At 53.0% G+C, this 54729-nt stretch carries 69 protein-coding genes and 1 pseudogene (2 of these 70 running past the window's edge); 14 read left to right on the forward strand and 56 right to left on the reverse strand.

The annotated features are described in order from the left end of the window. On the reverse strand, positions 1-292 hold the 5' end (the start) of the coding sequence (locus BM373_RS16040; RefSeq protein ID WP_090463444.1) for a phage major capsid protein, P2 family. It extends 731 nt beyond the left edge of the window; 292 of the gene's 1023 nt are visible here — the first part of the coding sequence; it begins with the start codon at positions 290-292; its stop codon lies off the left edge, out of view. Positions 293-338: 46 nt separating this feature from the next. Further along, complete coding sequence (locus BM373_RS16045) at positions 339-1145, reverse strand: GPO family capsid scaffolding protein (RefSeq protein ID WP_090463447.1); 807 nt, start codon at positions 1143-1145, stop codon at positions 339-341. Between the two features lie 160 nt (positions 1146-1305). On the opposite strand from BM373_RS16045, the gene BM373_RS16050 reads away from it, so the two are divergent. Genes BM373_RS16050 through BM373_RS16060 form a run of 3 tightly spaced genes read left to right on the forward strand, consistent with a single transcriptional unit; the run spans position 1306 to position 4441 of the window. After that, a complete protein-coding gene (locus tag BM373_RS16050; RefSeq protein ID WP_090463450.1) occupies positions 1306-3078 on the forward strand; it encodes a terminase large subunit domain-containing protein in 1773 nt (590 codons plus the stop codon). Beyond that, positions 3075-4121 carry a phage portal protein gene (locus BM373_RS16055; RefSeq protein ID WP_090463453.1) on the forward strand — a complete coding sequence of 349 codons (1047 nt, stop codon included), beginning with the start codon at positions 3075-3077 and terminating at the stop codon, positions 4119-4121. Before BM373_RS16050 ends, BM373_RS16055 begins: the two co-directional genes overlap by 4 nt. Next, positions 4118-4441, forward strand: a complete 324-nt coding sequence (locus BM373_RS16060) for an Ogr/Delta-like zinc finger protein (protein WP_090463456.1) — start codon at positions 4118-4120, stop codon at positions 4439-4441. The genes BM373_RS16055 and BM373_RS16060 overlap by 4 nt, the downstream gene beginning before the upstream one ends. On the opposite strand, the gene BM373_RS16065 is transcribed toward BM373_RS16060, so the two are convergent. The 10 genes from BM373_RS16065 to BM373_RS16110 all read right to left on the reverse strand — a co-directional run bounded on the left by BM373_RS16065 (position 4415) and on the right by BM373_RS16110 (position 9887). Continuing rightward, positions 4415-4621 carry a hypothetical protein gene (locus BM373_RS16065; protein WP_090463459.1) on the reverse strand — a complete coding sequence of 69 codons (207 nt, stop codon included), beginning with the start codon at positions 4619-4621 and terminating at the stop codon, positions 4415-4417. The genes BM373_RS16060 and BM373_RS16065 overlap by 27 nt on opposite strands. 121 nt (positions 4622-4742) lie before the next feature. After that, complete coding sequence (locus BM373_RS16070; RefSeq protein WP_090463462.1) at positions 4743-6701, reverse strand: replication endonuclease; 1959 nt, start codon at positions 6699-6701, stop codon at positions 4743-4745. A 55-nt stretch (positions 6702-6756) separates the two neighbouring features. Then, entirely contained in the window at positions 6757-6969 is a 213-nt protein-coding gene (locus BM373_RS16075) for a hypothetical protein (RefSeq protein ID WP_090463465.1), read from the reverse strand. Further along, positions 6962-7792 carry a DNA adenine methylase gene (locus BM373_RS16080; RefSeq protein ID WP_090463468.1) on the reverse strand — a complete coding sequence of 277 codons (831 nt, stop codon included), beginning with the start codon at positions 7790-7792 and terminating at the stop codon, positions 6962-6964. The genes BM373_RS16075 and BM373_RS16080 overlap by 8 nt, the downstream gene beginning before the upstream one ends. After that, positions 7783-8016, reverse strand: coding sequence for a DUF2732 family protein (locus BM373_RS16085; protein ID WP_090463471.1), 234 nt, complete (start codon positions 8014-8016; stop codon positions 7783-7785). The genes BM373_RS16080 and BM373_RS16085 overlap by 10 nt, the downstream gene beginning before the upstream one ends. Before the next feature lie 66 nt (positions 8017-8082). Further along, positions 8083-8487, reverse strand: coding sequence for a hypothetical protein (locus BM373_RS16090; protein ID WP_090463474.1), 405 nt, complete (start codon positions 8485-8487; stop codon positions 8083-8085). Further along, a complete protein-coding gene (locus BM373_RS22000) occupies positions 8484-8699 on the reverse strand; it encodes a hypothetical protein (protein WP_371261132.1) in 216 nt (71 codons plus the stop codon). The genes BM373_RS16090 and BM373_RS22000 overlap by 4 nt, the downstream gene beginning before the upstream one ends. A gap of 196 nt (positions 8700-8895) precedes the next feature. Further along, positions 8896-9111 (reverse strand): phage filamentation protein Fil family protein, encoded by a 216-nt coding sequence (locus BM373_RS16100; protein ID WP_371261133.1) that lies wholly within the window; start codon positions 9109-9111, stop codon positions 8896-8898. A 20-nt stretch (positions 9112-9131) separates the two neighbouring features. Beyond that, positions 9132-9635, reverse strand: coding sequence for a phage regulatory CII family protein (locus tag BM373_RS16105; RefSeq protein WP_090463482.1), 504 nt, complete (start codon positions 9633-9635; stop codon positions 9132-9134). Between the two features lie 30 nt (positions 9636-9665). Next, positions 9666-9887 (reverse strand): helix-turn-helix transcriptional regulator, encoded by a 222-nt coding sequence (locus BM373_RS16110; protein ID WP_090463485.1) that lies wholly within the window; start codon positions 9885-9887, stop codon positions 9666-9668. A 153-nt stretch (positions 9888-10040) separates the two neighbouring features. Between BM373_RS16110 and BM373_RS16115 the strand changes: the two genes are divergently transcribed. From BM373_RS16115 to BM373_RS16125, 3 genes are read left to right on the forward strand one after another with little or no spacing between them, the layout of a single operon-like run. Continuing rightward, on the forward strand, positions 10041-10622 hold the full coding sequence (locus BM373_RS16115; RefSeq protein WP_090463488.1) for a phage repressor protein CI: 582 nt from the start codon (positions 10041-10043) through the stop codon (positions 10620-10622). A gap of 1 nt (position 10623) precedes the next feature. After that, a complete protein-coding gene (locus BM373_RS16120) occupies positions 10624-11646 on the forward strand; it encodes a phage integrase (protein ID WP_090463491.1) in 1023 nt (340 codons plus the stop codon). A gap of 10 nt (positions 11647-11656) precedes the next feature. Then, positions 11657-13456, forward strand: a complete 1800-nt coding sequence (locus tag BM373_RS16125) for a P-loop NTPase fold protein (protein ID WP_090463494.1) — start codon at positions 11657-11659, stop codon at positions 13454-13456. A gap of 302 nt (positions 13457-13758) precedes the next feature. Here BM373_RS16125 and BM373_RS16130 read toward each other — a convergent pair whose 3' ends face one another. From BM373_RS16130 to BM373_RS16250, 26 genes and pseudogenes are all read right to left on the reverse strand, one after another. Beyond that, positions 13759-13977 (reverse strand): DNA-binding transcriptional regulator, encoded by a 219-nt coding sequence (locus BM373_RS16130; protein ID WP_090463497.1) that lies wholly within the window; start codon positions 13975-13977, stop codon positions 13759-13761. An 85-nt stretch (positions 13978-14062) separates the two neighbouring features. Next, entirely contained in the window at positions 14063-15211 is a 1149-nt protein-coding gene (locus BM373_RS16135; RefSeq protein WP_090463500.1) for a phage late control D family protein, read from the reverse strand. Positions 15212-15213: 2 nt separating this feature from the next. Beyond that, positions 15214-15690: a phage tail protein gene (locus BM373_RS16140; RefSeq protein WP_090463503.1), complete on the reverse strand. Its 477-nt coding sequence runs from the start codon at positions 15688-15690 to the stop codon at positions 15214-15216. Between the two features lie 15 nt (positions 15691-15705). Then, complete coding sequence (locus tag BM373_RS16145; RefSeq protein WP_090463506.1) at positions 15706-18225, reverse strand: phage tail tape measure protein; 2520 nt, start codon at positions 18223-18225, stop codon at positions 15706-15708. Further along, complete coding sequence (locus BM373_RS16150) at positions 18218-18337, reverse strand: GpE family phage tail protein (RefSeq protein WP_166714745.1); 120 nt, start codon at positions 18335-18337, stop codon at positions 18218-18220. The genes BM373_RS16145 and BM373_RS16150 overlap by 8 nt, the downstream gene beginning before the upstream one ends. A gap of 32 nt (positions 18338-18369) precedes the next feature. Continuing rightward, positions 18370-18645, reverse strand: coding sequence for a phage tail assembly protein (locus tag BM373_RS16155; protein ID WP_090463511.1), 276 nt, complete (start codon positions 18643-18645; stop codon positions 18370-18372). Between the two features lie 58 nt (positions 18646-18703). Next, positions 18704-19222 carry a phage major tail tube protein gene (locus BM373_RS16160; protein WP_090463514.1) on the reverse strand — a complete coding sequence of 173 codons (519 nt, stop codon included), beginning with the start codon at positions 19220-19222 and terminating at the stop codon, positions 18704-18706. Positions 19223-19235: 13 nt separating this feature from the next. Continuing rightward, positions 19236-20426 carry a phage tail sheath protein gene (locus BM373_RS16165; protein ID WP_090463517.1) on the reverse strand — a complete coding sequence of 397 codons (1191 nt, stop codon included), beginning with the start codon at positions 20424-20426 and terminating at the stop codon, positions 19236-19238. 130 nt (positions 20427-20556) lie between these two features. Continuing rightward, complete coding sequence (locus tag BM373_RS16170) at positions 20557-20775, reverse strand: tail fiber assembly protein (RefSeq protein WP_090463520.1); 219 nt, start codon at positions 20773-20775, stop codon at positions 20557-20559. Further along, complete coding sequence (locus BM373_RS16175) at positions 20759-21013, reverse strand: hypothetical protein (RefSeq protein WP_090463523.1); 255 nt, start codon at positions 21011-21013, stop codon at positions 20759-20761. Before BM373_RS16175 ends, BM373_RS16170 begins: the two co-directional genes overlap by 17 nt. After that, entirely contained in the window at positions 21013-22422 is a 1410-nt protein-coding gene (locus BM373_RS16180; protein ID WP_090463526.1) for a phage tail-collar fiber domain-containing protein, read from the reverse strand. The genes BM373_RS16175 and BM373_RS16180 overlap by 1 nt, the downstream gene beginning before the upstream one ends. Continuing rightward, positions 22419-23030 carry a phage tail protein I gene (locus BM373_RS16185; protein ID WP_090463529.1) on the reverse strand — a complete coding sequence of 204 codons (612 nt, stop codon included), beginning with the start codon at positions 23028-23030 and terminating at the stop codon, positions 22419-22421. The genes BM373_RS16180 and BM373_RS16185 overlap by 4 nt, the downstream gene beginning before the upstream one ends. Beyond that, entirely contained in the window at positions 23023-23931 is a 909-nt protein-coding gene (locus tag BM373_RS16190; protein WP_090463531.1) for a baseplate assembly protein, read from the reverse strand. The genes BM373_RS16185 and BM373_RS16190 overlap by 8 nt, the downstream gene beginning before the upstream one ends. A 4-nt stretch (positions 23932-23935) precedes the next feature. Then, positions 23936-24283, reverse strand: a complete 348-nt coding sequence (locus tag BM373_RS16195) for a GPW/gp25 family protein (protein ID WP_090463534.1) — start codon at positions 24281-24283, stop codon at positions 23936-23938. Next, entirely contained in the window at positions 24280-24921 is a 642-nt protein-coding gene (locus tag BM373_RS16200; RefSeq protein ID WP_090463877.1) for a phage baseplate assembly protein V, read from the reverse strand. Before BM373_RS16200 ends, BM373_RS16195 begins: the two co-directional genes overlap by 4 nt. Before the next feature lie 69 nt (positions 24922-24990). Continuing rightward, positions 24991-25443 (reverse strand): phage virion morphogenesis protein, encoded by a 453-nt coding sequence (locus tag BM373_RS16205; RefSeq protein ID WP_090463537.1) that lies wholly within the window; start codon positions 25441-25443, stop codon positions 24991-24993. Continuing rightward, positions 25436-25903, reverse strand: coding sequence for a phage tail protein (locus tag BM373_RS16210; RefSeq protein WP_090463541.1), 468 nt, complete (start codon positions 25901-25903; stop codon positions 25436-25438). The genes BM373_RS16205 and BM373_RS16210 overlap by 8 nt, the downstream gene beginning before the upstream one ends. Beyond that, positions 25890-26156, reverse strand: coding sequence for an Rz1-like lysis system protein LysC (gene lysC, locus BM373_RS21745; RefSeq protein ID WP_218159477.1), 267 nt, complete (start codon positions 26154-26156; stop codon positions 25890-25892). The genes BM373_RS16210 and lysC overlap by 14 nt, the downstream gene beginning before the upstream one ends. After that, positions 26077-26424 (reverse strand): annotated as a pseudogene (lysB, locus tag BM373_RS21865) (Rz-like lysis system protein LysB); the annotation flags it as partial. The gene lysC and the pseudogene lysB, both read right to left, overlap by 80 nt. Next, on the reverse strand, positions 26421-26930 hold the full coding sequence (locus BM373_RS16220; protein ID WP_090463546.1) for a lysozyme: 510 nt from the start codon (positions 26928-26930) through the stop codon (positions 26421-26423). The gene BM373_RS16220 and the pseudogene lysB, both read right to left, overlap by 4 nt. Further along, positions 26914-27135 carry a phage holin family protein gene (locus BM373_RS16225; RefSeq protein WP_090463549.1) on the reverse strand — a complete coding sequence of 74 codons (222 nt, stop codon included), beginning with the start codon at positions 27133-27135 and terminating at the stop codon, positions 26914-26916. Before BM373_RS16225 ends, BM373_RS16220 begins: the two co-directional genes overlap by 17 nt. Next, on the reverse strand, positions 27126-27329 hold the full coding sequence (locus tag BM373_RS16230; RefSeq protein ID WP_090463552.1) for a tail protein X: 204 nt from the start codon (positions 27327-27329) through the stop codon (positions 27126-27128). Before BM373_RS16230 ends, BM373_RS16225 begins: the two co-directional genes overlap by 10 nt. Beyond that, positions 27329-27829 (reverse strand): head completion/stabilization protein, encoded by a 501-nt coding sequence (locus BM373_RS16235; protein WP_090463555.1) that lies wholly within the window; start codon positions 27827-27829, stop codon positions 27329-27331. The genes BM373_RS16230 and BM373_RS16235 overlap by 1 nt, the downstream gene beginning before the upstream one ends. 94 nt (positions 27830-27923) lie before the next feature. Further along, the gene (locus tag BM373_RS16240; protein ID WP_090463558.1) at positions 27924-28670 is read right to left on the reverse strand and encodes a phage terminase small subunit; all 747 of its coding nucleotides are present in this window, start codon (positions 28668-28670) and stop codon (positions 27924-27926) included. Between the two features lie 3 nt (positions 28671-28673). After that, the gene (locus BM373_RS16245) at positions 28674-29789 is read right to left on the reverse strand and encodes a phage major capsid protein, P2 family (protein WP_090463561.1); all 1116 of its coding nucleotides are present in this window, start codon (positions 29787-29789) and stop codon (positions 28674-28676) included. A gap of 56 nt (positions 29790-29845) precedes the next feature. Then, positions 29846-30700, reverse strand: coding sequence for a GPO family capsid scaffolding protein (locus tag BM373_RS16250; RefSeq protein ID WP_090463563.1), 855 nt, complete (start codon positions 30698-30700; stop codon positions 29846-29848). Positions 30701-30868: 168 nt separating this feature from the next. Here BM373_RS16250 and BM373_RS16255 point away from each other — a divergent pair, with 168 nt between their 5' ends. Further along, complete coding sequence (locus tag BM373_RS16255; protein ID WP_090463565.1) at positions 30869-32641, forward strand: terminase ATPase subunit family protein; 1773 nt, start codon at positions 30869-30871, stop codon at positions 32639-32641. Then, positions 32641-33678 (forward strand): phage portal protein, encoded by a 1038-nt coding sequence (locus BM373_RS16260; protein ID WP_090463568.1) that lies wholly within the window; start codon positions 32641-32643, stop codon positions 33676-33678. Before BM373_RS16255 ends, BM373_RS16260 begins: the two co-directional genes overlap by 1 nt. A 307-nt stretch (positions 33679-33985) precedes the next feature. Here the strand turns inward: BM373_RS16260 and BM373_RS16265 are convergent, their stop codons facing one another. The 11 genes from BM373_RS16265 to BM373_RS16315 all read right to left on the reverse strand — a co-directional run bounded on the left by BM373_RS16265 (position 33986) and on the right by BM373_RS16315 (position 39844). After that, on the reverse strand, positions 33986-34255 hold the full coding sequence (locus tag BM373_RS16265; RefSeq protein WP_090463571.1) for a hypothetical protein: 270 nt from the start codon (positions 34253-34255) through the stop codon (positions 33986-33988). Between the two features lie 76 nt (positions 34256-34331). After that, entirely contained in the window at positions 34332-34565 is a 234-nt protein-coding gene (locus tag BM373_RS16270) for a DinI-like family protein (RefSeq protein WP_090463573.1), read from the reverse strand. 9 nt (positions 34566-34574) lie between these two features. Beyond that, positions 34575-34763 (reverse strand): hypothetical protein, encoded by a 189-nt coding sequence (locus BM373_RS16275; RefSeq protein ID WP_090463576.1) that lies wholly within the window; start codon positions 34761-34763, stop codon positions 34575-34577. A 133-nt stretch (positions 34764-34896) separates the two neighbouring features. Continuing rightward, positions 34897-37113 (reverse strand): replication endonuclease, encoded by a 2217-nt coding sequence (locus BM373_RS16280; RefSeq protein WP_090463579.1) that lies wholly within the window; start codon positions 37111-37113, stop codon positions 34897-34899. After that, the gene (locus BM373_RS16285; RefSeq protein WP_090463582.1) at positions 37110-37964 is read right to left on the reverse strand and encodes a DNA adenine methylase; all 855 of its coding nucleotides are present in this window, start codon (positions 37962-37964) and stop codon (positions 37110-37112) included. Before BM373_RS16285 ends, BM373_RS16280 begins: the two co-directional genes overlap by 4 nt. Then, positions 37961-38188, reverse strand: a complete 228-nt coding sequence (locus tag BM373_RS16290) for a TraR/DksA family transcriptional regulator (RefSeq protein ID WP_090463585.1) — start codon at positions 38186-38188, stop codon at positions 37961-37963. The genes BM373_RS16285 and BM373_RS16290 overlap by 4 nt, the downstream gene beginning before the upstream one ends. Next, positions 38188-38427 carry a DUF2732 family protein gene (locus BM373_RS16295; protein WP_371261134.1) on the reverse strand — a complete coding sequence of 80 codons (240 nt, stop codon included), beginning with the start codon at positions 38425-38427 and terminating at the stop codon, positions 38188-38190. Before BM373_RS16295 ends, BM373_RS16290 begins: the two co-directional genes overlap by 1 nt. Before the next feature lie 69 nt (positions 38428-38496). Then, positions 38497-38850 (reverse strand): hypothetical protein, encoded by a 354-nt coding sequence (locus BM373_RS16300; RefSeq protein WP_256214671.1) that lies wholly within the window; start codon positions 38848-38850, stop codon positions 38497-38499. Positions 38851-38858: 8 nt separating this feature from the next. Further along, positions 38859-39056, reverse strand: a complete 198-nt coding sequence (locus BM373_RS16305; protein ID WP_090463886.1) for a phage filamentation protein Fil family protein — start codon at positions 39054-39056, stop codon at positions 38859-38861. A gap of 7 nt (positions 39057-39063) precedes the next feature. Next, positions 39064-39573 carry a phage regulatory CII family protein gene (locus tag BM373_RS16310; RefSeq protein WP_090463588.1) on the reverse strand — a complete coding sequence of 170 codons (510 nt, stop codon included), beginning with the start codon at positions 39571-39573 and terminating at the stop codon, positions 39064-39066. Positions 39574-39607: 34 nt separating this feature from the next. Next, positions 39608-39844, reverse strand: a complete 237-nt coding sequence (locus BM373_RS16315) for a helix-turn-helix transcriptional regulator (protein WP_090463591.1) — start codon at positions 39842-39844, stop codon at positions 39608-39610. A gap of 100 nt (positions 39845-39944) precedes the next feature. Here BM373_RS16315 and BM373_RS16320 point away from each other — a divergent pair, with 100 nt between their 5' ends. The 4 genes from BM373_RS16320 (at position 39945) to BM373_RS16335 (ending at position 43716) form a co-directional block, all read left to right on the forward strand. Further along, positions 39945-40559 (forward strand): phage repressor protein CI, encoded by a 615-nt coding sequence (locus BM373_RS16320; protein WP_090463594.1) that lies wholly within the window; start codon positions 39945-39947, stop codon positions 40557-40559. Between the two features lie 20 nt (positions 40560-40579). Next, positions 40580-41629, forward strand: coding sequence for a phage integrase (locus BM373_RS16325; protein ID WP_090463597.1), 1050 nt, complete (start codon positions 40580-40582; stop codon positions 41627-41629). 285 nt (positions 41630-41914) lie between these two features. Further along, entirely contained in the window at positions 41915-42358 is a 444-nt protein-coding gene (lysM, locus tag BM373_RS16330; RefSeq protein WP_090463600.1) for a peptidoglycan-binding protein LysM, read from the forward strand. 188 nt (positions 42359-42546) lie between these two features. Then, positions 42547-43716 (forward strand): coiled-coil domain-containing protein, encoded by a 1170-nt coding sequence (locus BM373_RS16335; RefSeq protein ID WP_090463604.1) that lies wholly within the window; start codon positions 42547-42549, stop codon positions 43714-43716. Here BM373_RS16335 and BM373_RS16340 read toward each other — a convergent pair whose 3' ends face one another. Continuing rightward, positions 43717-44487: a siderophore-interacting protein gene (locus BM373_RS16340; RefSeq protein ID WP_090463607.1), complete on the reverse strand. Its 771-nt coding sequence runs from the start codon at positions 44485-44487 to the stop codon at positions 43717-43719. 225 nt (positions 44488-44712) lie between these two features. On the opposite strand from BM373_RS16340, the gene BM373_RS16345 reads away from it, so the two are divergent. Beyond that, positions 44713-45258, forward strand: a complete 546-nt coding sequence (locus tag BM373_RS16345; RefSeq protein ID WP_090463610.1) for a PadR family transcriptional regulator — start codon at positions 44713-44715, stop codon at positions 45256-45258. Here the strand turns inward: BM373_RS16345 and BM373_RS16350 are convergent. Together BM373_RS16350 and BM373_RS16355 are read right to left on the reverse strand one after the other, a co-directional pair. Beyond that, positions 45255-46814, reverse strand: coding sequence for a methyl-accepting chemotaxis protein (locus BM373_RS16350; protein WP_090463613.1), 1560 nt, complete (start codon positions 46812-46814; stop codon positions 45255-45257). The two genes, BM373_RS16345 and BM373_RS16350, sit on opposite strands and share 4 nt — an antisense overlap. A 456-nt stretch (positions 46815-47270) precedes the next feature. Further along, on the reverse strand, positions 47271-48791 hold the full coding sequence (locus tag BM373_RS16355) for a methyl-accepting chemotaxis protein (protein WP_090463616.1): 1521 nt from the start codon (positions 48789-48791) through the stop codon (positions 47271-47273). A 419-nt stretch (positions 48792-49210) separates the two neighbouring features. On the opposite strand from BM373_RS16355, the gene ygjG reads away from it, so the two are divergent. Continuing rightward, entirely contained in the window at positions 49211-50590 is a 1380-nt protein-coding gene (gene ygjG / locus BM373_RS16360; protein WP_177220161.1) for a putrescine aminotransferase, read from the forward strand. A gap of 246 nt (positions 50591-50836) precedes the next feature. Here ygjG and BM373_RS16370 read toward each other — a convergent pair whose 3' ends face one another. The 4 genes in view from BM373_RS16370 to BM373_RS16385 are tightly spaced (at most 10 nt apart) and all read right to left on the reverse strand, a layout consistent with a single transcriptional unit that may run on beyond the window. Continuing rightward, the gene (locus BM373_RS16370) at positions 50837-51895 is read right to left on the reverse strand and encodes a glycoside hydrolase family 130 protein (RefSeq protein ID WP_090463622.1); all 1059 of its coding nucleotides are present in this window, start codon (positions 51893-51895) and stop codon (positions 50837-50839) included. Further along, positions 51879-53375 carry an alpha-amylase family glycosyl hydrolase gene (locus tag BM373_RS16375; RefSeq protein ID WP_090463625.1) on the reverse strand — a complete coding sequence of 499 codons (1497 nt, stop codon included), beginning with the start codon at positions 53373-53375 and terminating at the stop codon, positions 51879-51881. The genes BM373_RS16370 and BM373_RS16375 overlap by 17 nt, the downstream gene beginning before the upstream one ends. A 10-nt stretch (positions 53376-53385) precedes the next feature. Continuing rightward, positions 53386-54213, reverse strand: a complete 828-nt coding sequence (locus BM373_RS16380; protein WP_090463628.1) for a carbohydrate ABC transporter permease — start codon at positions 54211-54213, stop codon at positions 53386-53388. Beyond that, a protein-coding gene (locus tag BM373_RS16385; RefSeq protein WP_090463631.1) for a carbohydrate ABC transporter permease crosses the window boundary here: on the reverse strand, positions 54214-54729 show its 3' portion. It continues 351 nt past the right edge of the window; only the last 516 of its 867 coding nucleotides appear in the window; its start codon lies off the right edge, out of view — the gene reads right to left on this strand; its stop codon occupies positions 54214-54216.

Below are 54729 nucleotides of genomic sequence, written 5' to 3' on the forward strand. Positions count from 1 at the left end.
GCTTATAGCCATTACCGGCCACACCCACGCCACGGCTAAAGCGCCCCCCGGCTTTACGCCCGGTATGAAGGCCAGACTGACCCACTTTTACAACCTGGCCGGAAAGCTGATCAACATCCTCGCAGGTAATCCAGCCAAGGAACTCCAGCGACTCCAGCAGCGCCTGACGCAGGGACGTTTCCTGTGGATCAGTAAGTGAAAAGAAGCGGTCCGGCGACGTAGTATTAAAAGCCTGCGCAAGACCTGCGGAATAAGCGTGCAAAAGTGTCTGTGCACGTTGGTTGAGATGCATATAGTTTCCCCGCGTTGACGCGATTAAAAATTAAACCCGATGTGGATCAGAGGAATTTAAATTCCGTTTTTTCTTTGCCCTGATCGCCAAACTTGCGCTGCGGCAAATTAGTAACGGTTTTATCAAGTTTGCTCATATTGGAAATAACATTCCCGATATTCGCACGCAGGTCTGCAAATTCCTGGGTATCAATAACCGTTTTAATTTTATCCACCGCCTCTGTCACTGCCTGAACCTGCTCAGCAATAAGTCCAACCTGCGTTTCGATATCATTAACCGCCTCTGCCAGCGCTGCTAATTTGTCGTCACCAGTTGGCGTATCCTCAGTAGTTTCTTCAAAAACTTTCGGCTTAAGACCAAAATAATTCTGCCACGGTGTTTTCATTACTTTTTCCTGTTTAAATTTCCTGTCAGACGTTATTGCGCAAGCGTAATAACCCTGCTTTGATAAATTCCGTTGTGAAAATTGCAGCCTTGTAGTGCCAATACTTGCGGGGCGGTCTGTTACGGCCAGCCCCTTGAGATACGTTTTCCCGCTTCCGCGCCAGTTTTCTTCCGGCTCAATGGAGAAATAAACCATCTGGCCTTCACGGTTCGCATAAATTAGGTTCATGTTCGGACTGATTTTTGCGTAAAGCCGGGCAAGACCATCCTCGCCGTCCTGCCACATCACGTCCCGCACTTCACCAAAACTTCCCCAGTCGCGGGTATGCTCCGGCCAGATCCGCGCACCGTAATGGTTAAAGTTATAGGTTTCACCCATATCAATAATCCACTGACGATAAATCTTACGTTCATCGACCGTATCCCCTTCCGTTGCAATACAAAGCCAGTCAGTTAATAAGTGAGACACTTTTTCCCCTCGCCTCCCTGATTTGGCAAAGAGATTATTACCAATAAATAACCCTGCCGCATTCTGATTAATTCCCCTCAGTTCGGATAACAGTCTTTAGGCGAACAACCACGAATACACACCGCCGTTTTTTTATAAATGCCACGGCATAATTAAATCTATGGCTAAATACTCAGAAGAATTAAGGGGCGTTGCCCGCTCGCTTTATTTGCGACATGCCACGCCTAAAGAGATTGCATCAGAATTAAATCTGCCGAATGCGCGGATCGTTTACTACTGGGCAGAAAAATACAACTGGGCGGATTTGCTCAGTTTTGAAAGCACAGAAGATGCGATTGAGCGCCGTTATCAGCTTCTGGTTGGCCGGGATAATAAGACCGATCAGGAATTAAAGGAGATGGACACGCTTATTTCTCACGCAACGAAACTACGTGCGCAAAGCAATAAGCATAAAGAAAAGCTGGCTGAGAGAAAAAACAGCGGGACGGGAGCTGTGCCACAGGATGAGGACGGGCAGCAGCCGCGCAAACGTAAGTATAAGAAAAATGATATCTCGTCACTGACTGAAGATGATTTTAACGCCTGGGCAGATGAGCACCTTTTTGAATATCAGAAACACCTGCGCCTGAACATCGCCCAGCAGGTGCGCAACATTTTAAAAAGCCGCCAGATCGGGGCGACCTGGTATTTTGCGTTTGAGGCTTTTGAAAATGCGGTGCTCACTGGCGATCCGCAAATCTTCCTTTCAGCCTCAAAAGCTCAGGCTGAGGTGTTCCGCTCATACATCGTTAACATCGCTGAGCAATATTTTGGTATCACGCTGACCGGCAACCCGATCCGCCTGAGTAACGGCGCTGAACTGCGCTTTTTGTCCACGAACAAAAACACCGCTCAGTCTTACAGCGGCCATTTGTACTGCGACGAATATTTTTGGGTGCCGAACTTCGCCAGACTTAACGAAGTCGCCAGCGCGATGGCAACTCACGACAAATGGCGCACTACCTACTTTTCCACGCCATCCGCGAAAACGCACCAGGCCTATCCTTTCTGGACGGGTGAGGAGTGGAAACAGGGCAGCAAAAAACGTGCAGCGGTTAAATTCCCTACGGTTAGCGATATGCGCGACGGGGGCCGCATCTGCCCAGATGGTCAGTGGCGCTACGTCATCACCATGGAAGACGCCATTAAGGGCGGCTTCAATCTGGCGAACATCGAGAAGCTGCGCAACCGCTACAACGACACGACATTTAACATGCTCTACATGTGCGTGTTTGTTGACAGCAAAGACTCTGTTTTCAGCTTTTCAGACCTGGCGGGATGCGCCGTTGAAACGGACACATGGCAGGATCACGACCCGAAAGCCGCCCGGCCATTTGGTGATCGCCCGGTATGGGGCGGTTTCGACCCGGCCCGCAGCGGGGACTTGTCCTGTTTTGTCATTATCGCCCCGCCCATGCTGGCCCCGGAAAAATACCGCGTGCTGGCCGTGTTTAACTGGAAAGGTATGAACTTCCGCTGGCAGGCAAAGCAGATCGAAGAGCTGTTTAAAAAATACAACTTTACCTACCTGGGCGTTGATGTTACCGGCATCGGGCGCGGCGTCTTTGACAATATTCAGCATTTTGCCATGCGCGTCGCCGTTGCCATTACCTACAGCCGCAACACCAAAGACCAACTGGTACTTAAAGCCGCTGATGTGGTGGAAAGCCAGCGTATTGAGTGGAGTAAAGACCTGAAAGAGATCCCGGCCAGCTTCATGGCTATTCGTCGCACGACAACCGCAAGCGGGGGCGCGATGACCTTTGTTGCCGACCGCAGCGCGGATACCGGACACGCGGAAGCATTCTGGGCAATCGCCCACGCATTACACAACGAACCGCTCAACTATGAGAACACCCCGAAATCCCGCTGGAGGCTACAGAAAGCAGCATGACGAAACGGAACAAGAGACACCAGGCTAAAACCAGCCAGCGTGACACGACGAAGACCGCACCCGGTAAGAAGATGAGCATTCTCCGGTTCGGCAAACCCGAACCGGTACTTACCACTGGCACCGATTACCGGGACGTATGGTATGACAATGACGCCGAGCATTACACGCTGCCGATTGACCGTCTGGCGCTGGCGCAACTGATTAACCTTAACGGTCAGCACGGCGGCATCATTCACGCCCGTAAAAATCTGGTGATGTCGGATTATGTCGGCGGCGGGCTGTCACGCGATGACCTCGAAGCGGCCACCTTTGATTTTTTGACGTTCGGAGACGTGGCGCTGCTTAAAATCCGTAACGGATGGGGTGAAGTGGTTGGGCTGACTCCCCTTCCCGGCCTGTACACACGCCGCCGCAAAACGGGTGAGTTTGTCGTGCTGCAAAACGGCCAGCCGCTGGTTTACCAGCCCGAGGATGTGATTTTCCTTAAAATGTACGATCCGCAACAGCATGTTTACGGTCTGCCCGACTACATCGGCGGCATTCATTCCGCATTGCTCAACAGCGAGGCGGTAATTTTCCGACGCCGTTATTATCACAACGGCGCACATACGGGCGGCATCCTTTACACGCGTGACCCCAGCATGACAGATGAGATCGAGGAAGAAATTGAACATCAGCTGCGTGACAGTAAAGGCATCGGCAACTTTTCCACCATTCTGGTCAACATTCCGGGCGGGGATAAAGAAGGCGTGCAGTTTATTCAGATGGGGGACATTTCTGCAAAAGATGAGTTTGCCAGCGTAAAGAATATCAGTGCTCAGGACATACTGAACGCCCACCGGTTCCCGGCAGGCCTGGCGGGTATCATCCCGCAGGGAACGGCGGCACCCGGCGATCCCGAAAAGGCAGAACGCGTCTACAAAAAGAGCGAAGTTTTACCTATTCAGAAGCGATTTAGTGAAGCCCTGAAAGATGATCGGGAAGTGCCGCCACACCTGCACTTAATATTTACCAATGACACAAATGAAAGCGGTGCGGCATGAGACAAAAAAGGTTAAAATCCAGGCACTTTGGAACGGCTGGAGCTGATGTTATGAGAGTGCTGAAAATTGAATGCCCGGAGTGCGGCTCTAAAGCTGTTATTCGCAAAACGAACCGAAAACACCGGCAGATCGCGGACATTTACTGCGCATGTGCCGATGTTGAGTGTGGTCATACTTTTGTTATGAATTTGACGTTTTCCCACACTCTGAGTCCCAGTGCCAAAACAGGCGATATGATGATGCAAAAATGGCTCAACTCATTATCCCCTGATCAAAAACAGATGGCCTTTGACCTACTGAAACCCGCCGCCGCTGTATAAAAGACCCCCGACATGGGGGTTTTTCATTTCCTGCAAAATGATTTCCCGCATTTCGTGTGCAATTTCGCCAATCCATTCCAAAGCAACCATCTTTTCCCTGTCGTTGACCTCATCGACGAAAACAATTTTTGCCAGCACTTCGATCCGTTCTAATTTCTCTGATGCCTCTAAAAGCTCCATTAACCCCTCCCTTAAAACAAATACTGTACATTCATACAGTATACATTTACTCACACTTTGTAAAACCGATTTTTTAGGATAAAAACCAATATGAATTGTATTTTCCGTTACTTACAGAACGTTACCACCCCGGCCACATTTCATTTTGTGGCTCGTCAGGCTTCTCTTTTAATTCACCATTTTTATAAATCAGCGCCGAACGGCCATAAGCCAGCCCGCCACCGCGCTTAAGAATGTCTATTTCTTCATCAGAACCGGCAAAGCCACGTCTGTGCAGTTGCAGTTTTAATCGTCGGCGGCTTCCACCCTCCGTACAGTTATTGACAGAACTCCAAGGGGCGGCGCTGCCGCCAGAAAACCCCGCCTCCGCTGGCGCTTCGGCCAACTTCGGCACCTTCGCCCACTTCACCAGACGCGTGCAAACAGATGAATCAGGAACGAACGGAGAGTAAACACCCTGAACACGCTGCACGGCTTCGGCGTATTCGTTTCCCTGTTCCGTGATTTCATAGGCGAGACGCACAACCAGATCCCGGCGTGCGACCAGTGCACCGCCCTGCGCCTGCGTGTAAGACGCCCAGCACCCCACATCAGCGGCGGCAAGCACGGCATCCATGCGGTTGTCTGTCAGTTGCAGATCACGCAGGCGGCGAAGCTCGCGCCATACCGTCACCGGTGCGCCTCCGATTTGCTGAAACTGACGAATGCGCCAGCGCGAGGCCCACGCCGAAACTGATTTAGCCATGTCACGCAGATTTTCCCCGGTTTCGTCGTCCGTCTCGCCATCCAGCGCGAAGCCGTCAATATTCTTTGAGATGTATTTTGCGATGTAGCCGGTAGCGCTGCCTTTATCTGGATCGATAGGCTCAACGTGAAAACGCGCTTTAAGCGCGTGCGGTGTCTGGAGTTCTTCGGAATCCGCTATGCGGGCATGAAAGCAGATGATATCGCGCACCGCTTCAACATCCTGCGGGCGCATGAACAGCAACATGTGCCAGTGAGGTGTCCCGTCGTGGTGCGGTTCAACCACACGGAAGCCGAAAACATGAATACCGGCGCGTGACAACGCCGCGCGGGTTTTAGCCCACACGTTGCACAGATAGCGCTGCGTGTCCTGCGGGCTGGCCCCGTTCCACTGCGACACAAAGCCGCCTTTGCTGTGCACCGCGTGGTAACGCGATGGGGCGGTGATGGTATAAAACTCTCCCGCCATGCCCTGCTCGTTGGCGATATCCTCAAAGCCACGCATACGCACCATTAGCTCACAACGGCGGATCGCCGGATTAGCCACACTGCCATACACCTGATCGGCAAGGGCGATGCGGTCCCCGTCTTCGTTTATCAGGTCAAACTTTTTAAAAAACTCAGCGTTACGCTTCTTCTGGTCAATCCACTCTCCCAGAGACTTGCGCGATACATAAGCGCTTGCCGCTTTTTGCACCTGCCCCACGGCGATGGCCATATGCTCACGTTGCAGATCGCGGGCGCGTTTTAACCGCAGATACCACCACGCCGGGGCCATCATGCGAAGAATCCCGCATTCAGCGTGACGCGCGGTGATGGTGTCATTTTCAATCATCGCCCAGTAAGGTGCGCTGAAATTGATATAGCCGACCATCTCCCCCAGTTGCGTAAAAGCGGCAATGGTGCGGCGATCAAGCTCATTTAAATCTGAGGCATCAGTTTTGATTGAGTCGGTGTAATCGTAAAAAGCCTGCGCAAGCCATGCGGCGATTTTGCCGCCCAGTTGTTTAAGTTCCGGGCGCTCAAGTGAAGGTAAACGGGAAAGCATTTTCCAGAAGGGGAGATCGTCAGCGCCACCCGGCAGGGCATAACGCGTCATAACTTTACGCAGGCGTGGCAATACATTCTGTCCGATGGTGCGGCGCAAAAATGTATTGGCACGACGACGCCCATTAACGCCGTTAAAAAGCGTTTCGTAGCGATTGCCAAAATACCCGGCTAACCAGTCGGGCATTTCATGAAGATATTGTGAACGGTAGGCGTAATCGTCTGGATTAACATGCCACAGGCGGCGCTCAGTGATAGTAGCGTCACGCGGCACACCAGGCGCAAACATGTCACGCCGCCATGAATCGACGGCGTGATGCTGACCCGCTAATGCTAAAGCTGAATCAGGCACGATTTACCCACCTGATCCACGCATCGCAAAGCATCCCAAGCCCAAAAAAAGAAAGCAGCGCGGGCCAGAAGAATGCACATACGAGGACAATAATTAAATCAGCGCTATCAGCTTTCCCTTCTTCTTCCGCAACTTCGGCAGTGAAATAGAAAAACGCCGCCACGCAGCCGGTGAGATAGATCACCATCGTAACTGCATCAAACATTCACTACCGCCTTACCTTCACCGGCAGGCGCTTTGATGATCAGCTCTGCGGCCGTTTTCTGGCTGGTAGCTGCTGCACCAACGCTACGCGGGGCATTGATACGGACTAAATCAAAACCAGCGTAAAGCAGATGCACGGTATCAATATCGCTGTTTGAGGCGATCACGCTCACGCCCTCGCCCGCCAGCTTCCTGAGCTTACGTGCCAGCTTGCCGTGATCGAGGTGTGTAAAGCCGCCGCCATGGTAAGCGGTGAAATTTGAGGATTCAGTCAGGTACGGCGGATCGCAATAAACCACATCCCCCGCCCGCACCATTGCCAGTGTTTGCATATAGCCAGCGGTGACAAATGTTGCCCGCTGTGCTTTTTGAGCAAACGCTCTAATTTCTGTTACCGGGAAATAGGGGTTTACATATTTGCCATAAGGCACGTTGAAAAGCCCGTTACGGTTGTAACGGCAAAGGCCATTAAAGCAATGACGATTTAAAAAGAGGAAAAACACGGCACGCTCAAGCGGATAAAGCTGCCCCGCATTGAAAATCTCGCGGGCATTGAGATAACCCGCCTTTGTGTTTTTCAACAAAAACATATTGCCGAGGTGATGAATCACCGCCTCTGGCTTTTCTTTAATCTGCTGATAAAGGTTAATCAGATCGGGATTAACGTCAGCAATCAGGTATTCTTCATACTCTGTATTCATCATGACGGCGCATGAACCGGCGAACGGCTCAACCAAGCGCTTACCTTCCGGCAGATGAGGACGCAGGCGCGGCATGAGACGGGCTTTACTTCCGACCCATTTAAGCGGCGTTTTTATTGCCATGCTGCACCGCCCTTGCTTTCAATGGCTGCGGCTTCCTCGCGGATCAGTTCCACAATTTCGGCAGCAGACAGGCCAGCATTAGCGGCATGGGTAGCCAGCTTATCAAGGCGGGCGGAGCACAGATCGGCGGCAGCGGCTTTTCCTTCCTGCGTGGCCTGATTCAGCATGAGCAGCAGGTCAGTACCCGCATTAGTTTTCGGTAAAAACATGCGTGTCGTTTGCATTTTGGTATCTCCAGGGCAAAAGAATCCCCGGCCACGTTATGCGTGGCCTGAAAATTCAGAGGTTAATTAGTTAAGGCGCAGGTTTTGCGGGCAGGCAGCCGAGTAATTAGGGGCTGGCACCTGGTGTAATTCGAACGTATTGCGCCACCAGTTTTGGATCAACGTTGTGATTTCGCCCTGGCCCAGTGCGCCAGCGGCGTAAAACATGGCGCGAATACTCGCCAGCGCTTCAATCTGGCTTTCGCGGGTTTCGGCTTCGCGGTAAGCGGCACACCACAACGCAGCATTGGCAGCAAGCCAGTGGCGCGGGCTGGTCATGTGATCAGTGTCGTTAAAGAAAAACGGATGAAGCAGGACACGCCCGCCTTTGTCCGTGTTTTTACGCAGAAAGATCACCGCATAATTCATCGGCACACGCCATGCTTCCAGCTCATTGGTGAGATTGTCTTTACTAACGGAAATAATTGTCATGACTGCTTTTCCTGCTGGTTTCTCAGTTGTTCACGCGCAGCCAGCGCCTGAACGATATGCGGGGCTATAACCATTTGCTGGCTGTTTCTGGCCGGGACAACTGCTTTAGCCGGGCGGTCTGCTGTCCTGCGGGTGAAGTCATCGCGGCTAAGAGATCCGAACCCGTCAAACACATTGCGGGCCTTCTGAATGCCGGTGCGTAACTGCGACATGCCCCTGCAATCAAGGCGCTGGTAAAGCTCGCGCCAGTCACATTTTGCGAGGTGTGGCTTAAAAGACTCAGTGCCAGCGATTGACGCGGCATGAAGCACAACGCCCCGCCACTCTTCATTAAGCGAGTCCCAGTAATTTGCAGCCTCACTGTGCTTTGAATTGATTTGGCGGCGTATACGTTTAAGCCACTCCTGGTTAGTTGCCATTACGACCCCCTATCATGCCGGTGAGGTTGCGGGCTTTTGTTGACAGAAAACGCAGAACATTTCCGCCCTTAAACTGGACAGGCTCATGCGCGTTAAATTTATGGATCATGCCGGGATTCCAGCGCTGCCCGTTTTGCAGTTCTAACCAGCCATTACCAAAGCTGGTTAATTGTTGCGGGGGCGACTGGCGCTTGAGATAGGTCACAAAAGGCTTCATGGATCACCTCACATCAGGCCAGCGGCATTTGTCGTCACGATATCGACGGCAGCAGCAAGCACAGGCACAGACTGAAAGCGGGCCTCAACGGAATGGACGATCAGCGAGAGGCTACGAATTGCATCACTTGCGCGGTCCAGGATTTGATTACGACGTGCTGCCGTCATCCGTTCCGTTGAAACCGCTTCACCGGCTAACACGCCAACGTTCGCCGCAGCGGTTAGCGCACAAAACTGCATATTTTCAGGCCGGGCATTGTTTACAGGTACGGAGGGCTGACAGTTAATCTGCCGAAGCAGGCCGTCAAGAATGCGGGCGTCTTCCGTATGATCCGTAATAGCGAGCAACTCCAACACAGTGAGCTGATGAGGCTGATCGGGATTTAACTTGCAGCGCAGGGTTGCTGGGCGCATCCCCACCGCCCGCGCCAGTGCTTCAACATTATGAGACTGAGCAAAAGCGCGGCAGGCATTGTCGAGGTGATTACGGTCGGAAACTTTGTAATCGTACATGATTAGCGTCTTCCTAATTGCTAGCCTGGATTACGCATTAAGCGAGACGTTACAATCGCTTAAAGCCATTACGGTTAAGGCTGCCATATTGACTTCAACAAGCCCTTTTGTTTGTGCTCCTTTAGGCTTGATTGGTAATTTTCCGTATGAAATCAGATTATTAGCGGTACTTTTTGACATGCCAGTGCGACGGCAATACTCGTCCAATGGCAAATATGGCTCAGGGATGATGATTGTAATGTTAGGACGCATAATGCAAACTCCTCGGGTTAGGGATACGCCAATATCCGCATTTATTAACCAATATCCATTTAACTAACTACAAGCGCACTTTATGTTTCAAAAAACTAATTGTCAACATCAATTAGCTTTATGCAACATTGTCGGTCGTTATCAGGGCTTTAAATGAGCAAATTTGAATTCAACATGGATACAGACAGCGCTCCTATACTCAATAGGGTTTTAGAGGCTTACGGTTTTAGCCAAAAACTCATGCTGGCTGAGCACTTAGGCATTGCATCTAGCAGTCTTGCTGGCAGGTACAGGCGGGGCGGTTTTCCAGCTGACATAGTGGTTAAATGCGTAGCTGAAACGGGCGTCAACTTAGAATGGCTTGCTACAGGTAAAGGACGAAAGTATGACGATCAGACGCTGGACGTCATGACAATACTTCGTAAAAAACTAATTGATGGACAGCTTTTTGACGCAGGCTACATCATGTTAGATAAAGCAATGATGCTGCCGCCAAAGCAAGAACCAGCTCGTCCCGTCATGATCATTGACGAACAGGCCCAATATTTAGTTGATATGAAATTTGCAGAAGTTTTTGACGGCCAGTGGCTTGTCGAAATTGAGGGGAAAACTAGCATTCGCACCCTCACAAGAATTCCAATCAAAAAGTTTCGCGTAAGTGGCGTAGGCATGGCCTTTGATTGTGGTATTGATGACATAAGCGTGATCGGGCGCGTAGTCCTGACAATTATTTAATATGACTGTTAGAAAAATCAGTAGTGGTCAGTGGGTTGCAGACTTTTATACGGTCAACCGTAGTGATGGGAAACAGGGCAAGCGTATACGCAAAAAGTTTGCAACCAGAGGCGAGGCTTTAGCATTTGAAAACTACACCCTCCAAAAAGTAGAGGACGCGCCCTGGCTTGGACAAGGCAAAGACAAACGCCACCTTTCAGACCTCATACACCTTTGGTTTGATCGCCACGGTATAACTTTGCGTGACGGCGAAAAACGTAAAAGCTCTATGCTCTGGGCTTATGAGTGCATGGGCTCGCCTTTGGCTACAGAATTCACAGCCCAGTTATTCACCGCTTACAGAGCTAAACGGCTTGATGGTCATTTTGCCCGTACTAAGCGTGTTGCTAAGGTTTCGCCACGCACTATGAATCTGGAGCACGCTTATTTCCTGGCTGTTTTTAATGAGTTGAAACGGCTTGGGGAATGGGACGCGCCAAACCCCTTAGAAAACGTCCGCCAGTTCAGAACCGACGAAAGCGAAATGGCCTATCTGACAGGAGATCAGATTGATAGGCTGTTAGAAGAATGCCGTCTCAGTTCTGCAAAAGATTTGGAAATGATAGTAAGGATTTGCCTGTCAACTGGCGCAAGATGGGGGGAGGCTGAAAGCCTGAGACGCAGCCAGATCACACCAGGTAAAATCACGTTTATAAAAACTAAAGGAAAGCGCAACCGTACCATCCCATTGGCCCCAGAAATCATAGCCGAACTTCCGAAGAAAAATGGTGCTCTATTTAGCCCATGTTATTACGCCTTTAGATCAGCTTTGGAAAGAGCTGGAATTGAATTACCAGCCGGACAGCTAACACACGTATTGAGGCACACCTTCGCATCTCACTTTATGATGAACGGAGGAAATATTCTTGTTTTACAGAGAATACTAGGGCACACAGATATTAAGATGACAATGCGTTATGCACATTTCGCACCTAATCATTTAGAAGAAGCAATTAAGTTTAATCCTTTAGCATTACACATTTAAGAGGCATATTATGAGTCAAGATAATTTGCAAGCTTACTTAGATTATTATATAAATTTAGATGCACCGGGATTTGCTGTATTGATCACCGGGGAGTGGGGATCGGGTAAAACGCATCAAATTTTGAATGCTATACCATTAGAGTTACAGTGCCATGTTAGTCTTTTTGGAATTAGTGACTCACAAGAGGTTTATGGTACTGTATTTGCTAAAATGTTCCCTGGTAAAAGTTTCGCTAAAAAAATGCTCGATTTAACGAAAGATATGACTAGCGAACTTAATGGAGTTACCTTTGGAGCTGGCGCATTGGCTGGAAGTATTATCAGTCCATTAATAAAACAAACTGTTGACCGTAGTAAAATAATAATCTTTGATGATTTAGAGCGTTGCCCTATGAACAACAAAGAGATACTGGGGGTAATAAATCAGTATATTGAGCATCACCAATGTAAGGTAATAATATTGGCGCATGATAAAAAAACTCACAATGACTTTATTACTACAAAAGAAAAGATAATTGGACATACAATTCAAATTGTTCCTCAAATCGATGAGGCAGCCAATACATTCTTTAAAAGCAACTTCAGGTTAAATAATTACAGAGAGATAAAACCACTGATAATTAATACCTTTAAAAAAACAAATTGCAAATCACTAAGGATATTAAAGTATGTAATAAATGATTGTGACAGACTGCTTCGCTGCCTCGAACCGGTCCACTTAAAGAACACATTAGCAATGAAATCCTTGTTTACTCTATTTTGCATTGTAAATATAGAGCACAGGTCTGGAAATATCTCCATTAGTGATATAGAAAGTATCCCGGAAGATTACTTACAATATGCAATTTTCGCTCAACCAGATAAAGTTGAAAACCCTGAATTTGAGGCCATCTTTAAAAAAAGGAGAGAATTTTATAAAAAATATGATGAAACTGAAATCAGGAATGGAATTTTAGATAGCGAACTGCTTGCAAATATAATAGGAACAGGATATTACCCGAAAATTAATATTTTGAACTCATTAAACTCATCCCATTATTTTGTGCAACAACATAGAAACCCACCTTGTTTAACAATAATCAACTTTGACTATCTAGACAGTAACATTATAAACTCAGCCATTTCTGAAATGTTTGAAGATTTCAAGAACTTTAAAATCGTACATATCGGCGAAATGATGCATAGTTTCTGTATGTCTTACTATCTTTCAGAGCAAAAAGAAATTAATCAAACTTTTGATGAACTATATGAATTTCAAATAACTTATATTGATAAGTTACTAGAAAAAGACTTACTCCCGCCAAACTCACTGTATTTTGATCCTTATGAAAATGATATCTACGAGCGCTCACATTCAATTTCATACTGGATAAGTGATTCTTACCAACTGTATATCGACAAGATAACTAATCACCTAAAGTATAGTAGAGATATTAGTAAAAGAAATAAATACCCAACTTACACTCAAGAAATATTGGACGCACTAGATAGTGATCTTGAAAATTTTAAAATGTTATTGTTGGGTAATGGTTCTGTACCAGGTAAATTTTCTAACATAGATATTTTAAAGAGCATACCTCCTAAAGACTTCCTTTTACATTGGCTTATGCTTCCAGTGGATTGCTGGAATAAAGTAGGGATGATTTTGAATTCTCGTTATAGAGGTGCAGCCCATAATATACTAAACCGTGAAAAATTATGGTTAAACGAGCTTTGCCTATATATATTGTTTGAAGCTAGATTACACAAAGGTTTAGAAAGAACTCGAATTGAGCGACTGATTCCTTACCACGCTCTCAAATCTTTTTAGTGTCGCAAAAGTGTCGCAGTAACTTAAGGATATTGCGTAATACTGGTTAATATTGATTTTTTATGTTGCTGATTTTACTATAAGTTATTGTTTTTACGTTGTCCGATATGGTTCTCATAATCGCTTGGTCGCTGGTTCAAACCCAGCAGGGGCCACCAAATTTTACGAGTGGAATCATGTATTTATAGCACCTTAACGGGTGCTTTTTTTATTTCATTTAAAGCGATTGGCAGCAAAATGGCAGCAGGTTTTTTTTCTATCCGACGATATTCAATAAAAAACCCCGCTTTGCGGGGTCTAAGTTAAAGCCACATTTGCTGTTGCCCGGCTGGGCTTGGGTGAGGTGGCGCAAAATTAACTTTGCCTGGCGTCACAATTAAACGTTGCACAGATTCCATCGTTACGAAGGTGCAACTGCAATTGATGTTGGTGCACTGATGGTAACGCTCTTTGGTGTTTTCCGTCACATAACGACTGGTTCTGGCGTGCGCCGCTTGCTTACATTTAGGACAGTGAAACATAGTGCCACCCTTTATCATCGCGTATGAGATTAATCTTACCGTTTCGCTTCACTTTTGAGAATAAATAAATCTCTTAATTGATGATTTATTCGGCTTCGCTTTCCGTTTCATATTCAACATCGGAAATCCTTACCTCCAGCTCCAGCGCCGTCGTATAGCCATTGTTACTCAGCGAGTGCGTCACCTTGGTGATAGTCCATGCCTGGTCATCAATAATCTTCTTAAAGCCCGTAACCCTCACCGGCATTTCCGGGTAAATATCAGCCCGGCCAGTGGCGAGGCTGATTGAGAACTCAGCAACGCCGCGCTGCAATTTATCCCACTTAACCTGCGCTGCACGCATCGCCTGGGCTTTTGTTGAATAGATGGTTGTCAGTGCAAAAACATTATCCGCTTCCCCGGCCATATACTCGCCCTCCCGCGCTTCCGGCACTTTCACCGGTTTGGCTTTCGGATGTTTATCGCCGTCAGTCTTATGCGTTTTAGGTTTGCGCTTGAGCTTAACCTTTTCCTTTTGCGGCTTCGGGTCTTTGGTATGCAGCCATTTCGCCGTTACGCCGGTGTAAGCGCCACGGTCAGCAATGGCGAAGCTGTGCCGATCCCCGTCGCTGCGGGCAATAGTGATTTGCGGTAGCGGCTTGCCGCTGGCGTTCACGCCTTTGCCCGCTTTCAGAAACAGCAATTTCCCCATCTTCACAGACACCTCGCCGCCGTTGCGCTCCGCAAGGCGCGTCAAAAATTTGATGTCCGATTCCTGCGATTGATCGATGTGCGGGATTTTAATCGCGCCCAGCTCCGGCGCGACGCCTGCGGCCAGTTTGTTCCTCGCTGCGATAGTCTCAACGATTTTACCGAGCGTGGTGTCGTGAAATGAACCTTCACGACGTGAGTTGAGCGTTCCACGAAAGTCAGCGCTGCGGGCGCGAATGGTGACGGTATCCGGCGCACCCCGGTGCTCGACTTCATCAACGGTATAACTGCCTTTACCGACCAACGCAAAACCTTTCCAGCCGAGGTAAAGCGTGAGCACAGCGCCGCGAATGGGTAGCGCGACCAGCCCGTCGGCATCATCCAGTTCAATATCGAGCTGGTCAGCCTCAAACCCCCGGTTATCCGTGAGCGTCAGACTCAACAACCGGGCGCTGATATTGCCGGTAATATCCCGGCTGTTAAGCTCCAGCAAAAAATCAGGCGTCATGACGCCGCCCGCCGCATTTGTCAGCGCATCCAGCATTATCAGCCCCCTAATAATCCGGTGTATTTCCCGGCCAGATCGCCTGCTTTGCCGATCAGCGATTCGGCCTGTTTCCCGATATCGCCATAAAGCGCGGCCAGTGATTCATCAACACGGGTCAGTTTCAGCGTGAAGTCAGTCCGGCGCGGCGTGCCGTCGGAAAATAAAAGGCTCCCGGTTTCACTGACGTTGTTGATGATAAACATGCCGTAGATCGTGCCGGTGCCGTCAATCAGCGGCCACGCCCGCCCCTCATCGGCCATCAGCCTTAACGTGGTCATCGTCAGCTTTCCGCCCGTCAGCTCCGGGTAGAGCACGCCGGAAAGCGTGACGGTTTCCTCGCCGGGGCCAAGAAACTGGAAAGTGTCACGCAGACCGACGCGGCTGTTTGACGGCCAGCGGTAATTCGTATCCCGCTGGATATTCTGGTAAGGCAGCGTCTGACGCATAAAAACAAACATTCCGAGTGCGAGCATCATCGGTTAATTACCTCATCAGTCATACAACATGCTGGCGCGCGCGCGGGCGCGTTTGTCGCTCTCGTGTTTTTCAAGCGCGTCCTGTAACTGGCGGTCAAGTGACGTCCCAGGCGCAGCGCCCCCCTGTAGAGTAATGTGATACTCATTTTTGCTTTGATCGACATAAGAGCGACCGGCGGCTGCGGTCACGGGCGCATAGGATGCATGGCCCTGGGTAATAGCTGACCCCGTACCCGCCCCCGCCACAGGTGCCGACTGATACGGCAGATAACCTGTATAAGCACCGGTGGGCTGAACGTAGCTTTTATTCTTCGCGGCTTCGGCTTTTGCGGCCTTCTGGTCAAGGTCGCCCGATTGCTTGTTAATGATCCCGAGCTTTTCCAGCACCCAGTCAATGCCTTCCCGCAGCTTGTTAAACGTCTTAAGCGGCAAATTAAGTGCATCAGCGAGCCCCTTACCAAAGGTCACACCTGCATTGCGGCAACTGTCGAGGGTGTCCTGAGTAGACTTAACGGGTGCAATCAGATCATTAAACCACTGCCAGACCTTTTGCAGATATCCGCCCAGGGTGTCGAACATCGGCTTAAGCGGCGTAAAGATTTCGGCCACCGGCCCGAACGCGGCCCGCAACCCCTCCACCACACCACTGAAGAAAGCGCTGATCGGTTCCCAGTATTTACGGATAAGTAAAGCGGCGGCGACAATGGCCGCACCGACGGCGATAACAGGCCAGATGATCGCCCCGACAGAGGATGCAATTATCGTCCCGGCAATGCTAAATCCGGCAGCTAAAAACCCCGCCCCCGCAATCAGGGCATTAACCCCCGCCATTACCGGCCACAACACCAGGCCAAGGCCGCCCAGGACGGCAATAAATCCCGTCACAGCACCGGCCACCAGTACAATTTTTGATACCAGTTCAGGATTTGCTTTCACCCACACGTTGAGCCTGTCGAGCCATTTGTTTGCCGTCTGGGTGAGTGCTCTCAGTTTGTCGGTCATGCTGGAAAATACTGTCAGGCGCAGCCCTGCAAAGGCACCATCCAGCTTCGCCACATCTCCGGCCAGATTATCGCGCAGCGTGTCACCCATTTTCTCCGCTGCACCACTGACGTCACCGAGCCGGTTCTTTGCTCCGGCCAGCGCGCCGAGAAATTTGGGGATCTGATCGATAGATAAATCTTCAATGGGCGTACCAAACAGCGCTATAGCAGCATTGGCGCGTTCAGCCGGGTCTTTAATCGACAACAGGCCGCGCGCGGTTTTCTGCATCGCCACACGCGCTTTTTCGCCGCCGGTGGCAATCGCCTGAGACATTTTCTCCGCGTCCAGGCCAATTTGCTTATAAGCCGCCACGCTGTTTTTAGACATGTCCGAACCACGGATCGAAAACTCCTTGATAGCATCGCCGGTTTTATCCAGGGCAAATTTACCCTGCTTCGACATATCGACAAGCAACGACATGGCTTCCGCCCCGGTAAAGCCGAGGTTACGAAAATGGGTCGAGTATTCATGAAGAATTTCCGGCATCTCCCCGCGCATCTGCGCGGACACGCGCTGCATCCCGGACACGATGAGATCGAGCGCTTCATCGCTGTTTTTTGCCAGCCCGTTCTTCATCATGATGCCCGCAATCTGGATACTCTCAGCGGCTTCGCTGCCGAAAGCCGTTTGCATATCCAGCGCTTTACGACTGATGCGATCTAACTCAGCCTCGCCCACATCACCCATTGCGCCCAGGGTGCTGCGTACCGCTGACACGGCTTCTGTGATTTGTTCAAGATCACTACTGACACCCGAGGCGTTAATGCTCTTGATCACGCCCGCGTATTCTTTGCCGCTGGCACTGTCTTCCCCCTGGCGCGCGGCAATCAGCGCGCCGCTTTTCTCAGCGTGCACTGCCGGTGCCATTAATGCGCTGCCCGCATATAATCCCGCCGTACCCAGCCCGAGCGCGGCGGCGCTGGTATTGCGCGCACCGGCAACCATCGCCCGGCCCCGCTCGTAACGCTCACTCACCGCGTTGAGCTTTTCCTGTTGCTGGCTTACGCGTGCCAGAGCTGCACGCTGGCGCTCCATGGCTGTGGTGGTCTGGGCGATATTGCTGCGTAACTGACGTTCAGCGGCAGATAAATTCCGCGTATCAATACCTGACTCTTGCAGGGATGTACGCTGGCGCTGCACGGCCATGCGCAGACTGTCAAATTTCGTTTGCAGTTCCGCTGTACTGCGCCGGGCATTCTCCAGCTCTTTGACCTGCGCCCGCGTCGGGTTCGCGGTATTACGCATCGCCTGTGCCAGCGCAGCCGTTTTCGCTTTGGCTTCGTCGAGTGAGTGGCCGGTAACGGCCATTTGCGCGCTGACCTTACGGAAGCCCTCTATCTGACGGGCCTGCGCATTAAGGTCTTTGAGCTGGTTTTGTGATTCGCGGATTTCACCTGACAGGGTGCGGCTTGCCTCCTGCACCGCCTTAAAGGGCCGTGATACCTGATCAACAGCTTTGAGTAATACCTGTAATTTAACGTTGTCACTCATTGGTGTTTCCGCTTCGCTGGAGCGCTTTTTCGCGCCATGTGATTAGCTCAGTCAGGCTCATGGGGTATAGCTCTGATGGCGGCCAGTGGAAAATCACTGCGATATCCGCCATCAGGTCATCGACCGACATGTTTTTCGGGAAGTCTACTGCGCCGAACTCGGTGACAAAAAACCCACCACCTGACCGGCAAGCGCCACAAGGTCGGGTAATTCCAGCGCGGCGACTTCCTGCTCGGTGAGCATTGGCGCGGTCATGCGCGGCAGCACTTTGATCAGCGCGTCCACTTCGGAGTTTGCCACCGCTGCCAGACTGACGCCGCGCAGTGTTCCGGCGGTGGGTTTCATGACGGTGATTTGTTCAAAAATCTGCTCGCCACGCTTAACAGGATTTTCCAGGGTAACAACGTTTTCTTTGCTCATGACATTCTCGCTTTATTAATTCCGGGTTAACCGGCCAGTTTCCTGACCGGCTGATAAATTACAGGCCGATATTGCGGCGGTGCTGCTCCAGCCGGTCAACGCCGTTCACCTTCTCGATCATGTTGATGGTGTCGATTTCAACCAGCTCTTTACCGTCGATGGTGAGCTTGTAATAGGTGCAGGAAACCGAGATTTTCGATTCGGTATCTTCACCCTGCTTGCCTTCGCCGGTGTCGATTTCCTTCTGACGGCCACGAACCACCACCTCTACGGCCACCGTGTCGCCGGTATCGTCGCGCTGGTAGGATCCCGCAAAGCGAATCGGCACCGCATCGGCACCCGTTGCGCCGTACAGCTCCCAGATCACGGAGTCAGGGAAGCCACCGAGTGACCACTCCATCGACAGGGCATCATCATCAAGGCCCAGATCAATCGTTGCGGCACCGTTCATCCCCGCGCCGCGATAATTCTCCAGCTTGCGGGTCAGCTTCGGCAGGGTGATCGATTTCGCAACCCCCTGATAGCTGTAGCCGTTCAGGAAGACGTTCATTAACTTAAGTTTGCGCGGCATTGCCATTTAGTCGGGCCTCTTAATTGCTGTTGACCGAGGAAACCAGCGTCACCAGATATTTATCGGTGATGCGCTGGCGCAGGGTCAGGTTTTCGAGCGGGGGAACCGGGGTGTAGTCGTAGTCAATAAACAGCTTCCCGGCTTTCAGGGTTTCCGCGTCGTTGGCTTCTTCGTCAAACCAGCACGTCGCATCAACGATATAACCCGCCGTTTTCAGCTCGCGGAATTTGGCGTTGATACCGTCCACGATATCGCGGATAAGCGTTGCCGTGACGGGCCTATCCACCGCCCACATATGCGCGGCGGCCATCGTGTCGGCCAGCACCTGAGCGGTGCGGGTGTAGTTCTCAAACAGGAACAGCGGATCATCAGAGCAGGAGCGGTTACCCCAGAAGCGAAAACCATCTTTACGAATGAGCGTGGTGACACCCGCTTCGTTGAGCAGGTCGGCATCGGTGCCGGTTTCCTGCAAATCCCAGAACACCGACGCGCTGATCCCGGTGACGCCGTTGACGCCCACGTTTGACAGCGTTTTATGCCAGCCCTGCTCCTGGTCGATTCGGGCACGCAGCCCCAGCGCGCGCGCTGTCGCATAAGCCGTGGCGCTGGCGTTCTTCGCCGTATCCCAGGCGAGAAAATCCGGCCAGATCACCATCAGTTCGCGGGCGCTGAAATTCTCACGGTAATTGATGGCGTCAGAGACGGTTTTACACTCCCACGCGCTGACATAGCCGAACGCGCGCAACTTCTGACAGACTGAAACCAGCGCCGTAGCCACGGCCTGATTATCCAGCCCCGGCACGCCGAGAATGCGCGGCTTAACGCCCGTCACCGCTTCGGCGGTCAGCAGTGCCTTAAGCCCGGTGTATTTGCCGTTTTCGTCGGTGGTGCCGATGATATTGGAAACCGTCTGCGCGAAAGCCTCCTCTTCATCATCGCCCGCGCCTTCTGCAACGCGTACAACGACGACAACGGGTTTTGACTGATCGGCGATAGCCTGGAGTGCGGCAGACAGCGTGCCTTTTTTACCGGCTTTGCCAATCGCGCTTTGCACACCGGTTATAAGCACCGGCTCATTGAGGGGGAAGGTTGCCGCGTCTGCATCGCTGGCCGTACAGACCATGCCGATAATCGCGGTTGATACTGTGGAAATGACGCGCGTGCCGTCGTTGATTTCGACGACCTGCACGCCGTGATGAAAATCACTCATCCGTTTAACTCCGTGGTTTGGGGTGAGTGTATTTTCAGGGTGCATTACGCCGGGGGCTATTTATCAGGGTTGGATGTGGTCTGAAACAACACGAAAGAAAGGCGGGCATATGCCCGCCTGTTTCTCCTGCTTATTCTCTGCCGGGCAGCTCCGGCCACACCACCTCTGCCGGGAATTTTTTTTGCAGGGTTATATCGCGCAATGCCTGCCGGTAATTCGCCCACACATTTTTATCTGTGGGGGTATCCGGCATCATCGACCAGTCGCTATCCCTGAGCAAAGCATCACGACGTGCCCGGATTTTTTCCGCATCAATTGCACTCAGACTCGTTTTATTTACCGATATCATCGCTTTCCCCTTCTGAGGCAATGTATGACCCGCCAGTTCCTGCCGGTGCACCCATTTTTTTGACGTTCAGCTCCCACGCCTCAAGCGCGACATCAGGTAAGTCATCCGCGCTGACAATCCAGAAACTCACTCCCTGCGGCACATCTTTGCGGCCAATATCAAGCACAGAAAGCCCGCATGCCGCCGGAAAAAGCACCCTTGCTGATCCCTGATTTTCGAAAATAATTGCCTGCATCATCAGCCCCCCATAACACACACATCGATCACCGCATCTGCATACATGTCGGTATTGTTATCCATCGCAACAACGTTGAACCCTGTCGTCAGCCTGTCAGTTGCACCGAACACCCGGACGATCTGATCATCCGGCGCGCCGGGCAGAACGGCACTACCAATAACGGCGTAATCTGATGTCACTGATGCGCGCGTGAAATTGAAAGCAAAGCGCCCGGTCGCGTCTTTGCGAACACTCGAAATATTATGCGAGCGATAAATCAGCCCTGATGCGCCGTTGAACTTACACCAGGCAAAGGGCATCTGCGCATCCACGCCGCGAGGCACCTCAAGATTTGCCCTGGCGGTTTCCGGGTTCGGCAGATCCGCCAGATTTTGCGACTGCCGAAGCGCGCCTGTGTATACGGCAATTTGAGCCGCCGTTTTTCCGGACAGATTTGTTAGAGTTTCGTCCTTATTTTGCTTATTACCGAGTATGGCTTTTATTGAATTTGCAAAAGCGGCGTCGTTATCAATGGCATTCGCCAGTTTTTCCAGCGTATTCAGCGACGCGGTAACATTACCGGTGATAAGCCCTGGCAGACCAAGGTAAATCAGAATTTCAGCGGGTGTTTTCCCGGCTAAATCACTTAACGTCTTATCAAGATTCTGTTTATTTTTAATGATTTCCGACAGCGAGTTAGAAAAATTAGCATCATTGCCAATCGCAGTTGCAAGTTTGGCGAGCGTATCAAGTGCCGCCGGTGCGTTGCTTACCAGTTCACTAATGGCGGTGCTGACAAATTGAGTTGTTGCCAGTTGCCTGTCATTCGAATTTTTTGCCGGTGTCGGGGCTGTCGGTTTGTCGGTAAATTCCGGGCTTTGAATCGGTGCATATTGCGGATGAGGATTATTATCCTGTTTATGCAGTCGCATAATTTCATTCGTATATGTCGAAACTTCGATAGCTTTGTCATCGGCATATTTTCGCGTTGCCAGCACCACTGACGGATCAATTTTCAGCGTAACGGCGGCGACAGCCGACACGGTCAGCACCATGCGAATAGTCTGCGTGCGTCCGCTTCCCTCCTGGAGCTGCGGTTTGTAGGTTTCCGGGCAGTTGGCCACCCCAATCAGGATTCCATCGCTATCATAAAGACCAATTTCACGGATCCAGAAACCACCCTCACTTTCAGGGATAATTTGCTCCGCAATAATCTGGCTTGTATTGGCCGGATCGATACTCAACTGGTTAAGCGGTGCGATGCGTTTCTGGTTGATAAGTTTTATCTGCGCCGGATCGGGCGTGGGTAATACACCATTACCATCACCAACCGCCATTTGTGTCAGGTTTAGCTTAGTGCCGAGGGCGGCCGCGTTCGCCAGCCTTGCCGCGCCCTGACTGGTCAGAATGGCATAATATTTTGCGGTCATGCGTTCACTCTCAGGTTATCAATCAAATGGATGGCCGAGGCCGGGAAATATTCACCACCGACGATAATTTCCTCGGGGGTGTAGGGATAAATCGTCAGTGCGTCACCGTCATAACAACCGGCACCGGCAAAGATATTGCCGGTCGAACTCAGACTGATAGCAAGGCCGGTCAGGTGACGACTTGCCGGTTTTGCGGCATCAATCAGGCGCTCAAGCTCCTGATACATTTCATCGGTGATACCACTGTCGAGCACGCCGACAACAAGACGAAATGTGCCTGGCTCCTCGTTGAGCTGCCACCACTCCCGCACCTCGATCAGATAGCCGAGCGGCTCAACGACACGGCGCAGCGCACTGATGGTGCCCTTGTGTTGATGGACGTAAAACGAGGAAGCGATGACGCTGCGTTTTGTGGCTTCCGGCCAGTTAAAATCCCAGCGGTCTACCGACAGCGCCCATGCAAGCCAGGGCAGAAGTGCCGCCGGGCATTGCCACGGATCCCAGAGCTGGCGCAGCGGCACCGGCACGCGGGTGATTTCTGCTGCCGCACGGGTGGCGGCCACTTCCAGCGCGGAGGAACCAACCGGCAAAAGGCGGTCATCACTCATCTGTACCCCCTGCGGCGATTTGATAGTGCGTGCAGTAAGATGCCTGGCGCTTGTCGAGCACAATATCAGCCACCGGCGCGGTCAGTTCCACGCGCTGCACGCCTTCGACGTGGAGCGCGGCGTAAATAGCCGACTGACGGATATCGCGCCCGATACGGCGCTGCGAGCCGATGTAATCCTGCAACTGCTGTTCGGCGGCCCGGCGGATCGGCTCTGCTTCCGGGCCAGGGTAGAAAAAGAGTTTTGCCTCAATCTGATAGTTGATGATCTGCGCGCTCTGCACCGTCACCCGGTCACCCACCGGGCGCACATCCTCAGCATTCAGGGCTTTTTCCACCACGGCCAGCAAATCAGCGCTGGCTGTGCCATCACCCTCACGTGACAGCACGGTGATGGTCACGCTGGCAGGCGTCGGGCTGATAACGGAAATATCCGCCACGCGCCCGTCAGCACTGCGCCCGTGGTATTCATACGCGCCGACCGGCCCGGCCACGCTCAGCCCTTCAAAAGCCTGTTGCGCACGCAGGCGTAAATCAGTATCAGATTCCATGACCGCCGCCACTGGCGGGATTGCGGCGTCGTCTGCCGGGGTGATGGTCAGCCGTTCGGTGTTATTGTTGGCGGCCATCACATCGAGATCGCTGCCCTTCGCATAAGCCAGCATCACCGCGCGGGCGGCTTCGTTGACGCGCTGACGCCAGATCACTTCGCGGTAGGCGTTTTCCTCAAGAAATTTGGTCAGCGGTTCAGACTCCAGCGCCAGCGTGCGTGCGATAGCGTCCTGCTGATCGCCGGGGTAAAGAGAAATCAGCGTCGCCTTACGCGCGGCGAGGATGCTCTCATAATCAAGCGCCTCAACCACATCCGGCACGGGTAGCTGACTCAGATCGATAATTGGCATGGTTTCAACTCACAGGAAGGTTTAGCGTAAGATTTTCGCCGGTGTCGGTTAGCTGGCCTGTCAGAGAGACAATCATTTGCCCGTCGAACCGGCGTTCTGTGGTGACAGAGGTGACACTGATGCGCGGCTCCCATTTCAGGATCGCCATGTAGCACGCCACCCTGACTTGCAGCTCCAGCGCGGGCGTTTGCGGCTGGTCAATCATTGCCGACAACAGCGAACCGTAATCACGCCGCATCACCCTTGTACCAACAGGCGTTCGCAGAATGTCGCCCAGGCTCTGGCTGATGTGCTCAGCATCGGTAAGCGTGCGGCCATCGGTTCGGCTCAGGCCGAGATAACGCACTGTCATTTAATCCCCTTCGTCCAGCTTCCGCCGCTCTGCACGTTGCCGTGATCGTGACTGTCAATTTGTACGCCATTTGAGGTAAACGCGCCGCCGGTGTGCGCAATATTTCCGCTCATCTTGCCGCCCTGCTGCACTTCCAGCGTGGCGGTGATCAGCTTACTGGTGCAGACCACCTCCGGGGTATCGAGGGTGATACGCGTGGAGGCTTTAATCAGCACTACCGGCACGGTGGCGGTAATGGACTCAGACGCGGTGACGCTGGCGGTTTTTATGCCGCTGGCGGTCAGTGCGCTGGTCTTTGGCTCGTACTCAATAACCGCACCATCGGGAAAGGTAACGTGCCACGCATCCGCTGATGCCGACGGTGCCGGGTGGTCATCAGAGAAAATCCCTGGCAGCACAAAAGCGGTATCCAGCTCCCCGCCCACGGCGAGAATTAACACCTGCTCACCGATTGAGGGTGCCCACCACGTGCGCGAGCGCCCCGCCCGGTGTGTCAGCCACTGGAGCCAGTCGGTATAGATGCCGCCGGTCTGCACACGACAGCGCCCGGTTTCAAGGTCAGTTTCGACGATGACACCGGTGCGGATCATGTTGCGCAGCGCGCGGGCGAGTTCCTGAATATTTGCGAGTGTGTTCATACCGAAAAGGATGCCGCCGGGGAAAGGCGGCATCAATCAGGACTGGTTTTGTGGGAAGTGGTACAACGATTACTCGGCCAGATGATGGATAATTGCGCTTTCGACTAACTGCCGGTCAGCCTCAGAGAAGCCAAGCAACTGGCGCACCGGGTACAATACCGCTCTGCCGTTTCGTGATGGGCGATCCCGCTGGCCGTACTGGTGAACGCGGGCGATGCGCTGCACCTTGCCTGTAAATTCCACTACCGCTTCATTGTCGTTGCCGCTGGCTTTCATGTAGCGACTGGTACGCAGCTTTGCGAACATCTCCCGCTTAACTCGGCCCTTCTTGCCCCGGATCGACTGCTGCGGCTGACGTTCTTCATAGGCGGTGCCATCGGGGGCGCGCTGCGCTTTAATACGCTTCTGCTGGCTCTGGCGCAGCGTTCTGGCAATTTCAACACTCAGACTGCGACGGCCAGCCGGTGACAGTGCCGCTATCAGCGCGGCGAGCCTTTCGTCAAAGGGCTTTAAATCACTCATGCCACGTGCTCACCAGTTCATCGCGGAGGTAAAGCTCCATCGGGCGCGTGACCGGCTCCGGTGGCGCAGGCTCAGGGATATTGCTGATATGCAACGCGGTATCGACCTGTTTCACCAGGGTGCGCTCAGTGATTAACAGGCTGATACTGATATCGACGCTGCTGTCGTTATTGATATCGCAATACCACGTAAAGCCCTTTTTCATGCCTTCGTCAGTCGTCATGATATCCGGCTGATGCTCGCGCAGCCATGCCAGCACCGGAACCAGCAACAGATCGAGATCGCCCTTAAAATCTGTCACCACCACATTGAGGGTGTAACGCTTTTCAAATGACAGCGAGGCCGCGAGCGTCGAGGCAATCTGCCCGTTATCGACATACAGGCGCAGCATGTCGGGGTTTTGTTTCAGCACCGGCACGGATTTTGTCAGCGCATCACGCAGGCTTTCAGGTTTTAACATTCAAATCGTCCTGACATTGCTTGATGGTTTCCACCTGGAGCGCGCAGTTTTCTAACGCCCGCTCAAGTTGACGGATATCAGCGCTCAGATCGCCGTTAGTTTGAGGATCGCTGCCCGGCATCGGGCACAGGCTCACTTTCGGACAACCGCTGTAAACAATCACCGGCGGAGACACAGGCGGGGCGTCGGTGCACCCTGCGCACAGCATCAGGCAAATCAGCGCCATACCAGCGGCGAAATTCTGCATTTTCATTGAGTAACCTCTCGATAGTTTGCTGGCGCTTTGCCGCCCGCTCTCCGGCGGCTTCCAGCTTCTGGCGCAGCGACACCTGCGCCTGCTCGTTTTTATTTGCCCGGTCAGTGACGATAGTGAGCTGATTTTGCAGCGTGCCGATCGTTTTTTTCTGCTCACTGGCTACCTTATTCGCTTTCTCAAATGACCGGCTCAGCTTGGCGTTCTCATGTCGCAGCCAGGCCATACCGAGCACGGCCAGAATGAGTAAAACCATAAGCGTTTTCATTTTGCTCCCTTCATGCAGTAAGCCCGCTCACGCTGGCGGCGATTTTCCAGCCCTTTATTTTTGACGCCGTTGACGAATACCCAGCGGGTGAGCTGATCGCAGGCCTGCGGCCATTGCTCGCGTTTAATGAAGCTGACCAGCGTTGAGCGGCAGGCCGCGCCGGTGCCAACATTAAAGGCAAAGCTCACCACCGCGTCATAGACCGGTTGCGGCATTGTGACCGGCGCACAGGCGGCAAGCCTGCGCTCAACGTTCAGCACGTCAGCGATTAAATTCTCTGCCGCCTGACGTTCGGTGATATCGCCTTTCGGCACCACCCCCGCAGTGTGGCCGATGCCTGACGTCCATACCCCCGCGCTGCACTGGTAGGGACGCAGGCGGCATCCCTCAAGATCGGCGATCAGCGCCAGACCATCCCGCGAGGTATGCAGTAAACGAAAGTCAGGCACCAGTGCTGCCAGCGCCAGCACAGCGGCCACACTGCAACGCTTAACGAATGAATTCACGCATCACCCCCTCATCAAGCCCCAGAGACTGGAGATATTTAAGCGTCCGGCGGCGATACCAGAAATTAACCAGCGCGGTGAAAATAGCGCAGCCAGCACCGACGATGAGCGCGAAACTCTCCGGCGTCTGCGTGCCAAACCATGCCAGCGCCACCGACAGCCAGTAGGTGATATACGTGGTAATTTTTTCCATTGTCAGTCCCACAAATTAACGGTTTCCGTGACCGGCGAGGATTGAACATCCGGCAGTTCGACAGCGGCACCGTGTGGCAGCACCGCCCCCAAATCGGCCAGGCCCGGGTTAGCCAGAAGAACAGCCTCAACCGCACCAGACGTGCGCCCGTAATACCGGGTGCAAATCTGATCGAGGGTGTCCCCCTGTTGCGCGTAAACCTTCATCAGATTTGGCTCACGATACAGCGCGGCCTGTCCTGCAAGCGGGCGACCGCCCAGCGCATATCACGCCAGAGGTTGTCGATAGTCGGATCGATACTGTCGGCTTTTTTGTCCCCTTTCGCGCTGGCGTCAGCGCCGCGGTATTTTTCGTAAAGCGTGGCAGTGGTCATTGCCATGACCGCCTCAAGGTACAGCGCCACCTTTTCGCGCTCACCGTCGATCACTTCGGAAGGCACTTCCGCCAGACTTTTAAAGCCCGCCGCCATCTGTTGCGCGCGGTAGTCGTACAGCTCCGCGTTGGTTTCTGAGATTGCCGTTTTAATCGCCTGACGCAGCCGGGCCGGGGGCACGGTCTGCTCAAGGCGCATCAGCTCGCGCACTTTGACCGGATCGATATCCGGGAAAAAAAAGGTATTTTTAATCACCGGCTCAGCGGGTGCAGTCGGCGGACTGATCACCGTTTCGCCGCGAGGTTCTTCTTTTGTAATAATCAGCGTCGTCATGACTACCTCTGAAAAGGGTGGGCGGTGGACGCCGGTTTCAGGTCAGGTAAAAACCGCCTTCACCGGCGTGCCGCCCGGCGCGGGGCGCATTCGGTTAAGTGGCGTTTTTTCTCGGTCTTCCACGCCTCGCAGGCGTCGCACTGACGGGCTTACGCTTGCGCGTGGTTGCGGTCTTTTTCTGTGGCGCTTCGGATACGGGGCGCAGTTCGCGCGTCAGCCGCTCAATGTCTTTTTTCACCCCGGCCATGCTGTCGAGCTGCATTGCCCGTTGCAGGTGTGAAAGCGCACCGGCAGGCTGGCCGGTATCACGCAGCACCACGCCAATAATTTTGTGCAGCTTCGCGCGCACGGCGTCGGGCATGTCTGCCGTCGCCGTCAGCGCAAGGCAGTCGAGCAGCAGGGAAATATTCACCGGCTCACCGGCAGCGTGTGAGCGCATCGCGGCCAGCGCCACTTCTTCGGCAAACAGATAAGGCGGCGTGCGTTTGTGTTTACCGGGCATGCTCAGGCCGTAGCGCAGGGCGTAGCGGGCAATTTCAAGCGCACCGGCAATATCACCGGCATCGAGACGCCACAGCATGACCGTCATCAGAATGTCATCCTGTGCGCCCTTCCCCTGCGTAAGCACACCACTCACCCACGGCAGGTAAAATGGCAACAGTTCGCGCTTTTTAACGGCCTTAAGCTCATTAGAAAAAATGCCTTTTAACGTGCGTTGGTCTGCGGCCAGCTTAACCAGCATCTGCTCGTAGGCAGTGGCATGACGCAGCGGGTTATCTTCCCGCTGCGCGGTGGTAATGGCCGAGACCCGCATCATGTGACGCTCTGCGGGACTCGTCATGGTTTACTCTCCCTGCGGCAGAACATCAGCCAGAGCAACAGCTTCTGCCGGTGCATCAGCCTGGGTAACAGCTTCTGCCGGTGGGAATTTACCGACCTTGATGTTTTCCACCAGGCAACCGGCGGCGTAATCTTCAATCACGTAATCAATATTCATTGACTCGTAATTTTCCACGCGGTCACGTTTCGCGTTTTCTTCGATTACACGGCGATGACTTTCATCCATGAAATAGATGGAAAGGTTATCCAGGCGAGTGACCAGCAGCGCATCAGCCGGGAAGAACGGCACGCGAACCGCTGGCAGATTACCGATGCGCTTCTGACTGATAATCACGTCAGCGGCGAGCATGTCGCTGTTATCCTGTTCTTTGTTCACGATCGGGAAATATTTATCGGCCAGTAATTTACGACCAACGACGACAACCAGATCCGGGTCTTCCTGATACCACGGCGCGATCAGATTGTTGGTGGCATCCATGACCAGCGCGTCAAGGTTGGCGTAGTCGCCATTTTCACCAACGCGGATCACAGCGGAAACCACGTCACCTTCTTCATCGGTGACTTTGCTCATGACGCGCGCAGGCGCTTCTTTCCGGTATTTCTCCAGCCAGCCTACTGCGACATCCTGCAACATTGGATTGGCGACGCGGTTCGACGTGTCTGCACGGCGCACGCCATTAAAGCCCGCCATAATGAAATCAAGCGCCTGACGCTTGATGATCGCGTTACGAATGCGTAACTGGAAATCCTGAAAACGCGCCCACAGATCAAGGGTTTTGTAACGAAGATGGAAATCAAAGTTGATTTGATCGCATTCGTACTTATTAGACTCCAGCTTCGCAAAGTCCTGCGTCTGGCGTTCGTCACCACCTGCGGTGTTCGTGGTGCTGGCAATTGAGCCACTCACACCCACGCCCACTTTTTCGCCCTTAAGCTCGCTCACCGGCACGATATTGATGCGGGTCAGAAAGTCGGATGACTCCTGCACCGTATCCATCAGGGTCTGCGTCACAGACGGGTCAACGGTGAATTTTTTTGACGTGTCGCCTACGTCAATACCGTTCAGCTCAGCGATGCGTGACAGAAAGGCATTAAATTTAAAACGGGTTGCTTGGCGCATATTTATTCCTGAAATCAGTTAATCGGGTTTTACTGCGTTTGCCGGATACCGTCCGGTCAGCAGTTCGTCAGACCGGCCTCACCGCCGCCGCCAGTGCTTAATTCACGGCGAGGCTGGCGGGGGTTTTCGGTGTTATCGAGAGAGGTTTTCAGCGTCTTGAACTGCTCGCTAATTTCCCCGGTCTGGGTGGTTACATCCGTTTTGAGCGTGCTGAATGCGGTTTCCATATCAGCAAGGCGTTTTTCGGTGGCGCTCAGGCTTACCTGTACGTGCTCGCTGACCACCGTTACCGCTTCATGTACATCAGCTAAACGGGCGTCATCGCTGGCCTGCTTGCGACCAAAAATGGCTTTCACGGTGTCGCTTAATTTGGCGAATACGTTTTCTGCCTGGTCTTCAAATTCCAGCTCGGCCAGGGTCGCAACGGAGATCAGGTTTTCCGGGTTCGTTTTAAAGCGGTTAAGCGGGTTGGTTTTCGCGGTGCGACAGAACTCCAGATATTCGGTGCCGAGGCTCGCCGGATCATCAGTGACCGCCAGACCAACCAGATAGCATTTGCCGGTATTGGCAAAGTTCGGCTGGATTTCCATTGAGGTATAAACTTTCTGGCCCTTACCCACCATTTCGACCAGATTGTCGAGCGGGGCGATTTTGCCGAACAGCGCCCATTTGCCGTTAAGCGCGGAATCGTCATCAATCTTTTCAGCTTTCAGCTCGACAACATCGCCGTAACGACCGAGAGCGCCGTCGGGATAAATGCCGCGCAGGTGTTCAAGGTTGATGCGGCAACCGTAGACGCGGGGATCAAATGTTGCGGCCATTTCCTGGAGATCGGTTGCGCTGATAACGCGACCGTCACAGGTGTCGCCCTCAACACCGATGCGGAAGAATTTCGATACTTTTTTTGCCATCGTCAGGTGTCCTGATTAAGTTTGCACATTTGGTCAGGCTTAGTTTCCCGACGTGCCCCCCTGACGGCTATCAATTCGTGATGGCTTATCTCCCCTACAACAGCGCGTTAGCGATTAGCGCCTCCCCTTTCCGTAGCCTTGCCCTGAACCACTTACAGCGAGGCATTCATGACCATCACCACCGACACCACGCTATTACATGATCCGCGCCGTCAGGCCGCGCTGTTGTACTGGCAAGGGTTTTCCGTGCCGCAAATCGCAGAGATGCTAAAGACCAAACGTCCGACCGTTCAGAGCTGGAAACAGCGCGATGAGTGGGACGCAACCGCACCGCTTAACAGGGTTGAGAGCACGCTTGAGGCGCGGCTTATCCAGCTCTATGCAAAGCCGGATTTAACCGCGCATGATTTTAAAGTGGCGGATTTTCTGTCGCGCCAGATGGAGCGTCTCGCCCGTGTAAACCGCTACGGCCAGACCGGAAACGAGGCCGATTTAAATCCGAACGTGGCGAACCGGAATAAAGGTGAGCGACGGAAGCCGAAAAAGAATTATTTCAGCGATGAGGCTGTCGAAAAGCTGGAGCAAATCTTCCTTGCCGAATCGTTCGAATATCAGCTCCAGTGGCACCGCGCAGGGCTGGCGCACCGCATCCGGGACATTCTCAAATCCCGACAAATCGGCGCTACGTTTTATTTCTCCCGCGAGGCGCTTTTACATGCGCTGAAAACCGGCCATAACCAGATTTTTTTATCAGCATCAAAAACTCAGGCTTATGTGTTCCGCGAATACATCATCCAGTTCGCGCGCCTTGTTGATGTTGAGCTTTCCGGCGACCCGATTGTGATCGGCAACAACGGGGCAAAGCTGATTTTTCTCGGCACCAATTCAAACACCGCGCAGAGTCATAACGGTGACCTGTATGTCGATGAGATTTTCTGGATCCCGAACTTTCAGCGCCTGCGTAAAGTTGCCTCGGGCATGGCATCGCAGAAGCACCTGCGCACAACATATTTTTCGACGCCCTCCTCACTCGGTCATGGCGCTTATCCGTTCTGGTCTGGCGAGCTATTCAACAAGGGCCGCGCCAGCGCCAGCGAGCGCGTAGAGATCGATATCAGTCATAACGCACTGGCCGCCGGGGTTGTCTGCGCAGACGGTCAGTGGCGGCAAATTGTCACCATTGAGGACGCGCTCGCCGGTGGCTGCACCCTGTTTGACCTGGACACGCTGAAACGCGAAAACAGCGCAGATGATTTCCGTAACCTTTTTATGTGCGAATTTGTCGATGATAAGGCGTCTGTATTCCCGTTTGAGGAGCTACAGCGCTGCATGGTTGACAGCATGGAGGAATGGGAAGATTTCGCGCCGTTCGCTGACCGGCCCTTCGGCTACCGGCCAGTGTGGATCGGTTATGACCCCTCTCACCGTGGCGACAGCGCCGGGTGCGTGGTTATCGCGCCGCCACTCGTCAGCGGCGGCAAATTCCGCATCCTTGAGCGCCATCAGTGGAAAGGGATGGATTTTGCAGAGCAGGCCAATTCCATTCGCGCGCTTACCGAAAAATATAACGTCGAATACATCGCGATCGACGCCACCGGCATTGGTCAGGGGGTTTATCAGCTGGTTCGCTCGTTTTACCCGGCAGCGCGGGAGATCCGTTATACCCCGGAAGTTAAAACCGCAATGGTGCTTAAGGCAAAAGACACCATCACGCGCGGCTGTCTGGAGTACGACGTCAGCGCCACGGATATCACACAGTCATTTATGTCTATCCGCAAAACCATGACCGGCAGCGGGCGCAGCTCCACGTATGAGGCCAGCCGAACCGAAGAAGCCAGCCACGCGGATCTAGCCTGGGCCACCATGCATGTACTGATTAACGAACCGCTCAGCGCCGGTAGCGGCCTGGCGTCGTCTTCCATTCTGGAGTTTATGAACTAATGTCAAAGCGAAAAAACCGCAGGCCGCAGCCAGTCAAAGCGGCAAACCACACGCCTAATGATGCGCCAAAAATGGAGGCATTCACCTTTGGCGAACCGTCGCCAGTGCTTGATCGCCGGGATATTCTGGATTATGTGGAATGCATCAGTAACGGCAAATGGTATGAGCCGCCGGTGAGCTTTACCGGGCTGGCGAAAAGCCTGCGTGCTGCCGTTCACCACAGCTCACCGATTTACGTTAAACGGAATATTCTGGCGTCCACGTTTATCCCGCACCCGCTTTTATCTCAGCAGGATTTCAGCCGGTTTGTGCTGGATTTTTTAGTGTTCGGGAATGCGTTTTTAGAAAAGCGCATGAGCGCCACTGGCCGTGTGATGCAACTGGAAACATCACCGGCAAAATACACCCGGCGCGGCGTGGAGCAGAGCGTTTACTGGTGGGTGCCGTCGTTTATTCAGCCGCATCAGTTCGACCCCGGATCGGTTTTTCACCTGCTTGAGCCGGACATTAACCAGGAGATTTACGGGATGCCGGAATATCTCAGTGCGCTCAATTCTGCCTGGCTGAATGAATCAGCAACGTTGTATCGCCGCAAGTATTACCAGAACGGCGCGCATGCGGGTTACATCATGTACGTGACCGACTCTGCGCAGAGCAGCACCGACGTGGAAGCGATGCGCGATGCAATGCGCAGCTCAAAGGGCATGGGTAATTTTAAAAACCTCTTTTTCTACGCGCCGAACGGCAAAGCCGACGGAATTAAAATTATTCCGCTCAGCGAAGTGGCGACGAAGGACGACTTCTTTAACATTAAAAAAGTCAGCGAAAGCGATTTGCTCAGCGCGCACCGCGTACCGCCTCAGTTGATGGGGATGCTCCCGAATAATAGCGGCGGTTTCGGGGATGTAGTGAAAGCGGCTCAGGTGTTTGTGCGTAACGAACTGACGCCATTACAGGAACGATTCAAAGAGATTAACCGATGGGCGGGCGAGGAAGTGATCCGCTTTCAGGATTACACACTTAACATCGAAGACTGACGCCGCCGCGCCGCCTCCGGGCGGCTTTTTTTCACCTTTCCCCGGCCCCTTTTCGCATCTTCAACATGCAAATCCCACCCGCAAATTTTTTCCCGAAAAAATCTCAAAAAATTTTCAAAAAAATAAATAAAAATCACGCTCAGCGCGCAGTGCTATCCCCGCCTCGCCTGCCCGCTTTATGTGTCGGTTTTAATGCAGGTGCATTTGCCACGCAAAAGCCCGCCAGTGCTGACGGGCCTCAGTGCAAACGATCCTCAAACGATCATTCAAATTCATGCAGCTAATGCACGCATGGCATCTGTGAGGATTAAAACAGGGATAAATTAGGGTCGCTTTCATCCTCAAAATCCATAAATGAGGACTCAACCTTTCTGGAAATTAGTATGTAATCCATCCCTTCGGCAAGCGACACCGGACGCTCGATGTCAAAAATAAAGGCATCATCGTAAACCCTTCCCAGCCAGTAGCCGCCGCCGTATTCCTTAAGCCTCTGAAAAAAAACGCGGGTGCCGGGTATAAAATACTCATGCATCTGTCCGCGATAAACCACTTCAAAGCCCGTGTCGCTTCCGCTCATATCCTACCGCCTCGCTCTGCTCGTTGCTCAACCCTGCCAGCGATAAAAACCAGTTTTATCGCTGGCAGCGTTTAACCTATTGCAGCCAGCTATCGTCTTCCCACACGTGCTGCAAAATTTCCATTACCTGTTTTTTCTGTTCGTCCAGCTTAAGGCCGCTCAGTTCTACGCCGTTCGCGCTACCTTTGCGGATGCGGATTGCCGTCTTCGGATAAAGGGGCTGCAAATTCCGGTAAAGCTCGGATTCAAGGGCATCCAGTGTCGCCTGGCTTATCTTCTGCTCTTTATCGATCATTATTTCAATTCGCATACAGCCTCACTAACAGGAAACGTCCATTGATCGGGTGTACTCATGGCTTCGTATTTTTGCCATTAACTCGTCGGTCAGCTCAGAAACCCACTGGATAGCCAGCCGCTTTTCTTCTTCGCTGCACTCGCTCGCCGCAACAAGTTTGATAAAAAAATCAATGCGCTGGAGCTTCATCGACTCCTGAAAATAGTCTTCCATTTTTCCTCCCTCTCAAAACAACTGTATGCATATACACTGTATGCATTTACAGTATAGAAGGAATTTAATGTTGTAAAACATTTTTTGAAAAGTAATCAGATATTTCCGCAAAAATAGGTAATTAGAACAATGATTAACCAGCCTGTTTTGCTGTTTCTTCGAGTTTACGCACCCTTTTCATGAGGCCTGTTGCCCTGGCGGAAGCAGGGAGTACAGCCGCATAAATGTCACCGCTTGCTGATGCTCTGCGCCAGTGTCCGCCAATAAATAGCCTTGCCCCTGATATAAGCGACAGCGCTTCGCCCTGGCTAAGCGTGTTACCAGTTAAAACACTTATTTCATCAATCACTCTGGCTATGGCCGCCGCGTTTTTCTCTGTAACGTGGTCGAATTTTTGCCCTGTCACCTGCTTTTTCTTTCGCAGACGCTCCGTTAGCTGTCTGCGCTCGCGTCTGTTTAATGGCCGGTTGAGATCGACGCCGGGATCCAGCACCGGATCCCCCGTACAGTTATTGACAGAACTCCGAGAGGGCGCAGAAGCGCCCTTAACGTCAACGGCCAGGTCAACAGCGCGCTTGGGTACAATCTTCCACTGCACCACGCGGGTCACGATCGGGGAACCGTCGCCAACTTCGGTGTCATATACGCCACGCACGCGCACGCACTCTTCGCCGTAATCATTAACCGTCTCGCTGGCTTCGTACCATGTGCGCACCTGTAGATCGTCACGACGAACGAACGGGCCGCCCTGGGCGTTAACGTATCCGGCCCAGTCCCCCGCATCAGCGGCATCGTGAACCAGCGCAAATTCTACGCTCAGCCCGCGCGCCGTCTCTGCATCAGCCATGCGTCGCAATTCACGGTAAACCGTCACCGGCGCACCGCCTACAAACTGAAACTGCCGGATGTGCCAGCGGGCCGCCCACGCAGAAACGGCGGGTGCTGTCTCTTTGAGGCTTTCGCCGCTTTCGTCGTCGGTTTCATCGTCCAGGGCGTAGCCGTCGATGTTCTTTGAAATGTATTTAGCCACGTACCCGGTAGCGCTGCCCTTATCGGGATCGATAGCCTCAGCGTGAAAACGCGCTTTGCGGGCCTTCTCGCTTCTCAGTTCCTGACCATCTTCCTTGCGGGCATATTTGCCAATGATGGCGCGGACGTGCTCAACATCTTCCGGCAGCATAAACATCAGCATGTGCCAGTGCGGGGTACCATCGTGATGAGGTTCGGCGACGCGGATCCCGAAAACTCGGATCTCGTCGCGGTGCAGCTTGGCGCGAATCTTCGCCCAAAGGCTGGTTAAATAGCGTTGTGTATCGGCAGGGCTGGAGCCATCCCACTTCGTGTTGCGGTAGCCACCACGCGTGGTGGCGTGGAATTTTGACGGCGCAGTCAGAGTGTAGAACTCCCCGACGTAGCCCAGTTCATTACAGATGTTTTCAAATCCCCGGATGCGGGTCATCAGTTCACAACGCCGGATTGCCGGATTTGCAACGCTGCCGTCATATTTGTCGATCAGGCTGATGCGGTTGCCTTCTTCGTCCTCAAGTTCCATCCCCTTGAGAAATTCACGGGTGCGCCGTTTCTGCTCGCGCCATTCAGCCACACAGCTTTTGCTGGCGTAGGCTTTTTTCTTTTTGCTGACGTTGCCGAGAGCAATTTGCAGATGCTCGCGCCACTCAGCCGCCACGCGACGAAGGCGACCAGTCCACCACTTTTCTGTAGTCATGCGCAGAACCGCCGGGCCTACGTCCTCAGCGGTGACAAACTTCGTGGTAATGCGCTCCCACAACGGGGGAGCGTTACGGAAATGATGGGTAATACGTGCGGCACACATGTAAGACGCATGCAGCGTTTTAAGATCGCTCCCTTCCTCAGCTTCAATCGTTCCCAGTTCCGAGATGATGAAGTTGGAAATGTCGCCAGCCAGCAGATCAATATCGGCTTTGGACATATCCGGCAGACGATTAAAACGGGCCGTCATGTTAACCAGGCGGGACGCCATGAAACGGATATCGGCAGCGTCAAAACGCCCGCCAAACGTAGCGGCGGAAGTGTCAGCGCCAATCCCCGTGATGGCATAACTCTTTTTAACCAGCTCAAGACGCGGCAATGCCCTCCGGGTAAAATTCACGAGGAAGGCATTGGCTCGCTGAACATCGTGATGCCGCTCCAGCTCATCAGCCCGGCGGCGCACGTCGTAACGCACACAGTCTGGCTGCTTTTCCAGCTCATTACGGGCATGCAGCAGCGCCGCAATCAGTTGATCGCGGCGGTGCTGTTGTTCGTGTGTGAGGTACGGGCTTGCGATAGCTTCGCGGGGCGCGTTCCATGCATAGGCTAAGCTGCTCACGGTTGCGCCATATGGAAAAATGAAAAATCAGCCGCAGCCGCATAATCCACGCCAAAAAAAACACGGTCTTTTGATACCGCAATAATTTCCTGCGCTGACTTCGATTCACCGGCGGCCACGCCCATGCTGCGCTTTGCCGTGATGCGATGTTGCTTAAAAGTGCGATAGAGCGAGCGGATCAGGGACGTATCGCTATTGGACACGACTACCGGGTGACCTTCTGATGACCGACGCTCAAGAATTGATGCCAGATGATACTGATCATCCTTAGTAAACCCGGCGGTGTGATAGTCGGCAAATGTCCCGTCATAAGGTGGATCACAATAAACCACATCGCCGGACACTAGCTGCGCCAGCGTTTCTTCATAACCTGCACAAATAAAAGTGGCGCGCTGCGCTTTTTCTGCAAACGCCCATATTTCAGCCTCAGGATAATAAGGTTTTTTATAATTCCCATACGGCACGTTAAAACCGCCGCTTTTGTTATATCGACACAACCCTCTGTAACAATGACGATTCAGATAGAGAAACGCTGCGGCTCGCCAAACCTTACCGCTCGATTTGCCGTAATTAAAATGTTGACGTATACGCTTAAAATCATCTTTGCTGTTTTGTTTAAATAGGCCAGCAATAATCATAATGAAAAATTCAGGATCATCTTTAATCTGCTGGTACATATTGATTAGGTCTGGATTAATATCCGCGACAAGATAATGAGGATAGTCTGTTGCCATCATGACAGCACAGGAACCCGCGAAAGGTTCAACCAGTCGCGGGCCTTTTGGTAAGTGCTTAATCAGTTCCGGCATGACGGCGGTTTTATTTCCCGCCCATTTCACAACAGTGCTCACACCGCACCCCCGTTGTAATGCCTGCCTTTCAGCTCTGCGACTTCCTGACAGGTGACGCAGCACTGCACGCCCTGAAGGGCACGGCGGCGGGCTGGCGGGATTGGTGCATCGCAGACAGCGCAAAGCACACGGGACACGCCCGGCTTTTTGGCTCGGGCGGCGTTGATGTGGCGCTCGCGCTCGTCGTGCTCGCGCTGTTGAGCCAGATCGATAGAGTCAGCCATTAGTGGATCTCCTGCGCTTCGTTAACGATGATGACCGCTTCCACGCGCAGCAGCTCTGCGGCCTCAGTACCGTTTAAACCGCCCTGAGTAATAAACACGGCCAGCTTTTCAAGACGCGCGGCCATCACATCAGCACGCCCCCGGCGTTCTTCCATACGCGCCGCAGTAAGCAAACTGTTTAACCCGGCATCATCAGCGCCGACTTGGGTCTTACGTTTTTCAATATTTCGCAACTTCATTTTTATTACTCCAGATTCAGGACAAAAGAATGCCCGGCGGGTTTACGCCATTAATTACGTTTGGGTTATTTACTCAGGTATTACGCTTTCATGAATCGAGAAACGACGGGGTAATATTTCCCCCCAGCGCGCTATCTCATTCATAGCTTTAATCAACATTACACGGCGAGGCTGATCAAAGTATTCAAATGGCTTTCCAACCTCATCACTTTTAAAAGCGCCTGGTTGCTCACGGTTTGCCAGCGTCATGACAACAAATTTAAAGTCATCACTTAGCTTATTGAAATTACGCAGCGCGCCGTTTTGCGTGGCTTTTAATTTCTGATGAAACCGTGCGAAACATTCCTCACCAGACATTTTCGCGGGCTGGTTGCAACCAGCATTATTAAATGGCACTGCACCGGCATTAATTGGCGCAGACATGTTATTAATCATATCGACCTCAAAAAAGTTTTTACCCGGCTAACAAAAGACGTGGCGCGCACAGCGTGCAGTTCATTTAATAATGCCGACTGATCGCGGCTTGGATGCCAGCGCTTGCCGTTTTCACCTGCAATCCACCCGTGGCCGTAATGCATGGACGGGCTTTGACGTACCAGCAATGAAGCAAATGACGGGCCGTTATTCATGCTCATCTCACATCACTCCGAATGACGCGCCAATGCCACTAACAGAATCGACCACGCTTGCCATTGCCGGATTACCCTGGACGCGAGCCTGCATTGCAATCGCTGTTAAAGTCAGCATGCGGATACCAGAATTAACGCACTCAATCATTCCGCGCTTGCGGGCTGGCGTCAGGCGTTCCGCTGATATTGCACCGGTAGCCAGTTCACCAAGCTCACCCATTGCACGCATGATATAGGTCTGCATTTTCTCGGGTGCCAGCTCGTTAACCGGTACGCACGGCAGGCAATGAATTTGTGCCAGAAAACCATCAACCAGGGTTGAGTCTTCCGTCAGATCGGTCAACACCCAAATTTCACGCGGCGTTAACTGGTGCGGCTGTTCCGGGTTGAGCTTGTTATAAAGCGTGTGGGGTTTAATCCCTGCTTTTTCTGCCAGTTCTCTAACGCTGTGAGTAGCTGCAAACTTACGGCAAGCCTCATCAAAGTGAGCATGTGAGGAAACGCGAAAATCTAACATGTTGTAAGTCCTTTTTTATCCCAAAATGGAACTATCAAGCCTGCATTGAGATTTCACAGCCCTGAGCAGCTTCCATTGTTAAGGCGAACATGTTCACCTCAACCAGGCTGTTTGAACCGTCTTTTTTACGAATAGGGAGACGCCCATCGCTGATCATTTTGCGTACATAACTGAGCTTGTAGCCAGTACGACGGCAGAACTCATCCAGAGTTATGAAGGGTTCAGGCACCACAACGTTAATACTTGGGCGCATTGAAAAATTGCTTTTCATGATGCACTATTCCTCAGTTTGTGTTTAAAACTTCACTATTCGGATGTATTCGCACTTATTCCGAACACCACAAAACCGATGATAGGATCGCAAAATAAATATGTCAAACGATAAAGAAAACCCCTTCGAGATTTCGGCATTTAATTTCTCATCACAGCACGGCGGCAAGGACGCCATTACACGTATGCTTCAGGCATATGGATTCAGCACCCGGCAGGCCTTATGTGATCATTTGGGCGTATCGCAAAGCACTATGGCAAACCGTTGGATGCGTGACACTTTCCCGCATGACTGGCTAATCGCATGCCACCTTGATACTGGCGCATCTATGCTATGGCTTACTACTGGACAGGGCGAGCCTGCAAAAGAAAGAAGTGATGATCATGGATTAACTTTGCGATTAAGAGAAATCACAAACGGGTTAATCACTGACTCTGTGCATGTGCGTTTCGATTCTTGCCTTATGCCAAAAAATACCACAGCACCGTTCTTCGTTAGATTCGAGTCCTCTTTATATCTAGCGGATGAGTTTAATGGTGAGATTAACGATGGAGTATGGCTTATCGAGATCGATGGCTTCGCCAGCGTCCGACAGATTTATCGCTTACCAGGCAGCAGATTAAAAATTGAAAATGGCCCGGCATCTTTTGAATGTGCAGCCTATGAAGTAAAAGCTCTGGGGAAAGTGGTAAGCAAAATTGAGCAGTATGTTTAATGCAGATAGAGGGACATTAATTGGCTGTAAATAAACTGGCTAATGGAAAGTGGCAAGCTCAGGTATTCCCAAACGGAAGAGATGGGCGGCGCATTCGTCGCCAGTTCGCCACTAAAGGGGAAGCCCTGGCATTCGAACGTCATGCAAAAGAACAGGCGCAGGATAAACCCTGGTTGGGAGAGAAAGTAGATAAACGTCGAGTCAGGGATTTAGTCACCGCCTGGTACAATGCGCACGGCGTTACTCTTGCCGATGGCGAAAAACGTAAGAGCGCGATGGAATTTGCTTGCCTTGCCATGGGTGATCCGCTGGCAACTGAATTTAACGCAAAATTATTCTCAACCTACCGTGAGCAGCGTTTGAGCGGAAAAATTACGCGCTCTGACCGCGTGAAGGCTGTAACTCCGCGCACTGTAAATCTTGAGTTGGCATATTTTCGGGCCATGTTCAATGAACTGAAAAGACTGGATGATTGGACAGCGCCAAACCCCCTTGAAAACGTCAGAGAGTTTAAAATTGCGGAGGTTGAGCTTGCTTGGCTCACAATTGAAGAAGCATCGTGTTTACTTGAAGAGTGCGGGAGAAGCAAAGCGGAGGATTTAACAACCATTGTTAAAATCTGCCTTGCGACCGGCGCGCGATGGGGAGAGGCCGAAAGTTTAACAGGGAAGCAGATAAGCCCCGGCAAAATCACATTCATCAAAACAAAAGGCAAAAAGAATCGCGCCGTTCCAATTAGTGAAGAACTTTACAACTTACTACCCAAAAACCGAACATCAGCGCCTCTTTTTACTGGTTGCTATTCCGCGTTTAGAGGCGCAATAAGACGCGCTGGAATTGAACTGCCTGATGGCCAACTCTCTCACGTGTTACGTCATACTTTTGCTAGCCACTTCATGATGCGTGGCGGCAATATTCTGGTACTACAACGCATATTGGGTCACACAGATATTAAGGTCACAATGCGCTACGCCCATTTCGCGCCGGACCACCTAACAGAAGCTGTTATGCTTAACCCACTCAATCTGATAAGTGGCAGCAAAATGGCAGCAGGGCTTATCACTATTTAACAATATTCGATAGCATACGAACCGCTATGTGTTTGAAACATATGTAACTTACTGTTTTTATTGATTTATAATTCGGACTCATAATCGCTTGGTCGCTGGTTCAAACCCAGCAGGGGCCACCAAATTTTAGCAGTAAAATCATAAAACTAAGCTACCTTTGACGGTGGCTTTTTTTGTTTCTCAATTCTCCAGTTTCAGGCCTCCTCCCCATACCTTGCCCACAAAACCAGGCAATTCTCTCTCCTTTTGCCAAACTTACAGAGATCTATCCACAGGAGAGAAACGATGGGCTTATTTGATTTCGTGAAAGACGCTGGTGAGAAATTATGGGACTCCCTGAAAGGTCATGACAGCGATCAGGGCAGCAAACTTGAAGAACACCTGAAAAAAACGGGCGTTCCGGGTGCTGAAAAAGTCAGTGTGAAAGTGGAAGACGGAAAAGCCGTGGTCAGCGGCGAGGGTCTGACGCAGGAGCAAAAAGAAAAAATCCAGGTCGCCGTCGGGAACGTGGCGGGGATCGGCAGCGTGGAAAATAACGTCTCGGTGACCGATACCGCAGAAGAAGCCACCTACTACACCGTTAAATCTGACGACACCTTGAGTACTATCTCAAAACACGTTTATGGCGATGCCAATAAATACAACCAGATATTTGAAGCGAACAAACCGATGCTGAGTCACCCGGATAAGATTTACCCTGGTCAGGTGCTCATTATTCCTAAGGCTTAAGGCTGGCAAACAAACCCACTGCGGTGGGTTTGTGACTTTAACTGCAATAAAACCTTCATTCCTGCACAGAGCGAGCAAAGCCTGCCTAATCCCCCTCGCACCATTCATAAGACGTGTGTATTATTTCAGGTAGCTCTGCTGACAACTACCCTTAACTCAAATACTTAAGCGCTAAAGCGAAAGGCATCATGAGCACACCGATCAAACGCCTGGAAATCATCAAAAATGCCATTGAACTTGAAGATGACGACATTATTCAAAGCCAGCTTTTACGCTTAAAAAGCGAAGCGTTTAATGATGAATTGCTGGCGATCGTCGCGGCGCTTGAGGAAAAAAACTATACCACTGCAATGGCGGCGATTGCGGCCTGGCTACAAAGCCAGCGGGCGGTAACCCAGTGGCGCGATCCGCAGGTGGCCGCCAGCAAACTTGAGCTAAAAGCGCTGGAAGAACGCCTGCGCGATCTGATCGACCGTCGCAACGCCCGCGTGCAGCAATTAGACGAATTCAACGATCTTTATCTCACCCGCCTTGGCCCGCTGATGACCCATATCCTTGAGCTACGCAAAAGCCTCGCGGAGCTGAATCTGCGCCGTCAGCTTGCGGAGTCACGTCGCCGGGAAGAGGATTATCGCCGCTGCCAGCAATATATGGCGCAGGCGGTGGAGGTGCTGACTACCCTCACCCAGCGCTGGCGCGATCTGCCCGCTGACGCTATCGAATCGGCGCAGGCGCGCAAACACGTTCAGCAGCAAAGCGATCTGATCGCCAATCTGCTCGCGGAAGCGCAGGAGCTTGAAAACGGCCTGACGCGGGAAGAAGAACCGGCACGCCAGGCGCGGGATGAAGCCAACGACGAGTACGAGAAATACCGCGAACAGCAGCATGATGCCGAGATACGTTTGCGCAAGGGCAAACAGCTATCGGAAGATGACCAGGCGGAACTGAAACGCCTGTGGCGTCAGGCCAGCAAGCTGTGCCACCCGGATTTGGTCGCCGACGAGATGAAAGAAGAAGCCAACGCCATGATGGTGCAGCTTAATCAGGCGAAGCACCGCGGCGACGTGAAAGCGATCCGCTCGTTGGTCGCCCGGCTGCATCAGGGCTTTGAACCGGTAATGGCCAGCGACAGACTGAACGATCTGGAACGCATCCGTAAAAAGATGGTTCAGGTACGCGAGCAAATCGACACGCTGGTCAGCGAGTTAGCCGAGCTTGAAAGAGAAGAGTCCTGGCTGCTGGTTTCTTCGCAGGTCAATATGGACGCCTGGTTCACGCAGCAGGAAAAAGCGCTGAACGAAGTGCGCACCGCCCTCGAACGTCAGGTGAGCGACGCGCAACTCGACGCGGTAGCCTGATTATTTGGCGTGCCAGTACGCGCTGGCACGCACAAGCTGCGGATCGATGGCGTCGGTTTCGAACTGCGCGCTGAGGTTTTTCACCACCTTCCCTTCCCCGGTCAGCCAGATAAAGTAATCTTCCGCGGGCACCTTGACCTGAGCCAGGCGCTGCGCCAGCACCTCTTCGCTGTGCCCGACAATCCATTCAATATTAAATTCGTCCAGATGCGCCAGATAATCCTTGTAAGCCTCGTCGCTGATGGTGACCAGCGCGGTTACTTCCGGGCGACGGGCAAGCTGACGCAGACCTTCCAGGCGGCGGCGCAGGGCGGGCATCCCGGACTCGTCGCAGACATAAAGCTGCCAGGCGTAATCTTCCGGTACCACTAAAGAGCCGCGTGGACCGCCGATGGTCAGCGTATCGCCAGCGCGGACCTGCATCGCCCAGTTGCTCGCCACGCCGCCGTCATGAATAAAGAAATCCAGCGCCAGCTCGTTACGCGCGTTGTCAAACAGCGGTGTGTAATCGCGTGAAGCCGGACGGACGCCGTCGCCCCAGACGATACCCTCGTCGGTGACCGTGGGCGGCACAAATGTCTCGCCTGCTTTGGGGAAAAAGATTTTGCTGTGATCGTCGAAGCCTTTTGAGCTAAAGCCCGCCAGCGCGTCACCGCCTAATACGATGCGCTGAAACCCGGCGCTGATGCGCTCAGTGCGCAAAACGGTCAGTTCGCGAAAACGCAGTTCATTGCGCACCCGCTGCGGGTAACGTGAGGTTGTGTGGGTCATGTTTAACCTTCGTGAAGTTGATTACGATATATCTAAATTATTTTTAAATGATAATGATTGCTAACAACCCGGAAATCAAGATCTTTTTTTGATATAGAAAAATGCAGTCGCGCCATAAAATATAATTATTTTAAAATCAAATAGATGATTTAATTTTCATGTAGCGCATTGCCATAAAGTTAATTTTAGATATAAATTAGATATATCAAATTAGCGAGGTACAGTATGCGACATTCACATCATGAACACGGTCATGACCATGACCACAGCCATCACGAACACGATCACCACGGGCGCGGCGGTCGTCGCCAGCGTTTCTTCGGCCACGGTGAATTGCGAATTGTGATCCTGGATATCCTGAGCCAGAACGCCAGCCACGGTTATGAGCTCATCAAAGCCATCGAAAACCTGACTCAGGGCAACTACACCCCCAGTCCGGGCGTGATTTACCCGACGCTCGATTTTTTACAGGAACAGGGATTCATCAGCATTGATGAAGAAGAGAACGGGCGCAAAAAAATCAGCATCACCGCCGTCGGCACCGCGTGGCTGGCGGAGCATCAGGAGAGCCTGGCGCACATTCATGAGAAGGTAAAAGCGCGCAGCGTGGGTTACCAGTTGCGGAAAAACCCGCAGATGAAACGGGCGCTGGCTAATTTCAAAGCGGTGCTGGATTTGAAGGTCAATCAGGAAGATATCAGCGCCGCGCAGCTTAAACAGATCATTGGCGTGATCGACCGCGCGGCACTGGAAATCTCACAGATGGATTAAGCCGTGGCCTCGCGGCGCACGCGGAAGACCTGCACCAGCTCTTTCAGATGCTGAGCCTGATCGCTCAGCGATGCCGCTGCCGCCACCGACTCCTCCACCAGACTGGCGTTCTGCTGGGTGGTGGAGTCAATCAGGCCAATCGCGCTGTTGATCTGCGAAATGCCTTCCGTCTGCTCGCGGCTGGCGTGACCAATCTGGCGCAGAATGGTGTCCATCTCCTCCACGTTGCTGACCATGCCGGTAATCAGGCCGCCCGCTTTCTCAACCAGCGCCATCCCTTCCCGCGCCTGCGAGGTGGAACTCTCAATCAGATGACGGATCTCCCCGGCTGACGAGGCGGTTTTCTGCGCCAGTTGACGCACTTCCCCTGCAACCACCGCAAAACCACGGCCATGTTCACCCGCCCGCGCCGCTTCCACGGCGGCATTGAGCGCCAGAATATTAGTCTGGAAAGCGATAGAGTCGATCAGATTGATGATGTCCGACATGCGGTCAGACGTTTCGTTGATGACGCGCATTTTCTCGGTCACCTGCTTCATCATCTGGCCGTTGTTTTTCACCACCGTCGCTGCATCTGCCGACAGTTGCGTGGCCTCGGTAGTGTGCTCGCTGGTATTTTTTACCGTCGCGGTGATCTGCTCCATCGAGGCGGCGGTTTGCTCAACCGAACTGGCCTGCTCTTCGGTGCGCGCGGCTAAATCCTGGTTACCCGCCACAATCTGCGCGGCGGCGCTGGAGATATTTTCCGAGCCGTTTTGCACTTCCTGCACGATCTCGAACAGGCGGGATTTCATCGACATCAGCGCGCTCAGCAGAACGCCCGTTTCATCGCGGTGCTTCACCTCAATGCTGTGCGTCAAATCACCTGCGGCAATGGTCTGTGCAAAATCCACCGCCTGCACCAGTGGTCGGGTGATCGCCCGCACAATCAGCCAGCCCATCGTACTCCCCACGCCAATGCTGATGAGCGCAAGCAGGATCAACAGCAGCCGGTTGGTATTAAAATCTTGCTCAACCTGGCTGCCCGCGCTGCGCATCAGTTCATCCTGAATCGCAATTAATTCCTGCACTTTGGTTTTATAGGCTTTCTGGATCGGCAGCGTAGTGGTCATCATCTCTTCAATCGCCGCGCGGGAATCGTTATTTTTGACGGCTTCGAGAATGCGAAAACGGGACTCAAGATACTGCTGGCGGACCTGGCGGATATCGGCGAGGATTTTTTGCGAGGTGCTGTCGTGAAGGGTGTTCGAGAGATCGTCGAGAATGACGGTAATTTGCCCGCTGATTTCCGTCATATGTTTTTGCGAATCATCACGCCATCTCCCTTCGCTGTCTAACAGCATCAGTTGCTGGGTGCTAATAAAATCCTGAAACTTATCAATCAACTGGTTAGCTTTAACGGTGGTCGGATAATCCCGGTTGACGATGCCCTGCATACCGTTATTCGCGCGATTCATACTCACCAGCGACAAACCGGAACTTACCACCATCAACACAATAAAAATTCCGAACGCCAGAAATAATTTTGTGCCGATTTTAACATCGCGTAAGAACATATTTTCTCCATGTCTATGTTTATTTACTGACGAAACAATTACGGCGAGCTAAAGCGAAGAGAATGAGGCAACGCCGAACTGGAAATGAAGCTTTACCAGAGACGTTATCGGTAACCGCTTCGCTAACTTTATGAGTTTGATCGTTTTTTTATTTACTCACTCTGGCATTCAATAGCCTTAAACTATTAATTTGAGTGAATTGATCGTTATATCAGCAGTGCAATAATTTTAGCGAGTGATTATTTTCGCCAAAAAATGATTAATGAATTGCGTAAATTTCCCGCGTGATAAAATTATATTTTGATCAAAATATGATCGTAATTAATATAAATTTAACAATTATTAAAAGTATAAATTACATTTATTGCCGTTACGCTGAACGCAGGCATAAAAAAACCGCCTTCCCGAAAACGGAAAAGCGGTTGATGTCAGGGGTACGTCGTTAACAACGCATCATCAATGCAGAATAGTCACCGCATCTTCCAGGCGGCTGGCGCGCTGTCTGACCATCGCTGACACCTGCGCACTCTCTTCCACCAGCCCGGCATTTTTTTGCGTAATGGTATCCAGTTCCGCCACTGCCCGCGTCAGATCCGCCAGCCCTACCGCCTGTTCAGACGTGGAGTTGCTGATTTGCGCGATAAGCTGCGTCACGTTCTGCACCTGCATCACAATGTCATCCATCGTCTGCCCGGCGGCGTGAACCTGCTCCGATCCCGACTGCACTTTACTGGCGCTGGCATCGATCAGTTTGCGGATATCATTGGCGGCGTTGGCGCTGCGGCTGGCGAGATGACGCACTTCACCGGCCACCACCGCAAAACCTTTGCCCTGCTCGCCCGCCCGCGCCGCTTCCACCGCCGCATTGAGCGCCAGAATATTGGTCTGGAACGCGATGTCATTAATCAGCGTGGTGATCGAACCGATGCGCTGCGTGCTGCTGGCGATCTCATCCATGGTTTTAACCACCGTTTCCATCGCCCTGCCGCCGTGCGCTGCCGCGCCGCTGGCTTCAATAGAGAGCTTATCCGCCGCGGCCGCCGTCGCAGAGTTATTCTGTACCGACGCGGCCATCTGGCTCATCGTCGCAACGGTCTGCTGCACATTCACCACCGTCTGACGGGTGCGTTCGTTGAGATCGTCATTGCCTTTCGCCAGGGTTTCGCTGCCCATGCGCACGCGCGTGGCCTGGCTTGCGACATCATTTATCAGCCAGCGGCACATCAGCCCAAGCTGCCCGACGGCACGCAAAGCCAGCCCCAGTTCATCGCTGCGATTGAGATGCTCAACCGTAGTTTGCTCGCCGGTGGCCACTTTCAGCGCCTGCCGCGCCAGATTTTCAGCCGGGCGCACAATCTGATTCTCCAGACACACCGCGCCGATAAACATCATCACGGCGCTGACGGCCTGCACTGCCCAGCCCGCATGCATCACCGCGAAGCTGGCAGCGAGAAGCGCCCACAGCAGCGCCATCACGCCGCGCATCCGCCAGCGCAGCGGCATCGCCGGTAAACGTCCAGGCCAGCCTTTGCGCACCACCAGACCGCTGGCAATACGTCGCTTCGCTCGTCCTTCATTGAGGGCGTTATAGAGTGGCGTGACGGCAGCAATCTCTTCTGCCGTCGCTCGGGTGCGGATCGACATATAGCCTTCCACTTTACCATCGCGCACCATCGGCACCGCGTTAGCGCGCACCCAGTAGTGATCGCCATTTTTACGGCGGTTTTTAACGATGCCGCTCCACGGTTCGCCCTTTTTCAGCGTCGCCCACATGTCCGCAAACGCCGCTTTTGGCATATCCGGGTGGCGCACCAGATTGTGCGGCTGGCCGATCAGTTCATCCAGCGTATAGCCGCTCACCTGCACAAAGGTGTCATTGGCATGGGTGATGTAACTGTTGAGATCGGTGGTGGACATCAGGGTGGTGTCATCATCGAGTGAATACTCGTTCTGGCTGACCCAGGAATGTGCAGGCATATCGCGTCCCTTGCAGAGTTATTTAGTTGTTAAAAATTGCGGTGATTGTTATTTCGGCGCTAATTAATTTATCTTTAGTTGTTAAATTTGATTCAGATCGCAATTTGGCATAAAACCGCACTTTTCGTATGTTCGTAATTCATTGATTTCTAATAGTTCCTCTGTGTAACCACTCACTTTGTTATCGAATGCGCCTCAAAATCGGGCAAAAACTGCACCATCATGGCGCGCCTGCCCGCTCTTCTCTCCTGCTGATCTGCAGCCCAGAGGCGGCGCAGCGAGAGCGGGACGATTAAATTTTGCACAAATGGGATTCCACCTGGTGTTTATCCTGATTTTCGCGATCGGCTTCGATGTGGCGTATTCCCTGCAATACTTATTTCGTGTATCGCGTGATACGCCACTCCCAGGAGCATATTTTGAACAGGTTACCTTCCAGCGCATCGGCTCTTGCCTGTAGCGCACACGCACTGAATCTCATTGAAAAGACCACGCTTGATCATGAGGAGATGAAACAGCTAAACCGAGAGGTGATTGAATACTTTAAAGAACATGTGAACCCTGGATTTTTAGAGTACCGAAAATCTGTTACCGCTGGCGGGGATTACGGAGCCGTAGAATGGCAGGCGGGAAGTTTGAATACGCTTGTCGACACTCAGGGACAGGAGTTTTTAGATTGCCTGGGTGGTTTTGGGATTTTCAATGTGGGGCACCGTAATCCAGTAGTGGTTTCCGCCGTACAACATCAGCTCGCCAAACAACCTCTTCACAGCCAGGAACTTCTCGACCCGTTACGGGCGATGCTGGCGAAAACGCTGGCTGCACTCGCACCTGGCAAACTGAAATACAGCTTCTTTAGCAACAGTGGAACGGAATCGGTCGAGGCGGCGTTAAAACTCGCCAAAGCGTACCAGTCACCGCGCGGCAAATTCACCTTTGTGGCGACCAGCGGGGCATTCCACGGCAAGTCGCTCGGCGCGCTCTCGGCCACGGCGAAATCCACCTTCCGCAAACCCTTTATGCCACTGCTGCCGGGCTTCCGTCATGTGCCGTTTGGCGATATCAACGCCATGCGCACGATGCTGTCCGAATGCCATAAAACCGGCGACGACGTGGCTGCGGTGATCCTTGAGCCGATTCAGGGCGAAGGGGGCGTGATTCTGCCGCCTGCGGGTTATCTGCCTGCGGTGCGTCAGTTGTGCGATGAGTTTGGCGCGCTGTTGATCTTCGATGAAGTCCAGACCGGGATGGGGCGCACGGGCAAGATGTTTGCCTGCGAGCATGAAAACGTCCAGCCGGACATTCTCTGCCTCGCCAAAGCACTCGGCGGCGGCGTGATGCCGATTGGCGCGACCATCGCCACTCCGGAGGTCTTCTCGGTGCTGTTCGACAACCCGTTCCTGCACACCACGACGTTCGGCGGCAACCCGCTGGCCTGCGCTGCGGCGCTGGCGACCATTAACGTGCTGCTGGAAGAGAATCTGCCCGCTCAGGCGGAACAGAAAGGCGACATGCTGCTCGATGGTTTCCGTCTGCTGGCGCGTCAGTACCCGGATCTGGTGCAGGACGTACGCGGCAAAGGGATGCTGATGGCGATTGAGTTTGTGGATAACGAGATCGGCTACAGCTTTGCCAGCGAGATGTTCCGCCAGCACGTGCTGGTCGCCGGAACGCTGAACAACTCGAAGACGATCCGCATTGAACCCCCGCTGACGCTGAGTATTGAGCAGTGTGAGCAGGTGCTGAAAGCGGCAGGCGTCGCGCTGGCAGCGCTACGGGTGGATGTGGAAGAGGTGTGAGGGCAAGGGAGAAAACGACACCCTCACCCCGGCCCTCTCCCTCAGGGAGAGGGTGAAAGGCAAGTCCGCGCTCGGACGGTCCCAAGGGAGAGGGAGAGAGGCAAGTCCGCGCCCGGGCTGTCCCAAGGAAGAGGGAGGAAGGCAAGTCCGCGCTCGGGCGGTCCCAAAGGAGAGGGAGGAAGGCAAGTCCGCGCTCGGACGGTCCCCTCTCCCTGAGGGAGAGGGTTAGGGTGAGGGTGAAAGGCGTTACGCGACTCCCAAATGCTCCCACACCTGCGCCAGCGGCATTGTTGCCAGCGCCACCTTCTCATCCGCTGCGCCGTACCACACGTGCAGCGTCTCCTCGCGGATCAGCGCCCCGCAGGTAAACACCACGTTGCCGAAAAACCCTTCGCGTTCATACGGTGCGACCGGCTCCAGCAGCGGCACCGGGGATTTCGCCAGAATCACCGTCGGGTCGTTCAGATCCAGCAGCAGCGCGCCCAGGCAGTAGCGCTGATCCGCATCCACACCGTGATAAATCTCCAGCCAGCCGCGATCGGTTTTCAGCACCGGTGCGCCGCCACCCGATTTGCGGCAGTCCCACGCGTCGCCAGAACGCCCTAACAAATGACGATGGTTGCCCCAGTGCAGCATGTCCGGCGACTCGCAGATCCAGATTTCCGGATGACCGAAGTGGCACGGAGCCGGACGCGTCAGCGCCTGGTATTTGCCGCCCACTTTCTCCGGGAAGAAACAGACGTCGCGGTTATCCGGGCAGAGGATCAGCCCCTTTTTCTCCACCGTCACAAAATCACGCGTCGTGGCGAGCGCCGTGGAAATACCGAGCGAGGAAACCGCCGAATAATTGATGTACCAGAGATCGTCGATCCGCGTAATGCGCGCGTCCTCGCAGCCAAACTCTTCATACTGCGTGTCAGCGACGATAAACGGCTGGCGATCGATGCGGTAATTCACCCCGTCAGCGCTTCGCGCCAGCCGCAGGTGCGACATCGAGGTCAGCCAGACCTGCGCCGGATCGCTTTTTAACACGATGACGCGCGGATCGCTGAAGTCATAACGCTCGTCGCTGCGATCGAACGTTCGCGTCGTCACCGTCCATCCCTGCGAGCCTTTCGCCAGCAGCGGCACCACGATCTGCTGCGGATCGGCGTTGATCACGCTCTCCGCCACGCGCAGCAGCAGCACGATCTCGCCGTTATGCTCCGTGACGCCGGTGTTGAACACGCACTCCACCTTAAAGTTCGGCTGTGAAGGAACCACATCAGCCGGAACAATCAGCGGGTTTTTACTGTGCCTTTCCATGACAACTCCTTTTAATGAAAAACTGATTTTTACCGATCCACAGCGCGTCTTCGCCGTACAGCATCTCACCTTCGATGTGCTGCCACGGGTTGCGAACGGGCGCGCCAAAGTTAATTGCCACCCACACCTGCTCATCCGGCGTGGCGCGGCTAAACCAGAGGCAGGCGTCGGTCAATTCAAGCGTGGTGTAGTGCCCGTGACGCAGCGCCGGGGTGTCATTACGCAGGGCAATCAGTTGCCGGTAATCATCCCGCAATGACGCATCGCCCTCCTCCCAGGCGAGCGGCGCGCGGGACGCATCGCGGGAGTGTTCCAGCGCCACCGCCAGCGCCTGTTCTGCGGTCATGCCCGCCTCAAGCGCGGTCTGGTAATGGGTGCGGCCCTGCACATCGACGATCTGCTCAAGGCTCTGCGCGACAAAATCGGTCATGCCGAACTCTTCGCCCTGGAAGATAAACGGCACGCCGTGCGCGGTGAGTTGCAGCGCCAGCACCGCCCGGGCGCGATCCACATCGCGCGCACTCTCACCGAAGCGACTGATCATCCGGGGCATATCGTGGCTTGAGAAAAACAGCGTCGGCGGGCCGGGCTGCCGCTCGCGCATTGCCGTCAGTTCAGCAAACAGGCGCGAGGCGTCGAAAGTTTTCTGGCTGCCGAGGTTGAAGTTGAACACCACGTCCATCAGATCCGCTCCCTGGTAGCGGCGGATCACCTCCAGATCGTCGCTGCCGATCTCCCCAATCAGGAAAAACTCCCCGCGCTGGCGCACATAGCGGCACAGCCGTTGTAACGCCCGGATGATCCCTGGCTGATTGACGTCGTGCGCGTGGCGCTGCTCGCCGTTTTCCATCGGGTTGTCCGCCAGCACGCCGTCGGTGGTGAGGAAGTTAATGACGTCAAAGCGAAAGCCGTCCACGCCCTGGGCGATCCAGAAGTCGATCACCCGGTGAATTTCCCGCTCCACCTGCGGATTCGCCCAGTTCAGATCCACCTGCTGCGGGGCGAATTTATGGTAGTAAAACTCGCCGGTATCCGGCTCCGGCGTCCAGGCTGGGCCTGAGAAAAACGACTGCCAGTTATTCGGCTGGCGGGAAAAGATAAAGTAGTCGCGGTACGGGCTGGCGGGGTTATTCCACGCGTCCTGAAACCACGGATGTTCCGACGAGACGTGATTGACCACCAGATCGATAATCACCCGGATGCCGCGCGCATGGCAGCCCGCCACCACGCGGCGGAAGTCGCCCATATCGCCAAAGCGCGGATCAACGGCGCAGTAGTTGCTGATGTCATAGCCGTTATCCACCAGCGGCGACGGGTAGAACGGTGTGATCCACACCGCGCCCACGCCCAGCGCCGCCAGGTGATCGAGTCTGGTCAACAGCCCAGGGAAATCCCCGCGCCCGTCGCCGTTGCCATCGCAAAACGATGGCAGATAAATTTGATAGCAGACGCTCTCCTGCCACCAGGGAATCGGTTTCACATCAATCTCCTTATTTCAGCGATAACGACATGCCCTGCAGGAAATATTTCCTGAACAGCATAAACAGCACCAGCACCGGCAGCATCTGCACCACTGCGCCCGCCAGCACCGGGCCAAGATAGATCCCGTAGGATTTACTGAAGGTGGCGAGCAGCACCGAGAACGGCATTTTTGCGGCGTCGCGCATCACAATCAGCGGCCAGAGGAAGTTGTCCCAGGCGCTGGAAAAGGTGAACAGCGCGACAATCGCCAGGATCGCTTTATTCAGCGGCATCATCACATGACGCAGAATTCCCCACAGGCTGGCGTGATCGAGACGGGCGGCGTAGAGGTAATCATTCGGCGTGCCTTTGAAGCTCTGCGAGACCATAAAAATCCCCCATGCGCTCATCGCATACGGCAGGATCATTGCGCTGTAGCTGTTAATCAGCCCCAGTTCGCGCATCAGCACAAACTGCGGAATGATGAACATAAAGGCCGGGAACACCATCTGCACAATCAGCAGGTTTTTAAAGCCGTTTTTGCCGCGAAAATCGGTTTTCGCCACCGCATACCCCACCAGCATCGAGGTCACGGTGACGCAGGCGGTGATGGTCAGGGAAACGAACAGCGAGTTAAACAGGGTGCGTAAAAACGGCTTATCGGCGCGGTTGCTGTTATCAAACAGAAACTGATAATTGGCCCACGAAAAATCGCCGGAAAAGAGATCGGTGGTGTAAATCTGCGCCGTGGGTTTCAGCGAGGCGATGACCATCCAGATAAACGGATACAGCCAGGTCAGCGCCAGTAAAAACATCGCCGCATGAATAAGCAGACTCAGGGGAGTGTGTTTTTTCATTCAGACAATCTCTATATTTTTTTCGAACAGTTTGCGGAAAAGCCAAATCACCATAAAACTGCACGCCGCCACAATAATCGACATGGCCGCCGCCTGCGTGGGCTTCATTTTCTGGAACGCCATCTCATACATCACCACCATCGGGCTGGTGGTACTGTCGAGCGGGCCGCCGCCGGTAATCAGATACGGCTCAGTGAAAATACTGAATGCAACGGTGATCGCCAGCACCATCACCATAACAATTTGCGCATTCATCATCGGCAGGGTAATGGCGTAGCTCTGTTTAAAGCGCCCGGTTTTATCCAGCAGCGCCGCGCTGTAAATATCATTGGGGATCGCCTGCATCCCGGAATAAAGAATCAATCCGTAATAGCCGACAAATTTCCACGTCACAATCAAGGCGATAGAGAGCATGGCGCAGTCGGGATCGGTAAACCACGGCACCGACACGCCAAACGTCTCTTTCAGGAACAGATTCACCGGGCCATATTCACTGAACAGCTTTGAAAAGACGAT

It is taken from the genome of Enterobacter sp. kpr-6, assembly GCF_900116015.1.
Taxonomy (GTDB): domain Bacteria; phylum Pseudomonadota; class Gammaproteobacteria; order Enterobacterales; family Enterobacteriaceae; genus Enterobacter_D.

Bases quoted from the DNA above. Each gene is read 5' to 3' on its own strand.
- BM373_RS16190 (WP_090463531.1), bottom strand. From the start codon at position 23,931: ATGCCAATTATCGATCTGAGTCAGCTACCCGTGCCGGATGTGGTTGAG.
- BM373_RS16170 (WP_090463520.1), bottom strand. From the start codon at position 20,775: ATGATATCGGTAAATAAAACGAGTCTGAGTGCAATTGATGCGGAAAAA.
- BM373_RS16155 (WP_090463511.1), bottom strand. From the start codon at position 18,645: ATGAGCAAAGAAAACGTTGTTACCCTGGAAAATCCTGTTAAGCGTGGC.
- BM373_RS16340 (WP_090463607.1), bottom strand. From the start codon at position 44,487: ATGACCCACACAACCTCACGTTACCCGCAGCGGGTGCGCAATGAACTG.
- BM373_RS16210 (WP_090463541.1), bottom strand. From the start codon at position 25,903: ATGTTAAAACCTGAAAGCCTGCGTGATGCGCTGACAAAATCCGTGCCG.
- BM373_RS16090 (WP_090463474.1), bottom strand. From the start codon at position 8,487: ATGACAATTATTTCCGTTAGTAAAGACAATCTCACCAATGAGCTGGAA.
- BM373_RS16305 (WP_090463886.1), bottom strand. From the start codon at position 39,056: ATGAATAACGGCCCGTCATTTGCTTCATTGCTGGTACGTCAAAGCCCG.
- BM373_RS16235 (WP_090463555.1), bottom strand. From the start codon at position 27,829: ATGACGACGCTGATTATTACAAAAGAAGAACCTCGCGGCGAAACGGTG.
- BM373_RS16260 (WP_090463568.1), top strand. From the start codon at position 32,641: ATGTCAAAGCGAAAAAACCGCAGGCCGCAGCCAGTCAAAGCGGCAAAC.
- BM373_RS16175 (WP_090463523.1), bottom strand. From the start codon at position 21,013: ATGATGCAGGCAATTATTTTCGAAAATCAGGGATCAGCAAGGGTGCTT.
- BM373_RS16255 (WP_090463565.1), top strand. From the start codon at position 30,869: ATGACCATCACCACCGACACCACGCTATTACATGATCCGCGCCGTCAG.
- BM373_RS22000 (WP_371261132.1), bottom strand. From the start codon at position 8,699: ATGTCGCAGTTACGCACCGGCATTCAGAAGGCCCGCAATGTGTTTGAC.
- BM373_RS16345 (WP_090463610.1), top strand. From the start codon at position 44,713: ATGCGACATTCACATCATGAACACGGTCATGACCATGACCACAGCCAT.
- BM373_RS16070 (WP_090463462.1), bottom strand. From the start codon at position 6,701: ATGTTTGCGCCTGGTGTGCCGCGTGACGCTACTATCACTGAGCGCCGC.
- BM373_RS16075 (WP_090463465.1), bottom strand. From the start codon at position 6,969: ATGTTTGATGCAGTTACGATGGTGATCTATCTCACCGGCTGCGTGGCG.
- lysC (WP_218159477.1), bottom strand. From the start codon at position 26,156: ATGAAAATGCAGAATTTCGCCGCTGGTATGGCGCTGATTTGCCTGATG.
- BM373_RS16290 (WP_090463585.1), bottom strand. From the start codon at position 38,188: ATGGCTGACTCTATCGATCTGGCTCAACAGCGCGAGCACGACGAGCGC.
- BM373_RS16275 (WP_090463576.1), bottom strand. From the start codon at position 34,763: ATGGAAGACTATTTTCAGGAGTCGATGAAGCTCCAGCGCATTGATTTT.
- BM373_RS16135 (WP_090463500.1), bottom strand. From the start codon at position 15,211: ATGCTGGATGCGCTGACAAATGCGGCGGGCGGCGTCATGACGCCTGAT.
- BM373_RS16370 (WP_090463622.1), bottom strand. From the start codon at position 51,895: ATGGAAAGGCACAGTAAAAACCCGCTGATTGTTCCGGCTGATGTGGTT.
- BM373_RS16245 (WP_090463561.1), bottom strand. From the start codon at position 29,789: ATGCGCCAAGCAACCCGTTTTAAATTTAATGCCTTTCTGTCACGCATC.
- BM373_RS16055 (WP_090463453.1), top strand. From the start codon at position 3,075: ATGACGAAACGGAACAAGAGACACCAGGCTAAAACCAGCCAGCGTGAC.
- BM373_RS16300 (WP_256214671.1), bottom strand. From the start codon at position 38,850: ATGTCTGCGCCAATTAATGCCGGTGCAGTGCCATTTAATAATGCTGGT.
- BM373_RS16270 (WP_090463573.1), bottom strand. From the start codon at position 34,565: ATGCGAATTGAAATAATGATCGATAAAGAGCAGAAGATAAGCCAGGCG.
- BM373_RS16165 (WP_090463517.1), bottom strand. From the start codon at position 20,426: ATGAGTGATTTTCATCACGGCGTGCAGGTCGTCGAAATCAACGACGGC.
- BM373_RS16185 (WP_090463529.1), bottom strand. From the start codon at position 23,030: ATGAGTGATGACCGCCTTTTGCCGGTTGGTTCCTCCGCGCTGGAAGTG.
- lysM (WP_090463600.1), top strand. From the start codon at position 41,915: ATGGGCTTATTTGATTTCGTGAAAGACGCTGGTGAGAAATTATGGGAC.
- BM373_RS16180 (WP_090463526.1), bottom strand. From the start codon at position 22,422: ATGACCGCAAAATATTATGCCATTCTGACCAGTCAGGGCGCGGCAAGG.
- BM373_RS16120 (WP_090463491.1), top strand. From the start codon at position 10,624: ATGACTGTTAGAAAAATCAGTAGTGGTCAGTGGGTTGCAGACTTTTAT.
- BM373_RS16080 (WP_090463468.1), bottom strand. From the start codon at position 7,792: ATGGCAATAAAAACGCCGCTTAAATGGGTCGGAAGTAAAGCCCGTCTC.
- BM373_RS16115 (WP_090463488.1), top strand. From the start codon at position 10,041: ATGAGCAAATTTGAATTCAACATGGATACAGACAGCGCTCCTATACTC.
- BM373_RS16335 (WP_090463604.1), top strand. From the start codon at position 42,547: ATGAGCACACCGATCAAACGCCTGGAAATCATCAAAAATGCCATTGAA.
- BM373_RS16350 (WP_090463613.1), bottom strand. From the start codon at position 46,814: ATGTTCTTACGCGATGTTAAAATCGGCACAAAATTATTTCTGGCGTTC.
- BM373_RS16200 (WP_090463877.1), bottom strand. From the start codon at position 24,921: ATGAACACACTCGCAAATATTCAGGAACTCGCCCGCGCGCTGCGCAAC.
- BM373_RS16240 (WP_090463558.1), bottom strand. From the start codon at position 28,670: ATGACGAGTCCCGCAGAGCGTCACATGATGCGGGTCTCGGCCATTACC.
- BM373_RS16320 (WP_090463594.1), top strand. From the start codon at position 39,945: ATGTCAAACGATAAAGAAAACCCCTTCGAGATTTCGGCATTTAATTTC.
- BM373_RS16205 (WP_090463537.1), bottom strand. From the start codon at position 25,443: ATGAGTGATTTAAAGCCCTTTGACGAAAGGCTCGCCGCGCTGATAGCG.
- BM373_RS16105 (WP_090463482.1), bottom strand. From the start codon at position 9,635: ATGTACGATTACAAAGTTTCCGACCGTAATCACCTCGACAATGCCTGC.
- BM373_RS16195 (WP_090463534.1), bottom strand. From the start codon at position 24,283: ATGACAGTGCGTTATCTCGGCCTGAGCCGAACCGATGGCCGCACGCTT.
- BM373_RS16355 (WP_090463616.1), bottom strand. From the start codon at position 48,791: ATGCCTGCACATTCCTGGGTCAGCCAGAACGAGTATTCACTCGATGAT.
- BM373_RS16310 (WP_090463588.1), bottom strand. From the start codon at position 39,573: ATGTTAGATTTTCGCGTTTCCTCACATGCTCACTTTGATGAGGCTTGC.
- BM373_RS16380 (WP_090463628.1), bottom strand. From the start codon at position 54,213: ATGAAAAAACACACTCCCCTGAGTCTGCTTATTCATGCGGCGATGTTT.
- BM373_RS16315 (WP_090463591.1), bottom strand. From the start codon at position 39,844: ATGAAAAGCAATTTTTCAATGCGCCCAAGTATTAACGTTGTGGTGCCT.
- BM373_RS16145 (WP_090463506.1), bottom strand. From the start codon at position 18,225: ATGAGTGACAACGTTAAATTACAGGTATTACTCAAAGCTGTTGATCAG.
- BM373_RS16050 (WP_090463450.1), top strand. From the start codon at position 1,306: ATGGCTAAATACTCAGAAGAATTAAGGGGCGTTGCCCGCTCGCTTTAT.
- BM373_RS16250 (WP_090463563.1), bottom strand. From the start codon at position 30,700: ATGGCAAAAAAAGTATCGAAATTCTTCCGCATCGGTGTTGAGGGCGAC.
- BM373_RS16160 (WP_090463514.1), bottom strand. From the start codon at position 19,222: ATGGCAATGCCGCGCAAACTTAAGTTAATGAACGTCTTCCTGAACGGC.
- BM373_RS16150 (WP_166714745.1), bottom strand. From the start codon at position 18,337: ATGGCGGATATCGCAGTGATTTTCCACTGGCCGCCATCAGAGCTATAC.
- BM373_RS16130 (WP_090463497.1), bottom strand. From the start codon at position 13,977: ATGTTTCACTGTCCTAAATGTAAGCAAGCGGCGCACGCCAGAACCAGT.
- BM373_RS16295 (WP_371261134.1), bottom strand. From the start codon at position 38,427: ATGAAGTTGCGAAATATTGAAAAACGTAAGACCCAAGTCGGCGCTGAT.
- BM373_RS16110 (WP_090463485.1), bottom strand. From the start codon at position 9,887: ATGCGTCCTAACATTACAATCATCATCCCTGAGCCATATTTGCCATTG.
- BM373_RS16140 (WP_090463503.1), bottom strand. From the start codon at position 15,690: ATGATGCTCGCACTCGGAATGTTTGTTTTTATGCGTCAGACGCTGCCT.
- BM373_RS16230 (WP_090463552.1), bottom strand. From the start codon at position 27,329: ATGAAGGTTTACGCGCAACAGGGGGACACCCTCGATCAGATTTGCACC.
- BM373_RS16085 (WP_090463471.1), bottom strand. From the start codon at position 8,016: ATGCAAACGACACGCATGTTTTTACCGAAAACTAATGCGGGTACTGAC.
- BM373_RS16065 (WP_090463459.1), bottom strand. From the start codon at position 4,621: ATGGAGCTTTTAGAGGCATCAGAGAAATTAGAACGGATCGAAGTGCTG.
- BM373_RS16060 (WP_090463456.1), top strand. From the start codon at position 4,118: ATGAGACAAAAAAGGTTAAAATCCAGGCACTTTGGAACGGCTGGAGCT.
- BM373_RS16125 (WP_090463494.1), top strand. From the start codon at position 11,657: ATGAGTCAAGATAATTTGCAAGCTTACTTAGATTATTATATAAATTTA.
- BM373_RS16265 (WP_090463571.1), bottom strand. From the start codon at position 34,255: ATGAGCGGAAGCGACACGGGCTTTGAAGTGGTTTATCGCGGACAGATG.